This is a genomic window from Fictibacillus barbaricus, assembly GCF_031457135.1.
Lineage (GTDB): Bacteria > Bacillota > Bacilli > Bacillales > Fictibacillaceae > Fictibacillus > Fictibacillus barbaricus_A.
In genome coordinates, this window is sequence record NZ_JAVDWA010000007.1 from 114,856 (window position 1) to 172,526 (window position 57,671).

Here is a 57,671-nt window from a genome sequence, read left to right on the forward strand (position 1 = left end):
AGAATACACAATAAATAAAACAATGGAACTGGAAGGCCAGAAGATTTACGTAGAAAAAGCTGACATTTACCCATTAAGAGTAGCTATCCATTTAAAGATGAATCCGAATAATACAAAACAGATTCTTAATCTTGAGGACCTCCGACTTGTTGATGAGAACAATGAAGTATGGGGAAAAATTTCAAATGGTGCTACCGGATTAGGTGACAAAGATACAGAGCAAGAAATCTATTTGCAAAGTAACTATTTCACAGATCCAAAAGAGCTTTATTTAGTTCTAAACAGTGCACAGGCGGTTGATAAAAAAGATTTAATAGTTATAGTTGATACAGACAAGTTGGAAATCCAAAAACAGCCAAATGGAGAAATGCTGCAGAACATCCGGTTTGAGGAAGAAAGAGGGCTTGTATTTGAGCTTCATTCAAACAAAGCATTTAATTTTGAACTTTTCGGAGATATTACTGACGCAAACGGGAATAAAATAGAGGTACATGAACAGTCAATGAGTTCAAGTGATAGGAAGGGGCTTACTGAATTAGGTATTAAGCTCCCGCCAAAGAACACTTATAAAAATCCAATATCAATAGAATTAAACTATTATCCCTCTTGGATAAAAGGTCACGAAAAGATAAGAATTAAATAATATTAAATTTGAGGATGAAATATTTGTAGTTTCATCTTCTTTTTTTGTGTGCAGGAATGTAAAATATTACTAAAACTTGTTTTGTTCTGAGGTGGGTTATGGAGAATCGCGATATCTCTATTAAAAGGCATTATGATATGGATTGGATTCGTGTATTAGCTACGTTAGGAGTGTTTCTTTACCACTGTTCAATGTTTGTTAATCCATTTCCTTGGCATGTAAAAAATAATGAACTGGATTCTGGCGGTATTCTCGTGTTCTCGCTTTTTGTGGGGGCTTGGATGATGCCGATTTTCTTTGCAGTTTCTGGTGTAAGTGTTTCTTATGCTTTGGAAAAAAGGAGTGTGTCAGCGTATCTGAAAGAACGGCTCATAAGGTTAGGGGTACCGCTGGTGTTTGGCGTATTCGTATTGACTCCTCCACAGATTTATATGGAACGACTGGCTAACAACCAATTTAACGGTTCGTATTTTGATTTTTTTCCTCATTTTTTTGATGGGGTCTATTTAGACTTTGGAGGGACAGGGAATTTTGCTTTTTTTGGTTTACATCTATGGTATTTGCTCGTGCTGTTAGTCTTCTCTTTTGTTACTGTTCCATTGTTTAAATTTGTACCTAAAAGGAATAAATTTGGAGTTTTACATATTATTCTGCTGCCTTTCTTTCTTTTTGCAATGGGATTTATTAAGACACAAGGTTTAGGCGGCTGGGACTTATTGTTTTATTTGCTTATTTTTATTTTTGGCTATTACTTCATTTCAAGTGAAGCTTTTAAACAAACGTTTAAATCTACTTTTAGATTTAACTTTATTCTGGCTGCAGCTACATCTATTATTTATATCGTTTGGTTTATAAAGGCATACCCTCAGCCGGGGTCATCACAAGAGGTGATATTCTATGCTGTGCGCACTATAAATTGCTGGAGTTTGTTATTATGTATCTTCTATCTGGCGGATAAATATTTATCATTTAAAAACGGATTTCTTAATTACGCGAGTGAAGCTTCATTGCCGTTTTATATCCTTCATCAGCCGATTATTTTGAGCTTAGGGTTTATGATTCGTAATTTGGAATGGCCGATTTCATTAAAGCTGCTTTTTCTAATACCCGTTTCATTTTTAATCATCATGCTCTGCTATCATTTTGTGATTCGAAAGTTTAGTATATTAAGATTTTTATTTGGAATGAAAGTAAAAAAGATACACTTAGAAAAAGAAGTGGTACAGCCGGCTTTGTAACAAAGGTATTGAACAAAAATAATAACTCTCCAAAACAAGCTGAAGCTGATAAGTAGTTAAAGAATTTTGCGGATTGCCTTTTAACTCTTTATAATTCAAATCAACAGAAGGAAGAGGTGATCAGGATGAGACTGGATCATACAGGAATCGCTGTTCGACGGATAGATGAAGCGATTGAATTTTATACAAATGTATTAGGCGGGAAACTGACTGAACGATATACGAGTGAAAAGCCTGGTGTCGAGACGCACATTGCGGTAATTGAATTGGAGAACCAAGTAATTGAACTGCTTGAGCCAACAAGCAGAACATCACCAGTTGAGCGGTTCATTCGTCAAAAAGGGAAGGGCGTGCATCATCTGGCTTACGAAGTGGACGATCTTCTTGAAACGATTAAAGATTTCGAGAGCAAAGGTTTTACCTTTTTAAAAGATACGTATCGAACAAATCCGTATGGCAGAAGGTTAATATACATGAACCCGATTCACTCACAAGGGCAGATCATTGAACTATGTGATTATCCGGAAAAAAAAGAATAGGAAATATGAAAATCAGGAGGACACATAGTCTCTCCTGATTGTTTTTGTTTGGGAACTGTATGTAACCCTCCATACGTGAGATTATTTATTCCGCTTTTCCATTACCTTCCTGCTTTCATTACCTGCCTATTTTTTATACAATAAATTATAAGAATATTCTGTCAAAGGGTGAGGGCATGAAGTGGACGACTAATCTGAAACAGTTTCCGTATCCGTTCAAAGGTTCAACTTATCGTTATTCGAATAACTCTATACCGATGGAGAACCCTGTCAGTATTGAGATTACTCCAAATTACAAGGAAGAGATGCAGTTAAAAAGGGAGTTGTTACATCACCATTCTGAACGTTGTTATCAATCACTTCCACATACACTTACAGGGCAATGGGAGATCGTTGATTTGGTGATGAATCATCTTGTTACTGCTTATCCCCAATTTTTTTCTTTGCAAAAATCCGATAACGAGTGGACCTTCCATAATAAATTATTAGATGAAACGCAATCTTTTACCTTTGGTGACAGCACTACTTTACCAGTAGAACCGCTGCATTTTATTAGTCTCCATGTCCAAGAGGATTTGATTTACATGATGCAGCGTGATGGAGATCTTTATCTAGACGCGGGACAGCTTTGTTTTCCGGCAAACTGGTCGCTCACTTTTAATTTAGGTATGGCATTTAAAAGCATCCACCATCCGATTCCCGGTTTTAAGGAAGAAGGGTTGGATAAGAGAATTCTGCAGTTCCTCATGAGACTGGAAGCAGGTAACCCATGGGAAAGGAAAAATTGGTCGCTTATGGCTGGTGATCGCCTTGATACATCCATTGAAACGTTTGTCGAGTGGGGCAAGCTGAGGAAACAAGTAACAAAAGAGAATGTAGGAGAACTCGTCCACTTAAGAGTAGAAGTACAAAAATTGTTCCGTTTGCCCCGAACGAACAGCATACTATTTACGATCCATACTCATCTTTTATCCTTAGAAAAATTAACGTCGAATCCTGAGTGGCTGCAGCAGTTTTACAACATTTTATCTGAGCTTCCTCCTCAAATCTATGACTATAAAGGCATCTCTTTATACCGTGATGCTGTTTTGGCCTATCTAAGTGAGCGATTGGAAAGTGAGAAAGTTCGATGACACATGATGCTGTTTTTATAGAAAATAAAAGGAAGTATTTATTTTGTGCCGATCAGCATGGGATGAAGCTGCTAAGTGATGTAATGGAGCAGTCTAGTGAAAAAGAGTTCTTTCGATTTGAAGAAGAGCCGGACTGGACGTCGTTTACTAGCTTTTTAGAAAAGCAAAAAATAGGTTCGTATCTGTATGTATCTCTACCGAAAAGTGAAATTTATCAAGCAAGGGTGCTCGCTGAGAAGTTGGGTTTTTCAGAAGAAACTGCACAGTTTATTGGATATGGTGAAAACGTGGTTCGAGTTTTTTGCAGTCGTTGTCATAGTATAAACAAAACGGTAGAGGAGCAACGAGAAATCTTGTGCCAGCAGTGTGTTTTGGAGCTTTCGATTTCGGATCACTATTCAAAAAAGCACAATGCTTATTTGGGATATGCAGCCAAACTGTAGGGTGGGGTGCTAACTGTTGTATAAAGAAAAAACAATACCAGTCTATATAAAAAATATCGAAGAAGTAACAAAATATGTAAAAAGATTTACACTTGCTTCGATTGAGGGAAAACAACTTCCAAGGTTTAGCGGGGGTTCACACATCTCTACATATTTAGAAACGGCCAAAGGTTTGTTAGTAAGAACTTATTCTTTAACAAGCCATCCCGATGTAACAAGTCATTATCAAATCGCCGTTCGGCTAAATGATCAATCAAAGGGAGGGTCGTTGTACTGGCATAACAATATAAAGGCAGGAGATAAAATTCAGATCAGCTACCCCAAAAATCAATTTCCATTGAGTTTTAAAGCAAAGCATCATGTTTTTTACGCCGCCGGAATTGGAATCACACCTTTTTTATCCATGATGAAAGAACTGAAGGACAAAGGTTCTTCATTTGAACTTCATTATGCCTCTAAGAATTTGGAATTCTGTGCATTTTATGAGGATTTAAATAAGCACTACCCACATCAATGCCGCTGTTATTTTTCTAACCAAAACAAGAGAATACAAACTAGGTCATTAGAAAATCATCATGTTGGAACCCATGTTTATTTCTGTGGGCCGGAAGCTTTTATTAACGAGTTCACCAGTGCAGCCTATCGAGTGGGTTTTCACGAGTCAGCCGTTCACTTTGAGCGTTTTCATCCGCCACAGCCTAAGAATGCAGCTCCTTTCCAAGTACAATTGAAAGACGGGACTTTAATACAAGTAAAGAAGGACGAAACGCTCTTACAAGCATTGCAAAATCAAGGGATCGAAGCACCATATTCCTGTCAGGCAGGCAGATGCGGAACTTGTGAACTTTCTGTAAAAGAAGGTGAAATCGATCATTACGATTCTTTTTTAAGTGAAGAACAAAGAAACGCACAGGATCGTATCTTAACATGTGTTTCAAGGGGGAAATCAAGTAAACTAGTTATTGAGATTTAATGATTACGAAGACAGCCTTTTAGCTGGTGAAATCTTTTTCTTGTTGATAAATGTTAGCGTTTGAGCTAAACCTTTTTAGAAAAGATTAATCAGGTGTATAATTTACAATAGAAAATTAAAAGTTTAAGTCTGACTGAGACGTTCGTTTCAGCAGACTTTTCTTATTTCAGATGATAAGGAGTTTTCTTTTTGAAACACCGAATACTTATTGTGTATTTAGTTGCAATCGCAGCTTTTCTTGGACCATTTTCACAGACAATCTATGTTCCTATTATTCCAGAAGTAACAAAGGAACTTCATACGAGTCCATTCTTAGTCAATGTATCGATTTCGATCTATACGGTTTTCCTAGCTTTGATGCAGATGGTGTATGGACCGCTTACTGATTCAATAGGACGTAGAAAGGTGATGCTGACAGGACTGCTTATTTATTTAGCAGCAACGATTGGCTGTTACTTTTCAGAATCCATCGAATTTCTATTAATCTTCCGTTCCTTGCAAGCGGTTGGAATAGCAGCAGGATCTGTTGTAGCCGTAACCGTAATCGGTGATTTATTTGAAGGGAAGGATCGCATCCAGCCAATGGGGACTTTTCAGATGATGGTTTCACTCGGTCCAGTTGTGGGTCCAGTAGCTGGCGGTTTTTTGAGTGGTTCTTTTGATTTTCATATGGTTTTCGTTGCTTTATTGTGTGTTGGACTTATTGTACTGGCAGGGAATTACTTTTATTTAAAAGAAACGAAACCTGACTCGCAACAAAAGCAAAATTTTAGTTTCTCAGATTTTATTAAGATCTTGCAAAACCGAGTTGGGTTTTCGGTTATTGGTCTTGGGTTCATCCAATATTATGGCTTATATAACTTTTTAGTGTTTCTGCCGGGGATTATGAGCGATCGTTATCATTTATCTGTTGAGCAGAAGGGCCTTGTGTTCCTTCCATTATCGCTGGGTATTGTAGCAGGAAGCATAATAGGAGGAAGATTTCGGCGCTTTGACGAACGAAAAGTAGTTGTCTACACGACATTCTTAAATTCAGCAGCCTTATTATTCTTTAATTTGGTGTCGCATGTTTCACTTTCATGGCTTATCGTATCGATTAGTTTATTCGGTCTATTTTTAGGGACATCTCTTCCTGTACAAACCGCATTGCTTACTCAGCAGTTTCAAGCGAATCGCGCGACAGCAATCGGAGCTTACAATTTCTTTCGTTATATGGGGATGGCAGTCGGTCCGATGTTAGGCAGCATACTGTTTCATTTAGGAAGCTATAACCTTTTATACGGATTTATTGATGTGGCGTTTTTAATTTTCGGTATCGTTATGACTAGAACTTTATTAAACAAGAAAAGATCATTCCAAGGTTAATGGAATGATCTTTTTATTCAGGAAGTGCTGAACATTGAAGAGTTATCATTCTTCTTGTAAGCTTATGTTACTATGAGTTGGACAAGGTGGGATACGGGATGTACCTTACAGTAAAGGAAACGGCTGAATATTTATCGATGCCTGAAGAATTAATTGAACGCTTAATTTTGGAGAAAAAGATTCGTGCTCTCTATGATGGTACGCAGCATTTAATCAATAAAGACCAGTTCGATACACATCTGGAACAAATGGAAAAATACAAGGAACTAATCGAAGAATATTTAAGTGAACCGATTCCAGAAGATTGGGATGCAAAAGACGAAGATTAATCGTTTGTAAAAATTGTAAAACAACTTTGGTGGATATATGATAAAACATAATAGGTTCTAATTAGAATTGGCAAATTTAGGAGAGTGTAAAAATGCATAGAGACAAAGAACTGCACGCATTCTTAATAGATAAGACATGGCAAATGACGGAAGAGTGGTATGCTTCTATCGATAAAAGCAAAGCAACTGGGGTCTATGCTTCTACTGATCCTAAAACGATTGCCACTCTGAAAAAACAGAATCACGATTTTCATCTGCATTTTTGTGAGGTTTTCGTTACCGAGGAATCGAAGTTTTTAAAAGACTTTGAGAAGTGGGTTACCATGATCGCACAGGACGATGAACATTTAAATACGCCAGTGACCGTTATTATGGCTGAGTTTTTTAAGGTTCAAAGACAATATCTTGGTTTCGTAAGAGAGTTTGTTTATCTTCATGAAGGTGAATATTCACAAACAACAATTGATGCATGGAACGAAATCATTATCAATACATTCAATAAAATCGTTACGTGGTTTGTGGAGGAAAATCAAAAAGTAGCCACTCAAAGATTAGAAGCTCAACAAGAGATGATTAATGAATTAAGTATGCCTGTTATTGCACTGAATAAGCAGATGGGGCTTCTGCCTCTAATTGGAGAAATTGACACGACCCGGGCACGTTTTATCGTGGAGAATACGCTGCAGCATTGTATTGATAAGGATATCTCACATTTATTAATAGATTTATCAGGTGTTCTTATCATTGATACGATGGTCGCTCAGCAAATTTTTCAGTTAGTTGAAACATTGAGTTTGATCGGCGTAAAATCAACGCTTTCCGGTATCAGACCAGAGATCGCAATGACGGCAGTACAGCTAGGACTTTCATTTGAAAGTATCACGATAAAATCAAACTTAGCACAAGCCATTAGTGAAGGAAGTCAATAAAATCAATGATGTGGACCGACATCAAAAGGATGCTTGTAGAAGCTATTCTTTGATGCCGGTTTTTTTGTGGGATATTAATAATAATAAACGTACAGCTTTGTTTGTTGTGATTTAATCTGGCCATTTTAAAAGGAAAATCCATTCACATATCAAATAATCATATCATTATGAAATATATGGTAAATTTAGTGTATCAGTGTAGTGTGAGGGGGAGAAAGATGACCAGTAAGGAAAACTTGATTGCTGATGCATTAAAATGGATTGGCTGGGCATGGTTAGCAATAGGTCTTTTATTAGGAATGATTCATTTTACTGCTGAATTGCCAGGAGATCCTGCGAAAAATCATCAAGGTCTAATTGCTTTTGCTTACGCTGCTGGCGGGGTTATGTGGTGTGCCATCTTTTTAGGATTTTCTGAAGTGGTTGGCTTATTGCAAGGTATATATAATCAAGGGGAAAGAAAAAGAATGCCGTCTTCCGCTTTAAAGCAAAAAGTAAAAGAGAAAACTCCTTATGAAATAGTTAATGAACCTCCTTATGACTATGAAAAAGAGATTAAAAATTATTATTTTACACATAATAGATTTGTAGATTCCATTGAACGCACTGTAATTGAAGATATATTTAAAGTTAAGATTAAAGGAGAGGTCGAATATATTGAACTTGGCGGATTTAAGCCAGTAGTTTTATCAGAAGAAGCATATAACAAATTGCTAGAGTAACAGGAGGTCTTTGCCTCAGTGAAGTTTAAAACGTTTGTTTTTATGGCTATATTGTTTGTATTGTTATATTGGATCATTGATGAAATGCGGAGGAAGAATGTGCCGATGCCAACAGAGGTGAATCCGATTGTAGCAGAGAAACGGGATCAACTCATTCAAAGAGCTGCACAAAAAGGAATTAATATTGTGATTACGGATGACTTCCGGTCTGCAGAAGAGCAAGATAAACTGTATGCCAGGGGGCGGACTGATAAAGGTACGATTGTGACACATGTGGAAGGCGGGGAATCGTATCATAATTATGGGCTTGCGATTGACTTTGCGCTTCTTTTAAAAGATGGAACCGTTGTGTGGGATTTAAAGCGTGATGATAATAAAAACGGAAAATCTGATTGGATGGAAGTAGTAACAATCGGTAAGGAATTAGGATTTGAATGGGGTGGAGATTGGTATGGTTTTAAAGATTATCCCCACCTTGAGATGGATTTTGGTTTAAGTATACGTGAACTCCAATATGGAGAGCGGCCGCCTGTAAACGAATAGGAGAAAGATTATGAAACGGATAAAGGTTATCTTGTTAATTTGTATTGGTATTCTGTTAATTGTGACTGCCTATTTTCGTATGGATCAAAAATTTGCAGCACCTTCTCATGGTAAAATTCAAGTCGGATACAATGTTGATGATGAAAGTGCAAAGATAAATGATCAAAGAGACACTCTAACAAGAAAGAAACCTTTCCATGTCGGTGTTTATTATTCGAAAATGGCAAAAAAAGATACTTCTGCAAAAATTGAGATTATGGATATCAAGAATCAGAACGTGGTTTTTGAAAGACGGTGGCAAGACACATATGGCAATACCGGCAAGATAACGAAAGTCAATCCGAAAAACTGGAAAGCAGGCAATTATAGAATCCAGCTGTACCGAAAAGACAAGCTGGTTACATCAAGAGTCATAAAAATAAAGTGAAATCCATACAAACAAAAAAGAATCCCACGCCGGGATTCTTTTTTTGTTATTCTACAGTTTAAACGAACTCTTCAATGATACGATTTCGTTAAACACGATCTTGTCTTCTGTTGTATGCTTAGGGTCTACGTTGAAGTAGCCATGGCGGAAGAATTGGAACTTGTCTTGCGGTTTCGCATCCTTCATGTTGGCTTCAATAAATCCTTGTTTTACAACCAATGAATCTTTGTTCACATAATCCAAAAATGTTTTGCCTTCGCTGTCATCTTCGTTTTCCATATCCGCATCCATAATAAGCGGCTCATACATACGGAATTCAGCAGGGACTGCTTGAGTTGCTTCTACCCAATGAAGCGTTCCTTTTACTTTACGTCCCGTAAATCCAGTTCCTGATTTTGTTTCTACGTCATACGTACAATGTAGTTCAACGACATTGCCGTTTTCGTCTTTTATAAAATCTTCACACTTAATGAAGTACGCGTGTTTTAAGCGGACTTCGTTTCCAGGGAAGAGGCGGAAGTACTTTTTCGGAGGATCCTCCATAAAGTCTTCACGCTCGATATAAATTTCACGAGAGAACGGAATTTGACGTGAACCCATTTCTTCGTTTTCAGGATTGATTTCTGCATCCAGCATTTCAACCTGGCCTTCAGGATAGTTCGTGATCACAACTTTTAACGGATCAACAATTCCCATTGTACGAGGTGCTTTAACTTTTAAGTCTTCACGAATAAAATGCTCAAGCATGGCTGTGTCGGCATTACCAGAACCTTTAGAAACACCCACTGCTTTTACAAATTCTACGATCGATTCAGGTGTATAGCCTTTGCGGCGTAATCCTGAGATCGTCGGCATACGAGGATCGTCCCATCCGTCCACATATCCTTCTTCTACTAGCTGCCTTAACTTACGCTTACTCATAACCGTGTTGATCAGACCTAAACGGCCGAATTCGATTTGCTGCGGCTGGCTCTCCATCTCACATTCAGAAACAACCCAGTTATAAAGTGGGCGCTGGTCTTCAAACTCAGTGGTGCAAAGCGAGTGTGTTACACCTTCGATTGCGTCCTCTAGCGGGTGAGCGAACGCATACATCGGATAAATGCACCAAGTGTCGCCTGTGTTGTGGTGAGTCGCATGAGAGACACGGTAAATAACCGGATCACGCAAGTTAATGTTAGGTGAGCTCATATCGATTTTTGCACGAAGTACTTTTTGTCCGTTTTCGAATTCGCCTTTACGCATGCGGTCAAATAGATCTAAGTTTTCTTCAACAGAACGACTGCGGTATGGACTTTCTTTACCTGGTTCTGTTAACGTTCCGCGATATTCACGAATTTCGTCAGCGTTTAAGTCATCCACGTAGGCTTTTCCTTTTTTGATTAAAAGAACAGCGCGTGTGTACATTTCTTCAAAGTAATCAGAAGCAAAACGAAGGTTCTCCCACTCGTACCCGAGCCACTCAACATCTTGTTTAATAGAATCAACGTACTCTTGATCTTCTTTTAATGGGTTAGTATCATCAAAACGAAGGTTCGTTTCGCCGCCAAACTCATCTGCAAGTCCGAAGTTAATTACGATTGATTTTGCATGTCCAATATGAAGATATCCGTTTGGTTCTGGGGGGAAGCGCGTAACGATTTTCTTATGTTTTCCGGAATCCAGATCACCTTGGATGATTGTTTTAATAAAATTAGAATTACTATTCTCCATCCCGTATCAAGCCTTTCCTTATATGTAAACTAAAGTATACTTTACATTATAACAAAAATAATTTTCAACTAAACGTATATATTTAAATGCCCTCCCTTTTTTAAATACATTCGGGGTATTTTTTTACACCTCTTCATTGATAAATTGATTGGAGAGCAAGGTAGCGAGACTCCTGCGGGATCAGTGGGACAGGAGAGACCACTCAAGGCGCGTAGCGGCGAGGGGGCTCACCGCACACCCCGCGGAAAGCGAGCAACCTGGAGAGGAAATCAATCACGTACAAGAACAACAAAGATTACGAAAACAGTATTTTTTATGAAGTAAAATGAATATATTATTTAATTTAGAAACGGTGGGATCAGACATGAATGTTATTGACTTGCATTGTGATGCATTATTGAAGCTATGGGAAACAAAGGGAGACCTGCGTTATGCGGATGCGCCTGAGTTGGCTACAAATAAAGAACGGCTTCAAAAGGGGAAAGTGAAGGTACAATTTTTTGCTATTTTCATAGAGCCGTTTATTCCATATGATCAAAAGTTTCAGGCCGCACTGGAACAGGTGGACTATTTTTATCGTGAAGTTCTGGGGGAAAATCCAGAGATGAAACATTTAAAAGATTGGTCTGATTTTGACACGCTGAAAGATGGAGAAATTGGGGCAATGCTGACGTTAGAAGGTGTGGATGCGATTGGTGATGATGTTTCGAAGCTTAATATTCTTCATCACTTAGGTGTTCGATTGATCGGGCTCACTTGGAATCATGCGAATCTGGCTGCCGATGGAGCACAAGAACCGCGCGGAGCAGGACTGACTTTGTTCGGGAAAGAAGTTGTTCGATTTAATAACCAGCATAAAATTTTAACCGATGTCTCTCATTTGTGTGACAGAGCGTTTTGGGACGTAATGGACATAGCTAAATATCCTTTGGCAAGTCATTCTAATTCACGTGTTTTATGTGAGCATCCGAGAAACTTAACAGATGAGATGGCAAAAGAAATGTTCCAAAAAGGCGGAGTAGTCCACGTTGTTTATAATCCTCCTTTCACAACTGGTGGAGTTTCATCAACCATTTCAGACTTGATTAAACATATCGATCATTTTTGCGGCTTAGGCGGTGTGAAACAAATTGGTTTAGGGTCGGATTTTGACGGGATCTCTAATCTTATTGTTGATCTTGAGGATGCATCAAAAACTCAGAATTTAATTAATGAACTGTTAAAGCATTATTCAGAAGAAGAGGTTAAGGGGTTTGCTTCTCAAAACTTCTTAAACTATCTGCCTAGATAAGCCGTCTTCTTCGCATACTTTGTTGTTCTTGTAAGTGGATGATTTCCGCTACAGGATGCTCGCTTTCCGCGGGGCGTGCGGTGAGCCCGCCGTCGCAATGCGACAGTGAACGGTCTCACCTGTCACACTGATCCCGCAGGAGTCTCGCACCTTGCACTCCAATCAACTTTTCAATGATGAGAATGGACAATAAAAGCCAATAGGAACAAGTTTTAAGAAAAGAGCCAAAAAATTTTATAACGATTTAATAAGCATTTGCCCTATTGTGCAAATGCTTATTTTTAGTGAAGAGAGTTCTTCTTTTATTAAAGGCGTGCGCATAGCTTTTAGGGAGTATGAAGTGAAAGGGGTTTGGAAATGTATTACAATCAGCCTGGCTATCCATCTATGGGGAGCGGACAGCCGCAAGCTCCTTCAAAGCCAAATCGGTTAGCCGTTACAGGGGAAGGTTCGGTTTATGCGGCTCCAGATCGTGCGATGATTACGATTGGCGTAATCACGGAGAGCCCAAACTTAAGCACCGCACAAAAGGAAAATTCGGATAAGACAGCAGCAGTAATCAACTCACTGCTGGCACTTGGTATTCCGCAAAACGATATTCAAACCACGTCGTACCGTATTGAACCACAGTACGACTATGAAAACGGGAAGCAGATTTTCAGAGGATATAAGGTGGAGCACCAGCTTCAAGTTACGATAAAAGATTTGAGTAAAACAGGTCAGGTAATCGACAAAGCGGTTGCGAGCGGAGCTAACTTTATCTCATCAATTCAGTTCACCTTCTCAAACCCTGACGCTTTTTATAATCAGGCACTGACATTAGCGATTCAAAATGCTCAGCAAAAAGCCGTTGTGATGGCTAGAGCTCTGCAAGTTACGCTAAACCCTGTACCGATTGTCGTTCAAGAACTTTCTCAAAACTTGCCGCCAAGACCGGTTCCTTTTCAAGCGATGTCTCTTGCACAAGACTCAGGCGTTCCGATTCAGCCTGGTGAAAACAAGATCACAGCCACAGTGAAGATAGAGTATACGTATGGGTAGACAGGTATAAATTGACAAGTGTGAGCGGACACGATTATACTTAACCAAATGGTTAAATATAATAACGAGAATTTGAATGATGTATTTTCTGTTTTATCAGATCCGACGAGACGGAGCATTATCGAGCAGCTGTCAAAAGGAGAAAGGAGTGTCCAGGAACTAGCGGAGCCTTTTGATATGTCACTGCCTGCCATTTCGAAACATTTAAAAGTTTTGGAGAACGCGGGTCTTGTAACGCAGCGGAAGGAAGGCCGTTACCGATATTATTCCATGAAACCTGAGTCAATGGATTGTGCCTGCGAATGGATGACTGCATTAAAACAGATATGGACGAAATTTGAGGATATGTTTGGTAAGAAACAAAAATAAAAAGTAGTAAAGTTTACGTTTGGAGTGTGAAAAATGGATTCACAGCAAGTAATCATTGATGTACAAAGCATAGTGAAGCGATACGGGGATTTCACTGCTGTTGACGGCAGTGTCTTCCAAGTACATAAAGGAGAAGTTTTCGGTGTGCTCGGTCCGAACGGTGCAGGGAAAACGACAACACTTGAGATGCTGGTCGGTCTTCGGAAACCAGATGAGGGAACGGCGATCGTTGGCGGTTTCGATATTACAAAAGAGCTGGATAAAGTAAAAGAGGTCATTGGTGTACAGCTGCAATCGACGACTCTTTTTGAATTGCTGACGGTTGAGGAAATTCTGTATCTGTATGGAAGCTTTTACCGCAGTCATGTGGCAATCCCTGAGCTGATCGATGACATGCTGTTATCGGAAAAGAGAAACAGCCGTATTAAAGGGATGTCAGGTGGACAGAAGCAGCGTCTTGCAATAGCGCTCGCTCTAGTACATGACCCGCAGATTATCTTTTTGGATGAACCGACGACAGGACTCGATCCGCAAGCCCGCCGTACGCTGTGGGATATCATTCTTCGTTTAAAAGAGCGGGGGAAAACAGTGGTTCTGACGACTCATTACATGGATGAAGCACATGTTCTCTGCGACCGAATCGCGATTATGGATCAAGGGAAATTGATCGCGCTTGATACACCTGGCGAACTCGTAAAAAATCTGCAGTCGGACAGTGCAGTAGAATTTCGTTTTGCAGAAGAAAACGTTGACGTAGATTTAGCCGAAATCGAAGGTGTTAAACAAGTTGGAAGTCAAAAGGATGTTCACGTTCTTTACACAGATGATTTGCAGAAAACACTTACTAGTTTAATTGCTTTAGCTTCTGAAAAACAGCTGAAGCTAGTAGATTTACAGACACGTACCGCAACACTTGAGGACGTGTTTATTCACATGACAGGAAGAAGGTTGCGAGAAGGATGAGAGCATACTACCAATTAACTTTAGCACAGCTGCGAATCTTCCTTCGTAACCGTCAAGTTTTGTTCTGGACACTTGCTTTTCCGATCTTTCTAATGGTTATGCTCGGTTCCTTTTTAGGAAATGGAAACGGTCTGTCATTGACAGTAGCTGTAGTGGATCATGATGGAACGGAACAATCGAAGGACCTTGTAAGCGAGCTTAAGAAAAACAAAGCCATCTCAATCGAAAAAAATGCAGATGAGAAAAATGCGTTAAATACCCTGAAAAAAGGTGACACTCAATTAGTCGTGGTCATTCCTGATGGATACGATCAGAATGTGAATGCTGGGGCGAGTGCACAGCCGTTTAAACTGCCAGTCTATTACAACGAAACAAACCTAACGATGTCACAGGTCGGCCTGCAGCTCGTTAACAATGCGGTAGATACAATTAGTAAAAAACAAGTAGATTACAAGCCAGTTGTCGTAACAGATTCAAAAGGGGTCGAAACACTTAATTTAAGATACATTGACTTCTTAGTACCAGGAATCGTTGCGATGATGATCATGAGCAACAACATGAACGGTGTTGCCGGTCAGATTTCAGCATGGCGTGAACGCGGTATTTTACGAAGAATGCAAGGAACAACACTAAAAGCATCCACTTTTATCGCAGCACAGATTACAGCTCGATTCTTACTGAACGGGTTGCAGGCGATGATTGTTCTTGGTGTCGCTTGGCTTGTGTTTGGGGTAGAAGTTCGCGGGTCATGGCTTACGCTGATTACGTTCGTATCACTCGGAACACTTGCGTTTATGGCAATTGGTTTTATTATCGCGGGTATTGCGAAAACTCCTGAAAGTGCGTCTCCGATAGCTGGTTTCTTAAGCTTTCCGATGCTGTTTTTAGGCGGTGTGTTTTTCCCGATTAAGAACATGCCTGATTTTTTACAGCCGATTGTAAAGATTTTGCCGATCGCCCATTTGAGTCATGCGCTGCGTGAAACGATGAACGTCGGAGCTTCCTTTATGAGTCTCGGAACAGAAGCGCTGATTCTAGGCTGCTGGCTCGTCGGGGCATTTATTATTGCAAGCTTTGTATTTAAATGGGAGTAAGTTAAAGAGGAAAGAGGAGAAAAAATGAACGAACAAAATTTTAAGAATCATGCACGCATGCATCCGCTTTATCACTATGTATTGTCACTGTTAGTGGTTGGGGGATTGGTCGCAAGTATCGTATATCTGGTTAACACGGATGATAAGTTCTTAGGTGTTCTGCTAGTTGTGATTTCGCTTACTTTTGCGGTTATATTCGCTTTATTGCGTATGTATCCTTTAAAAGCGCAGGACCGCGCGATTCGTGCAGAAGAGAACCTCCGTTATTACGTCTTAACAGGAAAGCTGCTTAATGCGAAATTAACACCAAGCCAAATCGTAGCGTTGCGTTTTGCGCCAGACGAAGAGTTTGTAGCGCTTGCAGATCGAGCGGCATTAGAAAACATGGCGCCGAAAGAAATTAAACAAGCGATTAACAACTGGAAAGCAGATCATTTTAGGATCTAATGGCAGCAAATCTTCCCAAATGGTTAAATGAAGACCTGAATGGTGCATAATCGTGCACTTTTCAGGTCTTTTTAATGGAGTCATGGACTGAGCGTAGTAACGCCTTTAGTGAAATGACAATAATCCACCGAGTTTTGGCGTTAATCCACCGAGACTTGCCCATAATCCACCGAGTTTACTCTTTATACTCCCGAACCGACATAGAACGACAAATATTTCATGTTCTCACTTCAGCCTGCTTTTCCATAAATATAAAAATCGTTTCTTCTCTATCTAATTTTTTTTCTGAAAAACCCTTATAACCTAGTCTTTCATAAAAGGTGATATTTTTAATACTTTTGCTTCCGGTAAATAATTCATAGCGTACATGCTCATATTTTCTTTCGATCTCATTCATCAGTTTTTTTCCGATACCTTTATTCTGGTAATCTGGGTGTACCATCAATTTTCCTATGTAACATGTTCCGTCCTTTTCATATGCCTTTACTGAGCCAACAATCATTCCATTATCCACACATTTTAAGATAAAGTTGGTTTCAAAAGCTTTTTCTATATCTTGAACGGTTTGTTTTAAAGGCTCTATCTCATAATTACCATAAAGTTCAGCTTCAGATAAGTAAGCAAGCTTTTGCAGGGAAAGAATTTCTGAAGCATCTGACACTTCAGCTTTTAATATACGCTCCATATCGATTGCTCCTCTTTTTTTTAAGGCTCTTTTCTAAAAGATTGTTGCTTTTTAATTTATTGTCTTTTTGACAAAGCGGATGCGGTTTAATCTGCCCCACAGAAAGGGAGCTACCTGAAACGAAAATCAACTACTTTCAAAGCAACAATGAATACGAAAACAGCCTTTTTAAAATAAACTGCTGTAATTTATATTCTTCAAAAAAGAAAATGCACCTCCTATATGGAAATTGTACGTATTAAAACCGAATTAAATAATAAATTCTTTTTTTTGAAACTTATTCCATCGGCAGCTGCTCTAATGGTTGAAAGGGGGCAAGGCATTGATTGATATAAAACTAGTTAAACAAGCGATTAAAGGAAACGAAGAAGCATTTGAACAACTGATAAAATCAGAGAGCGATAAATTGTACAAGACGGCTTATTTATATGTTCGGAACAAGGAAGATGCACTAGATGTCCTTCAGGAAACAGTCTGTAAAGCTTTTGTCGGCATCCATAAATTAAGAGAACCACAATATTTTAGTACGTGGCTGATAAAGATATTAATCCGGTCGGCATTTCAGCTGCTTCACAAAAATAAAAAATTGGTGTTAACAGGTGATGCTTTCATTCAGCAGCTTACCGAAAGCACTCCGCAACATACAGGTGAAGATTTGGATCTTACAAATGCCATTTCAGATCTGAATGAAACCTATCAGACGGTTATTATCTTATTTTATTTTCATGATCTATCTATAAAAGCGATTGCTGAAAGCATGCAAGCCCCAGAAGGAACAATAAAAACAAACTTGCATAGAGCGAGACAAGAGCTTAAGAAGTTATTGGAAGGAGCGGGCACATATGGACAAAAAACAGTTTGATAATCATGATCTGCCAAGAACTGAAATAATGGAAGCAATATATAAAGGCATGAACGAAGGCAGAGAAATAAGACGTAAAAATAAACGAAAAACCAGAACGAAACTGTCTGCGTGGGTAACGGGAACAGCTGCATCTGTAGTGCTCGCTTCAGGGTTTGTTATTTCACCAGTAAATACAGTGTTAGCAGAAGTGCCTTTAATCGGAAAATTATATGAACAACTAAACTTTGAAATTGGAAAAGAGATTGCAGCAAGTAATCTCGTAACGGAGATTAATCAAAAAGCCACAAGTAATGGTGTAGATGTTACGGTAACGAGTGCTTTTTATGATGGCAATATTATCGGTGTAACAATAAAAGCAGTGGGTAAAGATCTTTCCTTAAAAGATATGGATAAGGAGCATAGTCCGGAATCGGGTTATGCAATTGGCGGAAGTGATAAGGAGCAGCTTGCAGGAAGTAGAGGGAAGCTCGAAAAGTTAAAGGACGGCAGTTATGCAGCGGGATTGGAATTTGAAATGCGTGATGGCAAACTGCCAAAAAATTATACTTTGCCTTTAACCTTTACTCAAATGGCAAACAAAGAGGGAACTTGGAAATTTGATATTCCCGTAACACAGCTTCCTGTGAGAACGGTGAAATTGGATGAAAGAGTTTCCACTGAAGATCTTGCCCATACGATTGAAATGAAATCCTTAACCATTGGAAAAGCTACCGCAACATTAGAATACACGTCAGTTCATCCTGTAGATGGCATTAACGAAGGCATTAACATGAAAGTGCTGGATGATCAAGGGAGAATCGTATCGGAAAGAAGTCACAGTTTCGCGAACGTTACTGAAAATCAAACTTCAATCATAAAACAGAACGTGTTGCAGCTAGGGAAAATAAACCAAGATACCAACTATTTAATGGTTTATCCTGAGGTTGACAGGAAAGCGATTGATATAACAGAGCCATTAAATCAAAAAGTCCCTTTTGAAGCAGCCAGTTTACATTCTGACTTTAAGATCATTGTAAAAAAGATAGTTAAGAAAGATAATCGTCTGATGATTGATTATGAAATTGTGAATGTAAAACGATCAAAAGTAAAAGAAGGTTGGTATAAGCAATTTGCTGAGGGTATTCACCTTATTAGAACTTCCAACATTATTAAAAGTGATGATGAACAGTCTCAATATAATGTTTTAATCAGTCCAGGATCTTTGATTACGACGAATACGAGCAAGAAGTTAGACCAAGAAAAAATCAGCTTTCAAACAACCTTTAATCTAGATTCAGTAGAAAATATGAATATCAATGATTATTCCTTAAAGCTCCCGTTCGGCGTTCTTAGCAAAGAGGAAAGAATTAAACTTTCACCAATCCAATTGACAATAAAATAATATTGGATGACACAAAAAAACGCATGGAAAAAGCCAATGCGTTTTTTCTTTTGGCTCTTTTATAAAAGATTGTTGCTACAAAGAGGTTTTGAAGTTCTTCATTGTAAATTTGATTGAAGAGGAAGGTGCGAGACTCCTGCGGGACAGGCTGGCAGGTGAGACACTTATACGTGAAACGTACGAATGTGGCTCATCGTCTGCCCCGCGGAAAGCGAGCAGCCTGGAACGGAAATCAACAACTTCCAAAAGCAACAATGAATACGAAAACAGCTTTTCTTTTTTATTTACTTTCTTTTTTAGGAAGACAGCTGAAAAAGGATAATAGCATAATCATCACTTCAGAAGCTAATACAAACAATAGCAAAGTTCCAGATCCATCTCCGACCCAAGAACCTTTATTAATAAGGAGGAAAATGGCCATAATCAGTAATACAACATTACTTCTCCAGAAGAAGGACACCCCTCTTTTAAACGAAAAAGGCTCTGGAGTATTCTTTTTCCGACTATTTGCTTTTGATGTCATTTTTTTCGGTTTAGAGGCTGGTTTAGAAACAGTGGTCACTTGACCAAAAAATTCATAGATGGTGTCTTCGATTTTTTGAAAGTAATCGGAAACTGGAACGGGAACGAAGTATACTTTGTCATCGTTCACTTCTTCATATTCCAAATGCCATACCATATCATCACCAGGTACGGAGAACGCTACATGATCTATTATATTTTTTCCGTCCATATGCTCTGTTTCAGCAAAAGTGATCGGATTAAATAATTTTCCGTTCTTGTTAAAAGCATCTATGAATGCTTTGAATGCAGGGTTTTCATTTTCGTTATTGAGCATAAGATCAATTTCCTCTTTTTCGAGCTCATGCAAGGAATTATAGACATCTTCTGAAACTTGAATAGGCTCTATTTCACTAAGATCTCTAGTAGAAGCAGGATTTAATTGATAAAATCGGGCTAGTTCTTCCTTATAGCCCTTTCGGTGGTCTCCATATGTGAAAGTATGTTCTTCACCATCAACAAACTGCCGAAGTGAGAAGCTTTGATCGATTTGATGAAAAAATAGTTCTTGTCCCGGTCGTATGCAGTGGATAACCTTCTTGGATTGTCCGACAGCATGCATCAAATTTTCTAGATCTTTTGAAAGATTGGTCTCTGTCCGAGCATGCCAAAAACCTTTTCCTCGTAAGGATTGTTCAGTTTCTTCGGCGAAGATAGTTATTTCTTTCTTCTTTTTAGAGACTAGTTTTTTTTCTGAGATTAATTGGTAGACAAAGCTGTTATATCCGCAAACTGACATAGCACAAGCCAGTTCTTTCGAAGTCAATGTAATGGTATCCGTATAGTTCATTGCAGTTCTCCTTATAATTAATTGATAACGTGGAGTTTATAGTTTGATTGCGGATGTCATCTTAAAATAAGAATCAAGAGTCTCTTGAAGCTTAGATACATATAGACTGTTAGGAACAGGGACTATAAAAATCTTATCTTGATTCACTTGTTCATAATCGAGATGCCATACGAAACCATCGGAAGGCAGTAAAAAAACAACTTGGTCAACTGTGGTTTCGTCTTTTACATAATTAGAGTTTAAAAAAGAAATGTTGTCTAATCTTAGTTCGTTTCGTTTAAAGTCTTTCAGGAATGTTCGTAATGAAAGGTTAAGTTTCTCATCACTGATCATTGAATGAAGCACAGCCTCATCCAGCGTATGGAACTCATTAAATACTTCTTCGGATATTTCTATCGTTTGCAGTTCATCAAGTAAGCTTGCATTTTCGTCTTTCAATCCAAGCTGATTCTTTATGATAGGTTGATAGCCTTCTGAATGGGGATAGAAGGTAAAAGAATGTGATTGGTCAGCACTCTGCTGTATGAGAGAATATTTGTTGTTTATCAGATGAATAATCAAAATGTGATTGTCGTTTACAAACCGAACCTTACTGCTGGAATGTACGAGAAGGTGCATCATGTTTTCTAATCCCGAAGCGATGTTTGTTTCTCTTTTATCATCCCAATACCCTCGCTGCTTAAGCATTTGTTCAGATTGCTGAACAAATCGTTCGAACTGTTCTTCATTTTCAATAAGATTATGGTCGTTCAGAATCTGACTTGCTGCCTGATCGAAGCCGCATAATGCAAGAACAGACACTAATTCGTTCGTAGTAAGAGAAATAGGCTGCGATTGATTCAATCTACTAACCTCCAATAAAAATAGATTAAGATCCATTATAAATTTGCATGATCAGTAGCCATAGTATGGTTAGAAAAGCAAAATAAATAAGTGAAAATAATTTGTTAATCAAAAAAGGCAATCTATTTAAGGCTAATTGGGCAAAATGATTTAAACCAAAGAAAGCTAGTGTCATGTATTTGTAGAATAAGGAGAATAGAGTTTCTTTCTCTGTATAGTAATTATAATTAAATACTCCAATTACTAAGCGTTGTAAAAAGATAGACACAAAAGCAGAGATAATATTGGTCAATACTAAAAGAAATAATATAGAAGAAGGAAATGGGATGTCTATTCCAACAAAAATTAATGAAAGCAGCGAACAAAATAGGATAGTTAATAAAATACTGGCAGGTTTTGAGTTCATAGCCATTCCTTTCATGATGAATTTCATTTTATTATTAGGTTTACAATAGCATATTAAAGGGAGGGCTGGTAACAGGATTATCTAAACCATCCCGAGACAAAATCTCCTGCATCTGATAAGGCATCTTTTACCGTATCAGCAGTGTCTGAAATGGCTTTTGAAACGTCTTCCTCAACCCATTTCCCAGCTTCCTCGCCCCAGCCTTTAACGGTATCTTCAACCGCCCATGAACCTGCAATACCGATTCCTGCACCAATCGCTCCACCAATAACAGTACCTACACCTGGACAAATCATCGTTCCAATCGCAGCTCCGCCAGCAGTTAAACCTGCAACTCCAACATCCATACCAATTCCTGCAGCAAATCTTCCTGTTTTCTCGTAATTGGATTTGTATTTGTTTTCATCACTGAAGAACTCTCCTGAGTTTGTTCCAACCGAAAAAGCAATACCAACAATAGGGATTCTTTTGCCTACGACAGCTAACCCTTTTACCGTTTTAAATTGATCGACAGTTTTAGTTATATCTACCGTCGCTTTATAAGCTTTTAGTTCATTTTTTGACAAAACAAATAAACCTTTGTGTTCACTTACAATCTTTCCAAAACTGATTCGAGTAGTTCCTTTTTCTAAGCCAATAAGCTCTCTAAGAACGCCACTGGGTTTGTTGTTATAAGTGCCAAGAAATTTTGAAATGGGATTACCTGAAGTTTTATCTCCTTTTTGAAGAAGTCTATAAATATTTTCAGCGACCTTGGATTCGTATTTTTTGTTGCTGCCTTTGATCCATTTCGGTGAAGCTTTCACAATGAAATTTCCATTGCCGTCTTTTGAAAGTTCAAGCATCTTAGTTGAAAGGATCGTAACCGCGAGGGCACCCTTCGTTACATCAAGCGCCCCAGTCCCTTTACCGAGAGTATCGAGCCATCCAGCAATATCACCCATAAAGGTAGAATCGCCTTGTTCTACAGATAGTGCTATCGCGTCATCAATCATGTTTTGTATCGTATCTGAAGACATGAAATATTCTTCTATTTCTGATACGGTTTGTTCTGATAAAAAGACTCCGCCGGTTGACCAGCCTTTTACTTTTCCAATAAATTGTTTAATGTTAGCTAAATCTGCTGCGTTTTCATTCAGTTGGGCTGTGCTGTTATCATCGATTTCGTTTAGCTTTTCAATCATTTTTTGATTATTGTTTTTCACTTCATTTATTTTGGAGATTAAGTGCACTGGACTGATGGATGTAGTACTGACCAGATGACTGACCTCTGAAAGAATAGAATTCATGGTTTCTACTGAATCTTCGGTGAATCGTCTTAGCTTTTCCAGTCCTTGATATACATCCTTCACGATAAATTCTACTGTTATCAGTCCATTTTCAGCCTCGAAGCCTGTGATCTTACTTTTAATATTTTTAAGTTCAGTTATATACTGATCCAAAAACTGATTGAGCAAAAGGGTAATTGGGATATGCAGTACTGTGAAATGTTCTTTGATTGCATTGCCGCCTTCTCCTTTAAGTCCATGGTCAAGTTCAATGATTCTATTCAAGCTGTTTCGAATCGCTAGGATCTGTTCTTTTTCTTTTTCTTTTTTATGAATGGATTGATTAATTTCTTGGAGTATTTCCGAAACCTTCAAAACCTTCATCTCTTAAATCTCCTTCATCATTTCATCATTTTCGAAACACGCTGATCGGTATGAAATATGGATTCAATGCTTTCCCAAGCATCTTGTTCGATATTAGTCAGAATTTCTTTGTATGTTTTTAATGTTTCATAGTAAGATTTTTCAATTTCCTCTATTTTATCGGTGAGGCTAAGCTTTGAAGAGGAGAAGTGACAATTCGGATTGTCTGTATTTAATGCTTGTATTTTATTTCGAAGATCGTTAAAAGCAGGCTCAACCTCACTTTTCATTACTTTAATTTCAGACACAAAGTTTCACCTCTTTTTTTAATTGGGCTCTTTTCTGAAAGATTAGGGCACTTTCGTAAAGAACCTTCATTGAAAAGTTGATTGTAGTGCAAGGTGCGAGACTCCTGGGGGATTAGTGGGACAGGTGAGACTCCTGAAAGTGCGAAGCGCTTAGGAGGCTCACCGCACACCCCTCGGAAAGCGAGCATCCTGAAACGGAAATTAACCACTTTCAAGAGCAGCAAAGTTTGCGCAAGAAGCCATTATTTTAGATTAGAAAGCTGAAATTTTTTTGATGATATTGTACTTGAAAGTGTTCCATTCGCACTTTCCAATGCATTTATTTTTGATGTAATATCGTGCAGCTGCTGATCTACTAAATCACTCATGTGTGACATTTCTTGTTCCATCTCATTTCGCTCCCGGTTGAAGCGCTCTGCATTCTTCCCGTTCCAGACGGAAGAGTCTAATTCAGGCTGATGAATCAATCTTTTGTTCGCTATAAAATCTTCTTGTTCATTTGAAAGCTGTGCGTGGCACTTTTGCAATAAGTGAATCTTCTCTTGATTTTCTCTTATTTGATAAGAAAGGTTAGAGATATCAGAATTGATGGACATGATCATATCCTGAGTAGCCTTCATAAAATCACCTCATGTGAAACTAAATAAAGTGGGTACTGAACCATTTTATACATAAACTTCCTCAATAAATAATTGCCCTATAGTCCCGAATTTACATTTATTGGTCAACGCAGCAGACTTAATGATTATTACCCTGACTTTATGGAAAAATAAACCTTAAATTGGCAATTAAATAACCTTTTTGTGATCTATCCCATAGTAAAAAAGAAGCGCAAGGAATGAAAAGGAAATGCTTAGGGAGGACTATATTCATAGTTAAATAGATTCAAAATAATGGATTTTCGTTTTTGATATTGAAACAACATGGTAAATTGTGTAACTATTGGTTGGAAAATGACGATTGTAAAAAAACTTATTTTTCCAAAATTTGTAGTTTAGTAATTTCCATTTTAGGGCAAATATAGGTGTGTTTATCCAAAAGGGTATTTTCCGGAGCAACCGATCATGTCAGGTCGTTGTTTATAAAATAAGAACGAAAAGGGAGAGAAGAAGATGTCAGGAATTATCCGCGTAACACCAGCAGAGCTCATCGATATGTCAGGCCGCTATTCAAATGAAAGCAGCCAGGTTGGAGAACAGATTTCAAGATTAAATACGATGATTAACCAATTAGAAGGCATGTGGGAAGGGGAAGCAAGCAGAGCTTTCAGTCAGCAATACGAATCATTAAAGCCCTCTTTTCTTCAAATGCAGCAGCTGCTTGAAGACATTTCCGTTCAATTAAACAATACATCTAAAGCACTTGAAGACGCTGACAATCAAATTGCAAGCCAAATCAGAGGCTGATTTTATTCGTATTTATGTCTGCAAAGGAGCGCCTTCATTGATAAGGGCGCTCCTCATTTTTGAGGTGATAGCGATATGTATATAGAAGTAACGGTAGATTTAAAGAACTATACGGGTGAAACGTTCGATCTTCGTCTATCTAACTTTCATTCCATAAAAAAAGTAGTAGATATCGTTTGGCGTACAAAAGAAATAAACTCTCCTCCAAGAGAGGGCTATTGGGTAAGAATTCAAAATAAAAACATTGTGCTTTCTGGTAATCAAAAGCTGCAGGAGAATGGAATCACTACGGGTGACCGGTTTGAAATTCTTTGATGGGAGTCTAACTGAATGACAGAAAAAAAACAAACCTATTTGGAACAAAGTATAGAATCCCAAATTCATAGAGATGAGGATTCTATTACTTTTGCGTTTCAAAAAGAAAAAATAAAACTGGATGATGTAATTGAAATAGATTTACTAAGAGAACTGGATAACGATATTCAACGAAATATTCTCCTGGAAGATGATGAGCTGAAAATTAAGATTACCCCTCATTCACGTTATCACTTTTATCCGGACCTGAAAGATAAAAATGAAAGAAGTAAATGGATGTTTGCCTACCAGCTCGTAAAAAAAGTAAAAAACCATGCGTTAACACGGTTGCATCTTGTCGTTTGCCCTGAGAATCTTGTATTTGATCAAAGCTTAACGCCTTCTTTTCTTCATTATGGAGTAAAAGAGAGTATACCGCCTTATGAATCGGATCATGAAAAAGTCTGGAAAGAACTTAAGGCAACAGTTGCTTATACTGTTGATGGAAAATACAGCTTTCAGGAATATCTGAAGCTTTATGAGACGATTGATCTTTCTCCATTGGCAAAAGAAATTTTAGAGATGGAAAATGAGGATGTACTGCTACAGTTCATTCATAAAAACCTAGATGGGTTAGATGAAAAGGATAAGTTGATTTTAACTATTCCCCAAAGAAAGTGGAAACTAACTCGTTATGCTGCATTTGGTTTATTAGTCTGTTTTATTCCTGCCATTATATACACTGTTTATTCCATATTCTTTCTGCAGCCGAGACAAGAAGCATTTGTAAACAGCAATGAGTATTTTCTTGGTAAAGATTATAGCGACGTAGTAGAGGCGATGTCTGATTATGAAGTAGAAGACATGCCGAATGTCGTGCAATATCAGCTTGCTTCCTCATACATAATTAATGAATCGCTTACGGAAGACCAAAAAGAAAACATCCAGAACACCATTTCTTTGCAATCCGATCCTCTCTATTTTCAGTACTGGATTTACATCGGCAGAGGCAATGCCAAGGAAGCGCTAGATATTGCTCGTTCATTAGAAGATAAAGATCTTATTATGTTCGCACTTATTAAATATCGTGAAGTTTTAAAATCGGATGATGAATTAAGCAGTGAAGAAAAACAACAAAAGATTAAAGAAGTTCAGGGAGAGCTTGATGAGTACCTTCAGGAACAGGAAGCAATAAAAGAAGAAGAGCGTAAGCAAGAGGAAGAAAAAAAAGCACAAGAACAAGCAGATCAAGAAGCAAAAGAGAAAGAAGCTAGTGAGCAGAAAGCTAAGGAAGAAGCAGCCGCTCAAAAAGCGCAAAATCCAGCAGGGACAACTGAAACAACTACTGCGAATTAGTAGGGGGTGAATGATGAACACATTATGGTGCTTTTACAATAAGACTTATCAACAAATCCATTTAAACAAAGATTCTTTTCGTGGAATCACTATTGGTCCCAAAATTCATGATACTGTTACTGTTTTGAATTTTCCTTTTAGCGGCGGTTCGTTAACGATAACAAAGAATGAAGATCAAGAGCTTGAAGTTATTCAAAATGGAATCACGATTGGTCAGCTTTCACTGAACAATTCTTTTCATTTCACAGACAAAGAGCAAACGTTGTCCCTTATCTTAACGCCGCAGCAAGAAAACGATAAAACGTATTACATCGGTTATGAAAAAGAATATACGTTTGCAGCAGCTGACAGACATGCTCAAGTCATTCATCATTCCACAAATGGATTCGTAGCTGAAACTGAATCGTTTGTATTAATTAAAGCGAGAGACCGGTGGATGATTTCACCAAAGAGTGATCACATTTATTTGAATGGACACAAGATAGATGGATTGACCCCATTTGAAGTAGGTGATCTTCTATTTTGGCCATTTATGTCGCTAAAATTAATAGAAAAAGATTTGCTTCAAATTTCAAGCCTGGAAAAATTCACTTCAGAACTGCCGCTTGCTGCAAGGCCAGTTTCTGAAATGAGCAAAAAATATCCAAACTACCGCAGGACGCCAAGAATGGTATTTGAACTGCCAACGGATAAAGTGACTTTGTCGTTCCCTTCCCAAGAAGGAGAAAATCCCAATAAAGGTTTGTGGCTGATCGTAATGCCCCCGCTCCTAATGATGATCGTGATGGGGATCGTATCCATCGTCCAGCCAAGAGGAATCTTTATTATCGTTTCTATGGTGATGTTTGCTACTACTCTCGTTACGTCTTCTGTTCAGTATTTTAAAGAACGAGGAAACTTCAAAAAAAGAAAAATAAAACGTCGGAAAGTTTATAACCAGTATTTGGATAACAAGCGAAAAGAGCTTCAAGAATTAGCCGAAACACAGAAAAATGTACTTCACTATCATTTCCCTTCCTTTGAACAAATGAAATATTATACAGAACAGCTTTCAGACCGGATATGGGAACGAACATTAGACAGTCATGACTTTCTTCAAATCAGGATCGGTACAGGTAAACGGCCGGCAAGCTATACATTGTCATTGAACAGCGGTGACATGGCAAATAGGGAAGTCGATGAACTTTTGGAGCAGTCTCAGCAAATGGAGAAGGTGTATAAAGAAGTAAGGGATGTACCAATCACGGTGGATTTATCAAATGGTGCTATGGGGCTTATCGGTAAAGAGTCTATCGTTAAAAATGAACTGCATCAGCTCATTGGACAGTTAGCCTTTTTCCATAGTTACCATGATGTGCGATTTATTTTTGTTTTTAACGAAAAAGATTACAGCAAATGGGAGTGGTTAAAGTGGCTTCCACATTTCCAGCTTCCGAATTCTCATGCGAAAGGACTTATATACAATGAGCAGACAAGAGATCAGCTGCTTTCATCTGTCTATGAGTTAATTCGAGAACGCGATTTAGAAACAGTGAGTGAAAAAGATAAGGTTCGTTTTTCGCCACATCTCATATTTATCATTTTAGATCAGCAGCTGCTTGCTGAACATGTATTGCTCGAGTATTTAGAAGGAGAATATTCACATCTCGGACTTTCCGTAATCTTTGCAGCAGAAACAAAAGAAAGTCTAACAGATAATATCCACACACTTATACGGTACATAAATGATTCAGAAGGCGATATTTTAATTGAGGAAAAAAAGGCTGTTCAAGTTCCTTTTAAACTGGATGTTCATAAGCAGGAAGGGAATGAAACGTATTCTCGTATGCTTAAAACCCTAAATCACCTAGTAGGAATGACGAATTCCATTCCAAATAGCGTTTCGTTACTTGAATTGTTTGGTGCACGTGAAGTGGAGGATCTCCCTATTGAGCATAATTGGGAAACACGTGAATCTTCCAAGTCACTCGCAGTTCCTATCGGCTTAAAAGGAAAAGAAGATATTGTGCAGTTGAATCTTCATGAAAAAGCCCATGGACCCCATGGCCTTTTAGCGGGTACAACTGGCTCCGGAAAAAGTGAGTTTTTGCAAACGTACATTTTGTCATTAGCAGTGAACTTCCATCCACACGAAGTGGCTTTTTTACTTATTGATTATAAAGGTGGAGGTATGGCTCAGCCTTTTAAAGACATGCCGCACCTGCTTGGAACCATTACGAATATTGAAGGCAGCCGAAACTTTACTGCAAGAGCACTGGCTTCCATAAAAAGTGAATTAAAAAGAAGACAGCGGCTTTTTGATCAATATCAAGTAAACCATATCAATGAATATACGAATTTGTACAAACGCGGGGAATCGAAAGAACCTTTGCCGCACTTGTTTTTAATTTCAGATGAATTTGCAGAACTGAAAAGTGAAGAACCTGAATTCATTAAAGAACTTGTGAGTGCTGCCCGTATCGGAAGAAGTTTAGGCGTTCACCTAATACTCGCCACACAAAAACCGGGTGGTGTAATCGATGATCAAATCTGGAGTAATGCTCGTTTTAAGATCGCTTTAAAAGTCCAGGATGCAGCAGACAGCCGGGAGATATTAAAAAATGCGGATGCGTCTTCCATCACAGTAACGGGCAGAGGATACCTTCAGGTTGGAAACAATGAGGTGTATGAACTTTTTCAATCCGCTTGGAGCGGTGCGCCATATTTGGAAGAAACGATAGAAGTGGAAGACGAAGTTGCGCTTGTAACTGATTTGGGGCTTGTCCCATTATCAGGTGTTTCAGCAAGTGACCAAAACAAAAAAGAAGCCGAGGCAGAAATCGATGTGATCGTGGACCGGATTGAAGAGCTGCAATTAAAGATGGGCATTAAGAAGTTAAACAGCCCGTGGCTGCCTCCATTAAACAACCGTTTAATTAATCAAAATAAAGATAATGAAGACGATTACGAAGTTTACTTAGGAATGGTAGACGAGCCCGAAAAGCAGTCGCAGACACCTTACATTTACCGTGTAATGGATGATGGAAACGTTGGGATCTTTGGTTCATCAGGGTACGGCAAGTCTCATTCTGTTATGACATTGCTGCTTTCAATGGCATCTAAGCTAAGTCCTGAGGAAATGCATTATTACTTATTTGATTTTGGGAACGGTGCATTGCTGCCGCTTCGCCAGCTTCCTCACACAGCTGATTATTTTTTGATGGATGAAGAGAGAAAAATTGAGAAATTCATGAGGTTCTTAAAAGATGAAATTGCTGATCGAAAGCAAAAGTTTCAAAAGAGCGAAGTAAGCAGCATTAAGATGTACAATGCCCTCAACCAGGAGAAGCTGCCTCTAATGTTTGTTACGATCGATAACTTTGATCTTGTAAAAGAAGAGATGCAAGACCTCGAGATGCAGATGACTCAATTTGCACGTGACGGACAATCCCTTGGCATTTATATGATTTTTACAGCAACTAGAATTAATGCGATTCGTCAGTCGCTTATGAATAACTTAAAAACTAAAATTGTTCACTATTTAATGGACCAATCAGAGTCATATATGGTTCTTGGAAAGGTTCCTTTCTCTCCTGAACCAATTCCAGGAAGAGCTATTATTAAGCGTGAAGAGGCTTATTTTTCACAAATTTATTTACCGGCGCAGGGTGAAGATGACTATGAACTTTTAGATCATATCAAAAAAGATATTCAACTGATCGGCGAAAAGTATGCATCGAGTATAAAGCCTCAGCCAGTTCCAATGCTTCCATCCGAACTGACTATGGTGAATTTCACTCAATATACAAAAGGTCAGCAAAGTGCAGGTATATTGCCAATTGGATTGGACGAAGAATTTGTAAAGCCTGTTCATATGAATTTCCTTAAAAATAAACACTGCATGATTGTTGGACAGACTCAAAAAGGTAAAACAAATGCATTAAGAGTGATGTTAAATACAATTCTTCTTCAAGAAACAGAAAAAATCGGCATGTTTGATTCAATTGATCGCGGGCTATCCAATTATGCAGCAGAAGAAAAGGTAGACTACCTTGAAACAAAAGAGCATTTAACAGCATGGCTTGATCAGGTTCAAGAAATAGTTACACAAAGAGAAAATGAATATTTGAACGCGATTACTCAAGGTACAATTCAGAATCAAACATTTACTCCTATTTATTTTGTAATCGACGGTTATTCCCGATTTATTCAAAATACAGACAGCATGCTTCAAGACCGTCTATCCAAATTTATGAAAAACTATAGTCATATCGGGTTCAATGTTATTGTCTCTGGCAATAACAACGAGATTACAAAAGGATTCGACATGTTTACGACAGAGGTAAAACAAATCCGCCAAGCGCTCGTATTGATGAAGAAGTCAGAACAAAGTATATATACACTGCCTTATAACCGAAAAGAGGAAGACATACATGCAGGATATGGTTACTACGTTGAAAATGGCAAAGAAACAAAAATACAAATTCCTCTTAGTGTCATTGAAAGGAAGATATACACATGACAAACTCTTGGAAATATAGGATAAAGATGTTTCTTGCAGTGGCTATTATACTAGTGTTTCCCCAGCTCTTTATGCATTTTATCGGGGATAACCCCATGCAGGCAAAAGTGAACGGTACACGCTCCATAGCCATCGTTAACGAAGATCTAGGCTCTGATGAAGAAAATAATCTTCAATTAGGGAGAGAAGTACCTGCCATCCTGGAAGACGGTTCAAAGTATAAATGGACAGTAGTCAGCCGAAGTGCTGCAGAGAACGGCATGAAAGATAATAAGTACGATGCTGTTGTTTATATCCCTTCAAACTTTACCTCAAATGTCTTAACGTATGAAGAAGCTCAGCCGACAAAGGCGGACTTTCAATATAATGTCCAAACTCAGCTTAATGCTGTGAATAAAGAAAAAGTATTACGAGAACTGGATTATGCGGGGAACCGTATTAATAAACAGATGAGCTCATTGTATTGGAACTATGTTTCACAGGATATGAAGAAAGTTCGTACAGAGTTTGACCGTATTCTTGAAAAGGAAATTGAATTTCAGACCACTATGGTAAGTTTTTATAGCCCTAGTTCTAAAGCACTTGCTGATGAACTTCAGAGACAGAAAGATATGCTGGTTCAGCTTCAATCCACGATGAAGCAAGCGGATGAAACATCACCGCAGCGTGCTAATAACCTGGAACAGTTTGAACAAAATCTTTCTTCGTTTGTGCAGTATGTTGAAAAATATAAAGAGTATCAGGGAAATCAGCAAAAACTATTGAACGAAGCACAGCAGAAAAGCCTACTAGCCATCAATACAGGAGGAGAGAGTTTTGCTGCCAAACAAAGTGAATCAAAAAGAGTTTTCAGTGAACAAGGTGACAAGTTTATAACGAGTATGGCAGGCATCAACGATTTGCTAAAAGGAACCAATGAATCGATTACAAATTTGAATAATGAGAGACTAAAGCAAGTAGACAGACAAATAGCTGATATGAGCGAGATTAACAATGACATTATTGATGCTTACATTCAGCAGCAGAGACAAACTGAGCTTGTTCAATTAGAAGAAAAAATAAGAGCTGCACGCGGCCAGCTCGGTAAAGGAGAAGAAGGTGGTACAGGACAAGTTGAAAATCCTGCAGATCCTGGAGATCCAAGCAAGGCAAAATTTGATGAAGAATTAAATGAATTAACAGCGATAGGTCAGCAATCTTCACAAATTAAAGATATGCTTTTGCTGATTCCTGATCCAAAACCCGAAAATGTAAATAAAGCTATAGAAGACTTAACAGCTTTAGCAACAAGGGTTACGGATGTAAGAACGAAAATCGAAACAAAAGCGAATGAAGATGGATGGAAAATAGAATATGCAAATTTAAAGAAACTCTATGATTCTCTTCTTGTAAACAACCAACAGCTTATTAATGCTAATCAAAAATTAAAAGAGGGCAATTCTAAACTATTTGGACAGATCCGTGAGAAAGAACAAGACATATCAAAAAGAAACAGTAATTTATCTGGTCTTTTCAGTACTCCTTTCTTAGAAGGCAGTTTAGAAGGAACCCTTGCTTATTATGGTCTTCTGTCTCAGTATGAGTCAGTTTTAATTGGCACTGATAATGGGAGTAAAAATATTGTGCTTTCTAATGAAGAATTGAAAAACCGTGTTCATGACACGTTAAGTGTAAATGAAGAAGAACAAGGGAAATGGGATGATCTTCAAACAAAATTTCCAACTACCCAACAGGAAATGAAAGGCTTGGGGGATTCTTTTTCCACTTTTAAAAAGGATTATCAATTAAGCCTTGAGGATCAGCAGAAAGAAATGATGAATAATATCGGTTCAATCGAAGAAAGTGCAAATACTGTTTTAACAAAGCTGCAAGAAATACAAACGAATGAACCAGCACAGACTGGTGAAGGATCGGTATTGGTTACAAACCAACAGAACATTAATCACGAAGTCATCATGATTAATGAACTGATGGACTCTCTCGGTGAAAGACAAGCAAATGTTGTAAATTACACAGGAGAGCTTCAGGGCAGGGTAAACAGTGTTCAAAATGATGCGAACGTATTGAACGAAAAATGGGTAACAAACGTCAAGTCAACAAAACTCGTCAGAGATGATGTGTTTAATGTACTTGGAAACACGTATGTCGATGGCCAAAATAACGGTTATGTTTATGATTTCCTTGCAAATCCATTAAAAATTGATGCAGGGGATAACCCGCAAGTAGAATCAGAATCTGTGAAAGCCATTCCGCCTGTTGTTATACTGATCGTGATTCTAATCAGCAGTTTGCTTATTGGCTATTTTAGTCATTATTTTAGCCAGATGCCGTTTTTGGTTAAACTCTCAATCTTTGGTCTGCTAAACTTAATTGTTGGACTAGTCATCAGTTTGTTTGGCTTAGAGATCTATTCGTTGTCTAACAATATCTCAATCCAATTCTCTATATTCACCATCCTGTTATTAACGGCTGCTTCAACTTTTGTACGTACAGCTTTTAATTTGGGGAATTTTATCGGATGGATTGGTAGTGTGGCATTGGTCTTATTCTTTGTAAGTCCATTGTTAGCACTAGCAGCACCTAACTTTTTATACGAAGACCCGATGTCAGCCGTTTATATGTCCATTCAATATGGAGAGGGCAGCGATTTCATGATGAGCTGTTTCTTCTTAATCGGTGTGATTGCAATCCTGTCTATCCTTCCATATACGGTTAGGCTTTGGAAAAAACCGCCGAAGAAGATGAATACGGATAAAGCAAATGAAGCATATTAGATTATTCATAGTACTGGTATTCTTGGCATTGTTTTTTCTGGATTCTCGGGAAGTTTTTGCTGATAAAAGTATTCAAGAACTTACACCAAATCAATATGAAGATAAAGAGTTAAAAGGAAATACAGAATATCTTTTAAAGGAATCACTTTCAGGAAAAAAAACAAGGATACCCGAGGAGCAGCAAGGATTAACATTTAGCCACTCAACTATGAATCAATTAGAAGCTGTTCAGAATCAATTATTTGAACAAGCAAGTAACAGGATAAACAATAATGTATCCTCTCTAACGAAGAGGATGAATCTCTTTTCCTCAGATCGACAGGATGCGTTATCTGAACGTCAGATAGAGGATGCTGAAAATGATTCCTTTCGTTCAATCTCAGTCATTTATTTCGTGTTAATCGGTGTTGGTATTTTATTGATTGTGATTCTTCTCCTGCCAGGATTGAGTAACAAGGCTAAGAAGGAGAATGAATCATAAGGGAAGGCTGTTTTCGCAAACTTTGTTGTTCTGGATGAGGTTAATTTCCGCTGCAGCGGCTTGCTTTCCTCAGGGTGTGCGGTGAGCCCATTCGTCGCCTTGCCACATTGAATGGTCTCACCTGTCTCACTCATCCTGTAGGAGTCTCGCCCTTCCGCTCCAATTAACTTTCAAAGAAGAATTGCTTGAAAGCCTCTTACTTAAAAGCAACAATCTTTCAAGAATGAGCGTTTAGAAAAGATGCTAAAGAAAAAACATGCGAGCTGGTTAACAGGGTTTAATGATCCTGATTAGCCAGCTTTTTTTGTTGAGTACTTTTAACTTCATTGCTCTACTTGCTGCAATCAGTTAAACTGTAAAAATGTTAAGTTGGTGTTTTTGGGTAAAATGAATGTAAGAATGGTATTGGAGCGTATGCAGATGGAAACTGAGATTGAATTACAAGAAACCTATGACATAATGGCTGTCTGTTTACTTGCAGGTAAAATCATGCTGCAAAGCGGAGCGGAGACTTACAGGGTCGAGGATACGATGATGCGGATCGCGGCTTCTTTTGGTGCCTATCAATCTCATCCGTATGTGACGCCTACAGGTATTCTTTTTTCTGTAGAAGGTGCAGAACCTACGAAAACGAAACTCATTCGTATTGTAGAGCGCACGACGGATCTTGAAAAAGTAGCAAGTGTGAACGGAATATCCCGCAAAATTAGTGCGGGTGAATATACAATTGAACAAGCGTACAAGCTGTTAAAAAAAATCGATCAATCAGGATCTCCCTATTCGTTATGGGTTCATGTATTAGCTGCGGCGATTTCTTCAGGCTGTTTTTTAATCATGTTTCAAGGAAGCTGGGGAGACTTTTTTCCAGCGTTCATTACTGGTGGTGTAGGATTTCTTTCCCTTCTTTATTTCCACAAGTTAGTGCAGATTAAGTTTTTCTCTGAATTTTCCGCTTCGTTATTAATTGGGCTACAAGCATTCTTTTTTGTTCATATAGGAATCGGTGGAGAACTGGATAAAATAATAATTGGATCTGTCATGCCGCTCGTCCCTGGATTGCTCATTACAAACGCGGTTCGTGATTTAATGGCAGGGCATCTGATATCCGGACTTGCGAAAGGTGCAGATGCTTTTCTAACTGCCTTTGCGATTGGAGCGGGAATTGCAGTTACGTTTTCATTTTTGTAGAAAGGGGCGTTTATGATGCCGATTATTGAACAGCTTGTTACGAGTTTTATTGCGTCAGCGGCATTTGTAATCATTTTTAACGGTCCAAAACGCTCGCTGTTTCACTGCGGACTTGTGGGTATGATTGGATGGATGCTTTATTTCCTTTTAGAAAGCAATGGACTGGATATGGTGCTCGCGACGGTTATCGCAGCATTTGCAATTGCAATTGCTGCTCAATATTTTGCGAAAAAATATAAAACGCCCGTCATCATCTACAGTGTTGCCGGTATCATACCGCTTGTACCTGGAGGGATTGCGTATAATGCGATGCGTAATTTCGTTCAAAATGACTACAATTTAGCGATCAATCTTGCGGCTAAAGCATTTATGATATCGGGTTCGATCGCCATTGGCCTCGTCTTTTCAGAAGTCATTAACCAGGTGATCCGCCGATCGAAATTAAAATCCATCGTGAATAAATCTCAATAAAAAAGAGGGGGACAGACCCCTGGTCTGTCCCCCTCTTATCTAAAATACTGAAACCCCTCTCCTAAGATGGAGCGGGGTTTTTCTGCGTTTAGCGAGTGATTAGCAAGAGGGTAATGGCTGTGATTAAGTTTGGGAAACCGATTATAAAAAGCCGGCTGGAGATTTGCCATTTCTTTTTTGGGTCTTCAGGCTGTTCAATTAAAAAGTTTGTACGGGCTTGATTTCCGCTAACAAATACATTCTCTAATAAACCGTATATGATTAAAGTTCCGATTCCAATAATACCACAGCTTAAAATAGTGATTTGCCATCCTGCAAAATAACCAATGCCGATCCCTAAACAAGATATCAATAATCCTATAATGAATGAATTTTTAATTGAAAAAACCTCCCTCTTTAAAAAAATCCGTTCTTTTTTATCTATTCTAATTTTACCATATTAATGTAATTTTCTGTATATTAAGTTGCTGGTTGTATGTTACTAAAGATACAAATGTCCATACCGAGAAGATTTTTCTGTTGTTTTATGACCAGTTTCCATTAATACTAGAAGAAACCAATTGAAAAATTTGTCGCAATTTTCAAGTTTAAGAGGATTGTATAAGTGCGATAAAGCTGATGAATATTTCAACAAATCAGCTAAGTTTTCTTTATCATTTATCAAATACAAGGGGGAAAAGATGGGGTCATTTCAGAACAGCTTTGAAGCTTTTGTAGGAGACACAGTAGCAATTCTTTGGAGTCAGCCGATGATTTACTTATGTATTGGTGTTGGGCTATTATTCTCTTTTTTAACAAGGTTTTTACAGGTGCGCCACTTTAAAGAAATGATTAAGCTTATGCTTGAAGGAAAGAGTTCTGACGCTGGAGTTTCTTCTTTCCAGGCCTTGGCGATTGCGCTGTCTGGGCGTGTTGGAACAGGTAATATTGCTGGTACTGCAACAGCAATCGGTTTTGGCGGTCCAGGAGCTGTATTTTGGATGTGGATGATTGCATTCATCGGATCGGCCACCGCCTTTATTGAATCGACTCTTGCACAAATTTACAAAGTGAAACAGGAGGGCGAGTATAGAGGGGGTCCCGCTTACTACATTGAAAAAGGGATTGGGTGGAAGTGGTATGGCATTATTTTTGCAGTGTCAGCATTAATAGCTATGAGCTTGCTGATGCCTGGAATTCAGTCCAATTCCATAGCGCTTGGTATTGATAATGCGTTTAATGTTGATCCAAAAATAACAGGAGTTTTTCTCGTTTTAATTCTTGGAGCAATCATCTTTGGCGGTGTTAAACGAATTGCCAATGTCGCGCAATATGTCGTGCCTTTTATGGCGATTGGATATGTACTCGTATCACTCATTATTGTGGCCTTTCATATTCCGCAGATTCCTGAAGTGTTCGGACTGATTTTCAAAAGCGCATTTGCGATAGATTCAGCTTTTGGAGGAATTATCGGGTCGGCGATTATGTGGGGCGTGAAGCGAGGAATTTATTCAAATGAAGCTGGTCAAGGAACTGGAGCACATCCAGCAGCAGCGGCTGAAGTTTCACATCCCGCCAAACAAGGGCTAGTACAAGCTTTCTCTGTTTACATTGATACTTGGCTCGTTTGTACGGCTACAGCGTTTATGATTTTGTTTACAGGCATGTACAACGTTCAAAACGAAGCAGACAAATCATTTATTGTTGAAAATATACCTGGGGTGGAAGCAGGTGCAACGTTTACGCAAAAGGCAATCGAGTCAGTTATTCCTGGCTTTGGTTCCGGTTTTGTAGCGGTATCGCTATTCTTCTTCGCCTTTACAACGATCATGGCCTACTACTATATAGCAGAAACCAATATTGCTTATCTTGTGCGTGGGCGTAATAATAAAATTCCGATGCTGCTTCTTAAAATTGTTCTGCTAGGTTCTACTTATTATGGAGCGGTTAAAACTGCCGATTTAGCGTGGGCACTCGGAGATCTCGGTCTTGGGATCATGGTATGGCTAAACTTGATTGCAATCTTAATTTTGGCCAAACCAGCACTGAAGGTTTTAAAAGATTACGAGGAACAGAAAAAAGCCGGTCTCGACCCAGTCTTCAATTCTACAAAACTAGGAATCAAAAACGCTGATTATTGGGAAGACGGGTACGATGCAAGCGATGGAGAAAATGAAGAAAGAGTTTCATAAGTAGTATGATTGAAGCCAGCTCAAAGTGTGGTGACGCACTGAATGAGTTGGTTTTTTTATTTTGCTGTTTTCTTTTCTAAAAGATTGTTGCTATTAAGTAAGAGGCTTTAAAGCAATTCTTCTTTGAAAGTTAATTGGAGCGGAAGGGCGAGACTCCTACAGGATGAGTGGGACAGGTGAGACCCTTCAATGTCGCAAGCGACGAATGGGCTCACCGCACACCCTGAGGAAAGCGAGCCACTGCAGAGCAAATTAACATCCTTCAAAAGCAACAATGATAAGAAAACAGCCTATACAGAGATTAAATCAAAATTAAGAAGTCGAAATAGTTAAATATTTTCCTCAAAAAGGATAAACTAATAGTAGATTGTTAAGTTTGTTAAACATCTTGGGAGTTCGGGGGAAGTCTCTATGTGGAAAGTATTTTCTTATTTAAAAGCATATCGGTTGGCGATAGCAGCAGCCCTTTTTTTAACGCTGCTTGAATTAGGGGTAGAGCTGCTGCAGCCATTAATTATGGCAAAGATCATTGATCAAGGAATTTTGAAAAGTGATTTAGGAGTTGTGAAGCTTTGGGGCGGGGTGATGTTTGGCCTTGCGATTATCGCCTTTATAGCTGGGGTTGCCAATTCATTTTTCTCGGCGCATGTAAGTCAAAACTATGGGTTTGATATACGGCGGAGGGTTTTCGAAAAAGTGCAGTCTTTCTCCTTTGTTAATTTTAATAAATTTCCTGCCTCTTCATTGATTACAAGGATGACAAACGATGTTACCCAGCTTCAAAATACTGTGTTCATGAGTTTGCGGATTATGCTTAGGGCACCGCTTTTACTAGCCGGTGGCGTCATTATGTCTCTTATAGTGAACTGGAAACTCGCGATGGTACTTGTTGTTGCACTTCCGATTCTCTTGTTCTTTTTGAGCTGGGTGCTAAAAAAGGCAGGGACGATGTTTCGAGATGTACAAGATAAGCTTGATGGTGTGAATAGGGTTATGCGTGAAAATTTGATGGGGATGCGCTTGATTAAAGCATTTTTAAGAAGAGATCATGAGTCTGATCGGTTCGAGCAAGCGAGTGATGAGCTGAAAACAAAGACGGTTTCCTCGCTGCGTTTGATTGAAGTCTCGATTCCTGCCTTGCTTTTTGTGATGAATGTCGCGATTCTTCTGATTTTGTGGATCGGAACAAAGCAGGTCAGCCTCGGTTCGATTGCGGTAGGTGAAGTGGTTGCAATCGTCAATTACTCGTTTCGTATTTCATCCGTTTTAACGATTATTTCATTTATCATCATGGCTTTTTCACGGGCGAAAGCATCAGCACACCGTATTGGAGAAGTTCTGGATACAGAGGTGGATTTGTCCGAATCAGCTGATACGGATCAATCGTTAGCGATAAAAAAGGGTGTTGTGGAATTCAAGCATGTTACATTTCAATATCCGGAAAGCGAAGTGGCTGTATTGCAGGATGTTTCTTTTTCGGTAAAAGAAGGGGAAACTCTGGCGATCATGGGTTCGACAGGCTCTGGGAAAACGTCACTTGTACAGCTTATTCCCCGATTGTATGAAGTAAATGACGGCCAAGTGCTTGTCGATGGGCAGGATGTGAAGCTCTATCCGATTGAATCACTTCGAAATGGAATCGGAGTTGTTCCGCAGGAGGCAGTTCTATTTACAGGCTCAGTCACTGAAAACATCGGATGGGGAAAAGAACATGCGACAGAAGAAGAAGTGGTTGCCGCTGCAAAAGATGCACAAATTCATGAGACCATTGAAAAATTGCCAAATAAGTATGAAACGAGAGTCGGCCAGCGCGGAGTGAACCTGTCAGGCGGGCAGAAACAGCGCCTGTCTATTGCTCGTGCATTGGTTCGTCAGCCAAAAATATTAATGCTTGATGACAGTACAAGTGCTCTTGATTTGAAGACTGAAGGCAAGCTTTTGACAGCCTTAAGGAAATATTCATGTACAACTTTTATTATTACGCAAAAAATCAGTACAGCGATGGAAGCAAATCGGATTTTGATTTTAGATGATGGCCGTGTGGAAGCATGGGGGACACACGAAGAGCTTCTGAAGACGTCGCCGCTGTACGTGAAAATGGTGCAGTCACAGTTTGGGGAGGAGGAATTTCAGCATGTCACAGGGTTCAAACAGACCTCATCCACATAATCATTTGTTCGGTAAGAAGGTAAAGCCGAAAAATTGGACAGATACGGTCAAACGCATAGGGCGTTATTTTTCGAATCAAAAGATGCTTCTCAGTTTAGTGCTGTTAATGGTAATTGTCAGTTCGGCATTAAGCTTGCTCGGACCATTTTTGATCGGAAAAGCAATCGATCACTATGTTGTAAAAGGCAATGTGGATGGTTTAACGAAAATGCTGATCGGACTTATTTTTGTCTTTATTGGCCAATCTCTTTCAACGTTTCTGCAAAACTACTGGATGATTGGGATTGCTCAGCAAACGGTTTTTAGAATGAGGAAGGATTTGTTCACGCAGTTTCACCGTCTGCCGATCAGTTTTTTTGATAAAAGACAGCATGGTGAGCTGATGAGCCGTGTGACGAATGACATTGAGAATGTCAGTTCCACATTGAACAGTTCGTTCATTCAAGTGTTCTCCAGTGTTTTGACGCTTCTTGGTACGATAGGGGTGATGCTCTATTTAAGTCCAATTTTGACACTTATCTCTCTATCAATCGTTCCGCTCATGTTTTTCGGGCTCAAGTGGATCACGAAAAGGACAGGGGTGCGATTTAAGGAGCAGCAGCGCAACCTCGGTGATATTAACGGATATGTTGAAGAAATCACATCAGGTCAGCGTATCGTAAAATCATTTTCACAGGAAAAGAGAGTCATAGAAGAGTTTCTTGTGAAAAATAAACGCTTGCGGGAGTCTGGATACTGGGCACAGACATTTTCTGGTTTTATTCCTAAACTCATGAACGTTTTGAATAATGGAAGCTTCGCACTGATTGCGGGAATTGGCGGTGTGCTTGCGCTAAACGGGAAAATTTCGATAGGGGTTATCGTTATTTTTGTTGAGTATTCAAGACAGTTTACGAGACCTTTAAATGATCTGGCAAACCAGTTCAATACTCTTTTATCAGCTGTTGCGGGAGCTGAAAGGGTTTTTGAAATTTTAGATGAACAACAGGAAGAAAACGATGAAACGGATGCGATTGAGTTACCATCTGTTAAAGGCAAAGTAGAATTTCAGGAAGTTTCTTTTTCCTATGAAAAAGAGGGTACTACGGTTGCTGGATTGAACTTCTCCGTTAAAGAAGGAGAAACAGTGGCGCTGGTCGGACCAACGGGTGCCGGCAAGACCACTGTTGTGAATTTGCTGTCGCGCTTTTACGATGCAGACAAGGGTCAGATCTTAATCGATGGACACGATATCCAAAAAGTAAAAAGAAGCAGCCTTCGAAGTCACATGGCTTTTGTCCTGCAGGATTCGTTTCTTTTTGAAGGTACAATTTTTGAAAATATCAGATATGGCAGACTGGATGCCACGGATGAAGAAGTCATTAAAGCGGCTAAGCTTGCGAATGCAGACTCGTTTATTAAAAAGCTGTCAAAAGGATACAGCACGGTGCTGAGTCAGGAAGGAAGGGGAATAAGCCAGGGACAAAAGCAGCTGTTATCAATTGCGAGGGCTATTTTAGCTGATCCATCATTATTGATTCTGGACGAGGCAACGAGCAGCATCGATACCATTACAGAAATGAAAATTCAAGAGGCACTCCAGAGGTTAATGAAAGGACGCACGAGTTTTGTGATTGCACACCGATTAAATACGATACAAAAAGCAGATCAAATTTTGGTCCTTCATGATGGCGGGATTTTAGAAAAAGGAACACATGAGGAGCTTTTAGTGAACAAAGGATTTTACCATTCTCTTTATCATAGTCAGTTAAAAAAAGAGGCATAATTGAAAAAAATACTACATTTGTAGTAATAAAAACGTTTCTTTAGTCGTATGGAAGGGCGGTTCTTGAAGGAATTTCCCTTTTTTTGTCGTATTCTTAGTTCACAAGCCACTTTTGAACTGGAGATTTGAGATGATCGTAGAGAAGCTGCTTTTACATGTTTTAATCGTGCTAGCTCCTGTATTACTCTATAGCTTTTTTTTCGAAAGCCGAAAAATCGGAAAATCTCCTTATTTTTTAGGGATATTATACGGTATTTCAGCATCTCTTTGTATGTACTTTGCTTATTATGATATTGGGCTGTACTGGGATTTGAGATATGTACCATTAGTGCTTGCTATTTTTTATGGAGGGCCGGTATCCGGAATCATCACACTTGTTTTATTGCTGATAACAAGGACATTAATGGATACAAATACGCTCGTGTTTGCTTACATAAGTGCCGCGGCAGCCTGTTCTGTGCCTTTTTTAATGAGAAATTATTTCCTTAATGCTAATCCTAGGAAGAGAATTTATATTTCCATCATTGCAGGATTTTGGCCGGCTTTCGTTCAGTTATTAATCCTTTTAGCTTATATGTATGTTCGAGGGTCGGAAACTGCTGATCATTTAGACCATAGTTTATTAGTTTACATATCGATTTTTGGCTGTATGCAAATCGGCGGCGTTGTTTTAGCTGCAATACTGAATGAAGCAATCATAGAACGGAACTTAATGAAGGATGAGATTCGGCGCTCGGAAAAACAGCACACTCTTGGTGAACTGGCCGCATCTATAGCTCATGAGGTTCGAAATCCTTTAACGGTAGTAAAAGGCTTTTTGCAGTTGATGGAAGGCGAGGATGAGCGTCATAAAAATTATTATCCGCTCATTTTAAGTGAACTTGCCCGTGCAGAGCACATTATTAGTGATTATTTGAATTTTGCAAAGCCTGAGTTTAAGAAACTGGAAACATTCTCAATTGCTGAACTAGTAGTTGATTTGAGTTTATTGCTCAATCCTTATGCATTAAAGGAGGGTATCACTCTTTTTCATTCCATCGATTCCGATGCTGAAATGACGACTGACCGCAACCAATTAAAACAGGCTTTGATCAATATTATGAAAAATGCCATTGAGGCTACTCCTAAAGGCGGACGAGTCTCTATAAAACTATTTCCGGAAGAAGACCAGGCAAAGATTATTGTGAGGGATACGGGTCTAGGGATGTCAAAAGAGCAGCTCTCCAATATTGGATCCTTGTTTTTCTCCACAAAGGAACAAGGTACAGGACTTGGAACGATGGTTTCAATACGGATCATTGAATCTATGGGTGGAAAAGTTGAATACGCGAGCAAGCTGAATAAAGGTACAAAAGTAAGTGTAACACTCCCTTTAAATAAATTGGCAGATGAAGAAAAAGTTTAATATCTCTTCGATATGGGAATACCGTCTGAAGAGGTGATTAATCAGCATGGACAACTTCTTTTCAGATATTTTTAAGTTTTTAGGCGGGTTTTTCAGCGTTAGTTTACTACTGCTCGTGATCATTATCTTTTTTATTGTTCGCGCAGCTAAAAAGAAGAAACTCACCAATGAAGAAGACAGCTATTTAGAAAAGGATGACAGATAAATGGGAGCCAGCAATTCGCTGGCTCTTTTTATTTGGGCTTTTTAAGAAACTTCATATTTAATGAAGTCTCCTAATTACTAAACTATCTGCATTCTTTTAAGAACAAAACCATATGTTCTTCATCATAATAGTTATCGTTTACTTTGAGTGCTGCTTCCTCGTTACCATAGGTTTTAAACCCAAGGGAAGTGTACAATTTTTTCGCCTTTTCATTGCTTGAAACTACCGTTAAGTTTAGTTTCATGATCTCAGGTATTTGTTTTGCATGATTAATGGCTTCTGTTAAAACAGCTTTTCCTGCGCCTGTTCCACGGCTGTTCGGAGTGACATACATTGCTAATATATAGGCTTTATGTGCCATTTTCATGATTTTTTCCTGAAGCAATGTCACAGTGCCGACCAACTTGCCATTTTGGAAAGCGCCAAATGTGAAGTCGCCGTTGCCTTGGAGTCTGCTTGCCACTTGTTCAATCGGGTTTTCGCGCTTCAGTGCTTCTTCATAGCTTGTTGCAAAAGCTTCAGGGTTTTGTTGCAGAGCTTCTAAGCGGAGCTCCCAATAGCTTTCCGCATCTGAAGGATTGAGCAGTCTTACTTCCATACATAAACCCCCACTAATTGTTTTATTTGACAGTTTATCATAGAACGAAGATGTGAATCTATCAGTAATTTTTGAAGGATTAGAAATACTATAAGGAAACGAGTTAATTTAAGTGCGTTAAATCGAGAAAACACTAAGGGTGTTTTCTCGATTTGACGAAGGGAAATAAATTGTAAGGGGACAGTCCCGGGTCTGTCCCATCATTGGAGGTGATGAGTTGGGCGATAAGCGAGATCAAACAGAAAAGCGGAAGACGGAACATATTGAGATCAGTCTGAATGAAGATGTCGAGGGACAGGGCATCACAACCGGGCTTAATCAATATCGGTTCATACCTAACCCACTGCCTGAAATTTCTTTTAGCAACGTATCTACTTCTACAACATTTTTTAATAAAAAGGTGAGAACGCCTTTCTTGATCAGTTCTATGACTGGCGGTACAAAGCTGGCACACCAGATTAATCAGAATTTGGCTGAAGCAGCTCAAGAAAGAGGATGGACAATCGCTCTTGGCTCCATGAGAGCTGCAGTTGAAAAAGAAGAGCTGGCATATACGTTTCAAATCAGACAACTCGCACCCGACGTTCCGGTGATTGCGAATGTCGGTGCTGTGCAGCTAAACTATGGATTTGGTGCAGAAGAATGTAAAAGAGCATTGGAGATCGCTGAGGCGGATGCTCTCGTTCTTCATTTGAACACACTACAAGAAGTTTTTCAGCCTGAAGGCAATACGAATTTTTCAAATCTGCTTTCGAAGATTGAAAAACTCACAAAAGACATCCCATATGTTCCAATCGGAGTGAAAGAAGTGGGTATGGGTATAGACAAAGATTCAGCCAATAAATTAATTGAAGCTGGTGTTCATTTTATTGATGTTGCAGGAGCTGGCGGAACGTCTTGGATACAGGTTGAAAGTCATCGAGCTACGTCTCGGATCAAAAAGCAGGCGTCAGAAGCTTTCTTGGACTGGGGGCTGCCAACTGCTGACTGTATCACAGGGATTCGTGAAATAAGCAGTGATGTTCCTCTCATCGCGAGCGGTGGATTGAAAAACGGTGCAGATGCAGCAAAGTCGATTGCTTTAGGCGCAAATCTTGCAGGCTTTGGCCGTTCACTTTTACAATCCGCAATCGAGGAAGGAACAGAAGCATTACTTTTACAAATGGAACGGATTGAGTTTGAACTTAAAGCAACGATGTTTGGTATTGGTGCTGCAACGATTCAGGATCTTACGTTCAATAACCGGATTGAAAAAAAGCAGAAATAAAAAGCGCTCCTGAAATCAGGAACGCTTTTTTCTGTAGGCTCTTATCTAAAAGATTGCTGCTAGTGGCTCGTATTGGGAGCAGCGTGACAGGTGAGACTCTACTGGTGCATCAGCTAGCTCACCTTACCCCTCGCGGAAAGGGAGCATCCTGTAGTGGAAATCAACTACATCCAAAAGCCAACAACGCATGCGAAAACAGCCTATTTATATCATGAATGTTCTTTTAATGTGTCTTCCATATCTTCAAATTGATCTTGTACTTTTGTTGAAGGATCTTTAGTTAAGAAACTAACAATAAGGATCGCAATTAAGCTAAAGAAGAAACCTGGAATCATTTCATATACTTGTGCTTTTAAGTCTGGGAACTGAACCCATGTTAGAACTGTAACAGCTCCGACGATGATACCAGCTAGCGCACCCCATTTTGTCATGCGTTTCCAGAATAGACTCAGCAAGATAAGAGGTCCGAATGCTGAACCGAATCCTGCCCAAGCATAACCTACGAGACTAAGGATCGTATCATTTGGGTGAAGTGACAGCAATGTTGCGATAACGGCAACTGTCAGTACAGCTATTCTACCGATTAGCACTAGCTGTTTTTGTGAAGCCTTCTTATTTAAAAATTGCTTATAAAAGTCTTCCGTTACAGATGAAGACGTTACGAGCAGCTGTGAAGAAATCGTACTCATAATCGCAGCTAAGATCGCTGCAAGCAAGAATCCTGTGATCAGCGGATGGAACAGCAAGTTGGCAAACTCGATAAAAACAGTTTCAGGATCTGCTAGTTTTTTACCTGCTTTCGCAAACCATGCTACACCTATTAAACCTGTTAATGATGCACCAATAAGCGAAATAATCATCCAGCTCATACCGATTCTTCTAGCTGTTTTGATTTCTTTTACAGATGTGATGGCCATAAAACGAACAATAATGTGCGGCTGGCCAAAGTAACCTAATCCCCATGCTAATAAAGATAAAAGTCCGAGTGCTGTTAACCCTTTTGTAGGATCGAGTAGTGTTGGATCTACACCTCGCACGGTATCTAATACAGTTTGAGTGTCTCCAACATCTGTGAATGCCACGATAGGTACTAGAACTAGAGCAATAAACATAATACAGCCCTGCACAAAGTCCGTCCAGCTTACGGCAAGGAATCCCCCAAATAGCGTGTAGGCAACAACTACGGCCCCAGTTAAAATCATACCTGTCATGTAGTTCAAGCCGAACGCACTTTCAAAAAGTTTTCCTCCAGATACGAGACCTGCAGAAGCATAAAGCGTGAAGAAAATAATAATGACAAGTCCAGATACGATACGCAAAATTTTCTTCGTATCGTTAAAACGATTCTCCAGGTAATCCGGGATCGTAATAGAATCATCAGCAACTTCTGTATACGTACGAAGACGAGGTGCGACAAGAATGTAATTTAGAAATGCACCAATCGTGAGACCGACAGAAATCCAAATACTGCTCAGTCCATCTGTAAACATCGCACCAGGTATCCCCATCATCATCCATCCGCTCATATCGGACGCACCGGCAGATAATGCTGTAACAGCGGGACCTAGTCCTCTTCCTCCGAGCATATAATCGGATAAATCCGAAGTTTTCTTATAAGCCCAGTAACCGATATAAAGCATACCGGCCATATAAATAACTAAAGAAATAATTACTCCTATTTGCATGTAAAAAAATCTCTCCTTTTCTAATTTCATGAAGTGACTCATGTTAGTTTGCTCAACAACTAAACACATTATAAGACGTGATGCAGGTTGTTCCAGCTAGATTGGAGTTTTTAAAAGACTTGCGAGGAGTGAAAAAACTTGAAGTTATTGCGCAGAACAAAATGCGCTTGAATTAGTTCCGGATGGGGCGTCCGGTTAACTACAAGATACAAGCCAAAACCGACAAATATAACGAAAATAGTGGCATTCGTTTAGACTCCAAACAATTGCCCACTCCTTTTCGGACATGTTTTACACTATAACAAAGATAGACTAAAAACCCAAATCATATGGTAAAGATGCTATTCTGGCGGGCTTGAGCTACAATAGGAATATGACTTTTAAAACGGTAAGGAATGATTGAACTTGAGTATTTTACAAGCAGAATTTTTATATAAAACATATGGTGAGAAAACACTTTTTGATGAGATTTCATTTACGATAGGAGAAAAACAAAGAATCGGGTTGATTGGCCCGAATGGAACAGGAAAGTCCTCTCTTTTAAAAGCGATAGCAGGAATCGAACCGGCCGAAAAAGGTACGATCTCACACGCGAACCAGTTTCATATTGAGTATGTGGCGCAAGAGCCTGTGCTGGATGAAGAGCTGACAATCCTTGAACAGATTTATTTCGGTGATTCACTAATCATGCGAACGATGAGAGATTACGAACAAGCACTGCTTGATTTAGAAGGAGATCCTGCAAACGAGAAAAAACTGCAGCGTCTTATGGATCGTCAGCAAAAAATGGATGAAACAGAAGCATGGGAAGCAAACACTGTTGCGAAAACCGTTTTGACGAAGCTTGGCCTGCGCGATTTTTCCCGTCAAGTGAAGCATCTAAGCGGTGGCCAGAAAAAGCGTGTTGCGATTGCAAAAGCTCTTATCCAACCGGCAGATCTGCTTATTTTGGACGAGCCTACTAACCATTTGGACAATCAGACTGTTGAATGGCTGGAAACATTTTTAGGTAGTTATAAAGGTTCACTTTTAATGGTTACCCATGACCGATACTTCCTGAACCGTGTAACCAATCATATATTTGAGATGGATGCTGGAAAACTATATGTTTATGAAGGAAACTATGAAACATATTTAGAAAAAAAGGCCGAACGGGAAGAACTCGCCCTGCAAACGGAAGACAAGCGCCAAAACACGCTCCGCCGGGAACTTGCCTGGCTGCGCCGCGGTGCAAAAGCAAGAACGACCAAACAAAAAGCGCGTATTCAGCGTGTTGAAAAATTGCAGGATGAAACAGGACCAGCTGCAAAAGGAAATGTCGAATTCGCGATCGGTTCACAGCGTCTTGGAAAAAGAGTAATCGAGGTAGAAGGACTTGCTAAAAGCCTTGATGGCAAGCGATTGGTTGGAGAACTGGATTATTTAATCGTGCCTGGTGAAAGGCTCGGAATTATCGGACCGAACGGCAGCGGGAAAACGACACTTTTAAATATGCTGGCAGGCAGAATGAAGCCTGATGCCGGTTCGATTGAAATTGGTGAAACGGTCAAGGTCGGATATTACACACAAGATCATGAGGAACTGGACGGCAATCTACGTATGATCGATTATGTAAAAGAAACGGCTCAAGTGATCAGCACGGTTGATGGGCAAAGCATTACTGCTGAACAGATGCTGGAACGGTTCCTGTTCCCGCGTTATATGCAATATACGTACATCCGAAAGCTGTCTGGCGGAGAGAAGCGGCGTTTATACTTGCTGAAGGTTCTGATGGAAGAGCCAAACGTGCTGTTTTTGGATGAGCCGACGAATGATTTGGATATTCAGACACTCGGGATTTTGGAAGAATATCTGGAAAACTTCCCTGGCGTTGTTTTGACAGTATCGCATGACCGCTACTTTTTGGACCGCCTCGTCGATCATCTGCTTGCTTTTGAGGGCGAAGGGAAGGTCGTTCGCTTTCAAGGAAGTTACTCCGAGTACATGGAGGAGAAAAAAGAGCGGGATGAGAGGGCTGGGGCAGCTGCGAAAAAAGAAGAGCAGAATGCCGCAGATTCTTCTGAGACTCATCCGCGTAAAGAAAAGCGGAAAAAGCTATCTTATAAAGAGCAGCAGGAATGGGACACGATTGAAGACCGCATCATGAAGCTGGAAGAAAAGAAGGAGCAGCTTGAAGCAGAAATCGCTGCTGCTGGCAGTGACTTTGGGCGGATCAGCGAACTTTTCGCTGAACAAAAGAAGGTTGAGGGAGAGCTCGAATCAGCGATGGAACGCTGGGAAGAGCTGTCATTGCTTGTAGAAGAACTAAATAACTAGATTTGAAAGGCGCCCCCTGCTAAAACAGGGGGTGTTTTGTTTTAGCAGAGGGGGACAGACCCCAGACAAATACAAAACGGGTTTTTTGTATTTGTGGAGAGGACACCTTCCTTTTAGGAGGTGTCGATTTGATAATAAACTTAATCTTAATTTCTCCCTGGTCAGACTTTATTCGAAAATTCCACCAAAATTTTCACACCGATTCAAAGGAAATTCTTTTGTTTTCTAGAATTGTGTAGTAGCTATATAGAAAGAGGTGGTTATTTTATAAAAACAAGAAACTAAGTCTAAAGATAAAAGGGTTCCTCACATAACATCCAGTACGAGTATGAAAAAACTTCTCTTTTCAATGAATCTTCTTCCTAATGACACACCACCAACTCCACTACCTGAAAAATTCCGTTTTCACAATAAAAAACCCCCACTTTTTAAAAGTGGAAGCTGATCGGTTATTAAAATACTTTTGTCGTCCATTTTTCGCAATTCCAAACTTCATTTGCGACTTCTTGATAGAATTCCGGTTCGTGGGAAATCAATAGAACACTGCCTTTGAAAGCTCGCAATGCGCGTTTCAATTCTTCTTTTGCTTCTACGTCTAAATGGTTTGTCGGCTCATCGAGTACGAGAACGTTATTTTCGTGGTTGATCAGTTTACATAAACGAACCTTCGCTTTTTCGCCACCGCTTAATACTTCGACTTTGCTTTCGATATGCTTTGTCGTCAATCCGCATTTCGCAAGGGCTGCACGAACTTCATGGTGAGAGAAGCCAGGAAACTCACTCCAGATCTCTTCGATACACGTGTTGTAGTTCGCCTTTTTAATTTCTTGCTCAAAGTAACCAATCTCCAGGTTTTCACCGCGGTCAACTGTTCCAGATACGGGATTGATCTCCCCTAGAAGACTGCGCAGCAATGTCGTTTTACCGATACCGTTCGCACCGACTAAAGCGATTTTTTGTCCGCGCTCCATACGCAAGTTCAGTGGACGGGATAGCGGCTCATCATACCCGATGACAAGATCTTTTGTTTCAAAGATCAGCTTGCTTGGTGTGCGTGCTTCTTTGAAATTGAATTCCGGCTTCGGCTTTTCACGAGCCAGTTCAATAACGTCCATTTTATCGAGTTTTTTCTGACGGGACATCGCCATGTTTCTTGTGGAAACACGTGCTTTGTTACGCGCAACGAAATCCTTTAGCCCTGCAATTTCCTGCTGCTGGCGTTTAAACGCAGCCTCAAGCTGAGATTTTTTCATCTCATGAACCGATTTGAAGTGATCGTAGTCACCAACATAACGATTCAATTCCTGATTTTCCATATGATAAATCAAGTTAATCACACTGTTTAAGAAAGGAATGTCATGAGAAATCAAAATGAAGGCATTTTCGTACTCTTGCAAGTAGCGCTTCAGCCATTCAATATGCTGTTCGTCCAAGTAGTTTGTTGGCTCATCCAGCAAAAGAATCTCAGGTTTTTCTAATAAGAGCTTTCCTAAAAGTACTTTAGTACGCTGACCGCCGCTCAAATCATGAACGTCACGGTCTAACCCGATGTCTTCAAGCCCTAGACCTCGCGCAATTTCTTCAACCTTAGCATCAATTACGTAAAAATCGTTATTCGTTAACGTATCTTGAAGTACCCCAACATCTTCAAGCAGCTTTTCTAATTCTTCAGGAGTGGCTTCACCCATTTTTTCGTACATGCTGTTCATTTCATTTTCCATGTCGAGCAAATATTGAAAAGCGCTTTTTAGCACATCGCGGATCGTCATGCCTTTTTCTAACACAGTGTGCTGATCGAGGTAGCCGACACGTACTTTCTTCGCCCATTCCACTTTTCCTTCATCAGGCTTGAGCTTGCCAGTGATAATGTTCATGAAGGTTGATTTTCCTTCACCGTTCGCTCCGATTAATCCGATGTGCTCACCTTTTAAAAGACGGAACGAAACACCGTTAAAAATTGCCCGGTCGCCAAAACCGTGGCTTAAATCTTTTACCGTTAAAATACTCATCTATATAACACCTTTTCTGTCAGTAAATTGTGTTCCCTATACGATTATAGTATTGAATGGGGAAGGAACTCAATAGGTGGATGCGTAATTCGTATCAATGAAAAAGCACCCATGGCTGAATTTACCAGGAGTGCTCTATGAATTATTCCGTTTCTTCTGTACGATTCTTAAATGCTTCCTTCTTTTCTAATGAAGTGGAGTCCGTTTCATCGCTTGCTTGCACGAGTCTGTTTTGCAGCGTGTTATCTGGAAATCTGCCCGGATGGCCTTTTTTCTTATGTTCAAAATCTTTACCACGTGACATGTTTGTTCACTCCTATTTCTTGATACATCGTATTGTGTCCAAGTGAGGAGGCAATTATGAGAGCTTAAAACGGTTTTACAACCATTAAAATAATTAGTATGACGGCCAAACTATGTAAAAGATACATGTAAGGATCCGTTTGCTTATCTACTGCCCGGTAATCATCCGGCAGGTCATCACCTTCATACGCGGCGAGGATCTCACTCATCTGTTTTTGCTTTTTAGGGATGATTCCAATAACGAGAACCTGCGCTAAAACATATATCACAAGTGAAGAAATATACCATGTTTCATGAAAAAGACCGGTATTGAGGAATCCTAAAATAAGTCCTGTAAGAAGTAAGGATATGCTTCCGATTTTCGGAAGGGTTTCGATTTTGGCGTTAAGATCAAGTGCAAATCGGGCTTGGTTTTTTGTTTTAGCAAACTTCGTCACAACGGGCATTGCAAAGCTTGCACCAAGGCCGATAATTGCAGCAATCACATGAATTAAAACAAGAATACCGTAAAGTGTCATTCTATTTCCCCCTTTAAAAAGATTGATTTCATATCCCACTCTCAATTTATTTCACGAATCAGGATAATAGTCCTTCTTTTCGATGGGGTCTTTTATCCTAAAAAAGGAGCAGCTCAATGAACAAAAAAGATGAAATCCGAAATCAAGTTTGGACTAAACTTACTGAAGAAAAGTTAGGCAGATTTCCGTTTCCACTCGAAAATCGAATTCCAAATTTTAAGGGAGCAGAGGCGGCAGCAAGATACATAACAGAAATGGACCTATACAAAAGTGCGAAGGTAATCAAAGTAAATCCGGATTCTCCACAGCTGCCGCTCCGAACACAAATTTTAAAAGATGGAAAAATGCTGCTTGTGCCAACGCCAAGATTAAAAAAAGGTTTCATTCAAGTGAAGCCGGAGTGGGTACCAAAAGGAGAAGAAAGAAAAGCGGCGAGTCTTACAAGCATTATGAAATATGGAAGGGTTCTTTCTTTGGCGCAAATGCCGGAAATCGATCTGATTGTGGTGGGGTCAGTTGCGATTCATCGTGACGGCAGACGGTTAGGAAAAGGGGAAGGGTATGCTGATCGGGAGTATGCGATTATCCGGGAGCTTGGCAATAAAGAAGCTCCGGTTATCACATCGATACAAAGTGCGCAGTTAGTCGATGATGAAATCCCTGTTGATGTGTATGATTTGACGGTCGATTGGATCGCAACGGAAAAAGGATTGATCCGAACCAATTCTCCGTTTCCGAAACCAACAGGGATTGTGTGGAGTGAAGTGAGTGAAGAGGAAATGGAAGCTATGCCGGTTTTAAAAGAAATCAAAGAATGGATCTCACAGCGTGCTTAATCTTAAAAAAGCGAAGGTTCTTTAAAATACTGCAGCGGATTTTCTTCCGTTTCAGGAACGATGTTCAGCTGTCGTAAAACCTCTTCAGCAAATTGGATATAGTTCGATCCTGTTGCCGTTACAACGTTTTGATCCACAACTAAAATTTCCTTTCGCTTGTTTTCCCAATTCATAACGTTTACATATTCTTTGTCATTTCGTGTGAGAGATGCAGTGTATTGAATGTGCTCCGAAATGCCTGCTGCTCCAAGTAAACCTGGACCGCCGCAAATAGCACAAATTAGAATGTTTTGATCAAAAAAAGAACGGACCATGGAGATCGCTTTTTGATTATTAAAAAGTGTGAAAGGTCTGCCGCCTGGAATGATAAGTGCACAATAATCATCTGGATTTACCTCATCTAGTGTCAGATCGGCCATGACATTCATTCTGCCAGCTGAGCTCACTGTGTACCCGGCTGGTTTATCAGAGCATGTTACAAGTTGATAATCAGATCCATTTAAACAAGTGATTAAAATAGAAATTTCAAATTCTGCAAAAGAATCATAAACAAACATGAGTACTTTTTTCATAAGAACCCCCTTTTATATCCAAATTTTAACACCTACTCTTATCACTTAGCTACAAAATTTAAAGGACAACATGAATATTTTTATAGACAAAGGAATATACCTGTAACACAAGTAAATAAGCTCACAAAATTCACAGCACATACACAATAAAGGCATGTTCTTTCATTTCGGAAGGCGTGCCTTTTATTGTGCAAAAGGAGGTGACTGAAAAAATAAAAAGAAAATCGTATTCACCAGATCTATCCTTTTGGCAATTGGCATTTGGAGAACGCAGCGCGAAATAAGGGAGGGACTTGTAAGTGGATACTACTTTGATTTTGTTGAATATTGCTATTATGCTTATCCTTTTAGGTGTATTGTATTACATGCAAAAAAAGCATGTTTCTTTTTCAAAACGCGTGTTCACAGGTCTAGGATTAGGGATCGTGTTCGGTCTGGTGCTTCAATACGGATATGGGGCAGATTCTGAAGTCACATCAACATCGACAGATTGGTTCAATCTCGTAGGGGCAGGTTATGTGACGTTCTTAAAAATGATCGTCATGCCGCTCGTCTTTATCTCGATTCTATCAGCGTTCACTCGTTTAAATATGAAAGGGAACGTTGGGAAGTTAAGTGTACTGATTATCGCTTTACTAGTTGGAACAACAGCTGTAGCTGCTATTGTTGGTATTGCAACTGCTTCTGGATTCGGACTGGAAGCAGTTCAGATCGACCAAGGGTCTGCTGAAACCACACGGGGTGAGCAATTAGAAGGGACGTTTACTCAAGTAAAGGACGTTACATTGCCTCAGCAAGTACTATCGCTGCTGCCCGCAAACCCATTTTTAGATTTCACGGGTGCAAGAGCTACTTCTACGATTGCAGTCGTCATTTTCGCAGCCTTTATCGGTGTTGCTTATCTTGGCGTGAAAAGCAAACAGGAGGAGCATGCTGAGACTTTTTCGAAAATTGTAGATGCGTTCTATTCGGTCATTATGCGAGTCGTGACATTAGTACTTCGCTTAACGCCATACGGCATACTTGCTTTAATGACAAAAACTGTCGCATTGAGTGATATGGATGCGATTGCAAAGCTTGGCAAATTCGTTGCCGCTTCGTATGTTGCGTTGCTGATTATGTTTGGAATTCACTTGCTCATGCTGATGTTTGCTGGATTGAGCCCAGTCACATATATGAAAAAAGCATTCCCGGTCCTTTCATTTGCATTCATTTCACGAACGAGTGCAGGAGCGCTTCCATTAAATATTCGCACGCAAAAAAGCATGGGAGTGCCTGATGGAATAGCGAACTTCGCTGGATCGTTCGGGCTTTCCATCGGCCAAAACGGATGTGCAGGTATATATCCAGCCATGCTAGCGGTTATGATCGCTCCGACGGTTGGAGTGGATCCTTTAACACCATCCTTTTTATTAACTCTCGTGCTGATTGTTGCACTTAGCTCGTTCGGTGTAGCTGGAGTAGGAGGAGGGGCAACCTTTGCCGCAATACTCGTATTGTCAGCCATGGATCTTCCTATAGCATTAGCGGGCTTGTTGATTTCTGTTGAACCACTGATCGATATGGGACGTACCGCGCTGAATGTCAGCGGAGCGATGACTACCGGTTTATTGACGAGTAAAATCAATAATCAGCTGGATACAGATGCTTATAATGATAGTGAGAACCAAGTTGAAGTGAGTGCATAATTAACCTGTATATAATAGATAAAAGCGGTCTCGCCATTATTGGTGAGGCCGTTTTTTTGTGAGTTATAAAGTATCTTAGATTAGATTTAATTCTCGGCAAAAATTAGACTTAATTGGTTAATAAAGCATTAATGCCTTTACCCGGCTTGATATACGTACATAAAAAAAGCTCTCCTGTTCTGATGAGTTATCTTTTTACTATTTTTATTACCATTAAGTCGTGTTTCAGGTGTGAAGCAATAATATTTAGGGTAAAAATGAATAAAATGAGTCATCCTAAAGAAGAGTTCGTTACCAAGAGATGAAGGGATTTCCAAATTCGTGAACATTGTTTGACGAAAGTGTGATAAAGTTGTGAGCTTTATTTGAAATACTTGTGACAACTCCGTTTTGAGGAGTATCTTTTTAGAGCGATTTGGTACTATAGTGGCATAGGTTATTAGTTTTTGTTTGGTCTGCGAAAGACATTGTGATATACTTCACAATGTTAGAAGTGTTGTTCCAGTATAAAAGCTAGATCATTTTATTTAGAAAATGTTTTAAATAGAGAAAGGAAGGTGGACCTGGTGATGCGACGGTTAAAGCCGTTTTTAACATTCGGGTTGATGCTTGCTGTAGTAATGCTTAGCGGCTGCAGTGATATGGTAGTTCTAGATCCTAAGGGACCAGTCGGTCAGCAGCAGAAAGACCTGATTATGTACTCGATTGGATTTATGGCATTTATTCTAGTAGTCGTATATGCATTGTTTACTTTTATTGTTTATAAATACCGCGACCACAAAAATCATAAAGGATATGATCCTGACAATGAAGGCAGTCACTTGCTTGAAACGATCTGGTGGATCATTCCGATTATTATTGTAATTGCACTCGCAATTCCGACGATAAAGCTGAATTATTCTTTAGAAAAGGCTCCGATCGCTGCTAAAGAGAAGGCTGACGCGAAAAAAGATCCTCTAGTCATCAATGCTACTGCAGTTGATTGGAAATGGATTTTCACGTATCCGGAACAAGGAATTGAAACGGTAAACTACGTTAATATCCCTGAAGATCGTCCTGTTTTGTTCAAATTAACATCAGCTGAAGCAATGGCATCTTTCTGGGTACCTCAATTAGGCGGCCAAAAGTATGCAATGGCAGGTATGGAGACGAAGTTATATCTCCAAGCGGACGAACAAGGAACATATGAAGGCCGAAATTCCAACTTTACTGGAGAAGGTTTTACGAACCAGACGTTCGATGTTAAATCAGTATCTGAGAGCGCATTTGATAAATGGGCTGCCAATACGAAGAGTAAGGCTCCAAAATTAACGAAAGATCAGTACGACAAGTTAATGCTTCCTGGCTATACAAAAGAGATGACATTCTCTTCCACTCATTTAGGATGGGTTAACCACGCCAAAGAAGCTGATTATGCATTAAACGTACGTGAAAAATTAGGATATAAACAAGAAGTTCCTCATTCTAAAAAAGGTAAGGAACAAAGAGAAGAGTTAGAAAAATCTCATGAAGAATCTCATGCCCAGTAACAGAGGAGGCAATAAATAATGAAATGGGATGAATTTTTTGTAACAGGTGATCCGCTGATTTACGGTGCCGACGTTTCAATCGCATTAACAGCAGCGGGAATCTTGTTCTACTTAACATACTTTAAAAAATGGGGTTGGCTTTGGAAAGACTGGCTAACTACTGTTGACCATAAAAAACTGGGAATCATGTACATCGTTTCAGCTGTCCTCATGCTTTTCCGCGGTGGTGTCGATGCACTATTGATGCGTACCCAGCTGGCAGTCCCTGATTCGAAATTCCTTGATTCACAGCATTACAATGAAATTTTCACAACACACGGAACGATCATGATTCTTTTCATGGCTATGCCGTTCGTAATAGGTTTGATCAACGTGGTTGTACCGTTGCAGATTGGTGCTCGAGACGTTGCCTTTCCTTATTTAAACGCCGTAAGTTTTTGGACATTCTTTATCGGTGCGATGCTGTTTAACATCTCGTTTGTTATCGGTGGA

Annotated in this window: 53 protein-coding genes (2 of these 53 only partly in view); 39 read left to right on the forward strand and 14 right to left on the reverse strand. The window is 39.4% G+C overall.

Features of this window, described 5'->3' with window-relative positions; all coding sequences use genetic code 11:
• The 12 genes from J2X07_RS16665 to J2X07_RS16720 all read left to right on the forward strand — a co-directional run.
• Positions 1 to 643 carry the 3' portion of a DUF4179 domain-containing protein gene (locus J2X07_RS16665; RefSeq protein WP_310261277.1) on the forward strand. The gene continues 668 nt to the left of window position 1, outside the view, so the window shows 643 of its 1,311 coding nt (coding positions 669–1,311); its start codon lies beyond the left edge, outside the window; it ends in the stop codon at positions 641 to 643.
• Positions 644 to 741: 98 nt separating this feature from the next.
• On the forward strand, positions 742 to 1,881 hold the full coding sequence (locus tag J2X07_RS16670) for an acyltransferase family protein (RefSeq protein WP_310261279.1): 1,140 nt from the start codon (positions 742 to 744) through the stop codon (positions 1,879 to 1,881).
• A 125-nt stretch (positions 1,882 to 2,006) separates the two neighbouring features.
• Positions 2,007 to 2,420: a VOC family protein gene (locus tag J2X07_RS16675; RefSeq protein WP_310261282.1), complete on the forward strand. Its 414-nt coding sequence runs from the start codon at positions 2,007 to 2,009 to the stop codon at positions 2,418 to 2,420.
• 176 nt (positions 2,421 to 2,596) lie between these two features.
• Entirely contained in the window at positions 2,597 to 3,553 is a 957-nt protein-coding gene (locus J2X07_RS16680) for a heme-dependent oxidative N-demethylase family protein (RefSeq protein ID WP_310261286.1), read from the forward strand.
• On the forward strand, positions 3,550 to 3,996 hold the full coding sequence (locus J2X07_RS16685; protein ID WP_310261290.1) for a dimethylamine monooxygenase subunit DmmA family protein: 447 nt from the start codon (positions 3,550 to 3,552) through the stop codon (positions 3,994 to 3,996). Before J2X07_RS16680 ends, J2X07_RS16685 begins: the two co-directional genes overlap by 4 nt.
• Before the next feature lie 16 nt (positions 3,997 to 4,012).
• Positions 4,013 to 4,969 carry a PDR/VanB family oxidoreductase gene (locus tag J2X07_RS16690; RefSeq protein ID WP_310261292.1) on the forward strand — a complete coding sequence of 319 codons (957 nt, stop codon included), beginning with the start codon at positions 4,013 to 4,015 and terminating at the stop codon, positions 4,967 to 4,969.
• Between the two features lie 189 nt (positions 4,970 to 5,158).
• A complete protein-coding gene (locus J2X07_RS16695) occupies positions 5,159 to 6,334 on the forward strand; it encodes an MFS transporter (RefSeq protein ID WP_310261293.1) in 1,176 nt (391 codons plus the stop codon).
• Positions 6,335 to 6,432: 98 nt separating this feature from the next.
• Complete coding sequence (locus tag J2X07_RS16700; RefSeq protein WP_310261295.1) at positions 6,433 to 6,663, forward strand: excisionase family DNA-binding protein; 231 nt, start codon at positions 6,433 to 6,435, stop codon at positions 6,661 to 6,663.
• A 92-nt stretch (positions 6,664 to 6,755) separates the two neighbouring features.
• Positions 6,756 to 7,592 carry an STAS domain-containing protein gene (locus tag J2X07_RS16705; protein WP_310261298.1) on the forward strand — a complete coding sequence of 279 codons (837 nt, stop codon included), beginning with the start codon at positions 6,756 to 6,758 and terminating at the stop codon, positions 7,590 to 7,592.
• A 218-nt stretch (positions 7,593 to 7,810) separates the two neighbouring features.
• Positions 7,811 to 8,314, forward strand: a complete 504-nt coding sequence (locus J2X07_RS16710) for a hypothetical protein (RefSeq protein ID WP_310261300.1) — start codon at positions 7,811 to 7,813, stop codon at positions 8,312 to 8,314.
• A gap of 18 nt (positions 8,315 to 8,332) precedes the next feature.
• Entirely contained in the window at positions 8,333 to 8,857 is a 525-nt protein-coding gene (locus tag J2X07_RS16715) for a M15 family metallopeptidase (protein ID WP_396194487.1), read from the forward strand.
• A gap of 10 nt (positions 8,858 to 8,867) precedes the next feature.
• Positions 8,868 to 9,284: a hypothetical protein gene (locus J2X07_RS16720; protein ID WP_310261302.1), complete on the forward strand. Its 417-nt coding sequence runs from the start codon at positions 8,868 to 8,870 to the stop codon at positions 9,282 to 9,284.
• Between the two features lie 51 nt (positions 9,285 to 9,335).
• Here J2X07_RS16720 and J2X07_RS16725 read toward each other — a convergent pair whose 3' ends face one another.
• Positions 9,336 to 10,997 (reverse strand): glutamine--tRNA ligase/YqeY domain fusion protein, encoded by a 1,662-nt coding sequence (locus tag J2X07_RS16725; protein ID WP_310261304.1) that lies wholly within the window; start codon positions 10,995 to 10,997, stop codon positions 9,336 to 9,338.
• 364 nt (positions 10,998 to 11,361) lie between these two features.
• Here J2X07_RS16725 and J2X07_RS16730 point away from each other — a divergent pair, with 364 nt between their 5' ends.
• From J2X07_RS16730 to J2X07_RS16755, 6 genes are all read left to right on the forward strand, one after another.
• Positions 11,362 to 12,288: a dipeptidase gene (locus tag J2X07_RS16730; protein WP_310261306.1), complete on the forward strand. Its 927-nt coding sequence runs from the start codon at positions 11,362 to 11,364 to the stop codon at positions 12,286 to 12,288.
• A gap of 357 nt (positions 12,289 to 12,645) precedes the next feature.
• Positions 12,646 to 13,329, forward strand: coding sequence for an SIMPL domain-containing protein (locus tag J2X07_RS16735; protein WP_310261308.1), 684 nt, complete (start codon positions 12,646 to 12,648; stop codon positions 13,327 to 13,329).
• Between the two features lie 48 nt (positions 13,330 to 13,377).
• Entirely contained in the window at positions 13,378 to 13,698 is a 321-nt protein-coding gene (locus J2X07_RS16740; RefSeq protein ID WP_310261310.1) for an ArsR/SmtB family transcription factor, read from the forward strand.
• A 33-nt stretch (positions 13,699 to 13,731) separates the two neighbouring features.
• Positions 13,732 to 14,661 (forward strand): ABC transporter ATP-binding protein, encoded by a 930-nt coding sequence (locus J2X07_RS16745; protein ID WP_310261312.1) that lies wholly within the window; start codon positions 13,732 to 13,734, stop codon positions 14,659 to 14,661.
• Positions 14,658 to 15,755 (forward strand): ABC transporter permease, encoded by a 1,098-nt coding sequence (locus tag J2X07_RS16750; protein ID WP_310261314.1) that lies wholly within the window; start codon positions 14,658 to 14,660, stop codon positions 15,753 to 15,755. The genes J2X07_RS16745 and J2X07_RS16750 overlap by 4 nt, the downstream gene beginning before the upstream one ends.
• Before the next feature lie 24 nt (positions 15,756 to 15,779).
• Positions 15,780 to 16,202: a DUF6526 family protein gene (locus tag J2X07_RS16755; RefSeq protein ID WP_310261316.1), complete on the forward strand. Its 423-nt coding sequence runs from the start codon at positions 15,780 to 15,782 to the stop codon at positions 16,200 to 16,202.
• Between the two features lie 217 nt (positions 16,203 to 16,419).
• Here the strand turns inward: J2X07_RS16755 and J2X07_RS16760 are convergent, their stop codons facing one another.
• A complete protein-coding gene (locus tag J2X07_RS16760) occupies positions 16,420 to 16,887 on the reverse strand; it encodes a GNAT family N-acetyltransferase (RefSeq protein ID WP_310261318.1) in 468 nt (155 codons plus the stop codon).
• 322 nt (positions 16,888 to 17,209) lie between these two features.
• Here J2X07_RS16760 and J2X07_RS16765 point away from each other — a divergent pair, with 322 nt between their 5' ends.
• Together J2X07_RS16765 and J2X07_RS16770 are read left to right on the forward strand one after the other, a co-directional pair.
• On the forward strand, positions 17,210 to 17,749 hold the full coding sequence (locus J2X07_RS16765) for a sigma-70 family RNA polymerase sigma factor (RefSeq protein WP_310261320.1): 540 nt from the start codon (positions 17,210 to 17,212) through the stop codon (positions 17,747 to 17,749).
• A complete protein-coding gene (locus J2X07_RS16770) occupies positions 17,730 to 19,133 on the forward strand; it encodes a DUF4179 domain-containing protein (protein ID WP_310261322.1) in 1,404 nt (467 codons plus the stop codon). Before J2X07_RS16765 ends, J2X07_RS16770 begins: the two co-directional genes overlap by 20 nt.
• Positions 19,134 to 19,413: 280 nt before the next feature.
• Here the strand turns inward: J2X07_RS16770 and J2X07_RS16775 are convergent, their stop codons facing one another.
• The 5 genes from J2X07_RS16775 to J2X07_RS16795 all read right to left on the reverse strand — a co-directional run bounded on the left by J2X07_RS16775 (position 19,414) and on the right by J2X07_RS16795 (position 24,292).
• Positions 19,414 to 20,484 carry a hypothetical protein gene (locus J2X07_RS16775; RefSeq protein ID WP_310261324.1) on the reverse strand — a complete coding sequence of 357 codons (1,071 nt, stop codon included), beginning with the start codon at positions 20,482 to 20,484 and terminating at the stop codon, positions 19,414 to 19,416.
• 36 nt (positions 20,485 to 20,520) lie between these two features.
• A complete protein-coding gene (locus J2X07_RS16780) occupies positions 20,521 to 21,327 on the reverse strand; it encodes a hypothetical protein (protein ID WP_310261326.1) in 807 nt (268 codons plus the stop codon).
• A gap of 483 nt (positions 21,328 to 21,810) precedes the next feature.
• Entirely contained in the window at positions 21,811 to 23,385 is a 1,575-nt protein-coding gene (locus J2X07_RS16785) for an LXG domain-containing protein (protein ID WP_310261328.1), read from the reverse strand.
• 17 nt (positions 23,386 to 23,402) lie between these two features.
• Complete coding sequence (locus J2X07_RS16790) at positions 23,403 to 23,672, reverse strand: YwqI/YxiC family protein (protein WP_310261331.1); 270 nt, start codon at positions 23,670 to 23,672, stop codon at positions 23,403 to 23,405.
• 242 nt (positions 23,673 to 23,914) lie between these two features.
• Positions 23,915 to 24,292 (reverse strand): YwqH-like family protein, encoded by a 378-nt coding sequence (locus J2X07_RS16795; protein WP_310261333.1) that lies wholly within the window; start codon positions 24,290 to 24,292, stop codon positions 23,915 to 23,917.
• A gap of 492 nt (positions 24,293 to 24,784) precedes the next feature.
• On the opposite strand from J2X07_RS16795, the gene J2X07_RS16800 reads away from it, so the two are divergent.
• The 8 genes from J2X07_RS16800 (at position 24,785) to J2X07_RS16835 (ending at position 36,143) form a co-directional block, all read left to right on the forward strand.
• Positions 24,785 to 25,078, forward strand: coding sequence for a WXG100 family type VII secretion target (locus tag J2X07_RS16800; protein ID WP_310261336.1), 294 nt, complete (start codon positions 24,785 to 24,787; stop codon positions 25,076 to 25,078).
• Between the two features lie 75 nt (positions 25,079 to 25,153).
• The gene (locus tag J2X07_RS16805; protein ID WP_310261338.1) at positions 25,154 to 25,393 is read left to right on the forward strand and encodes an EsaB/YukD family protein; all 240 of its coding nucleotides are present in this window, start codon (positions 25,154 to 25,156) and stop codon (positions 25,391 to 25,393) included.
• Positions 25,394 to 25,408: 15 nt separating this feature from the next.
• The gene (gene essB / locus J2X07_RS16810; RefSeq protein ID WP_310261341.1) at positions 25,409 to 26,728 is read left to right on the forward strand and encodes a type VII secretion protein EssB; all 1,320 of its coding nucleotides are present in this window, start codon (positions 25,409 to 25,411) and stop codon (positions 26,726 to 26,728) included.
• A gap of 13 nt (positions 26,729 to 26,741) precedes the next feature.
• Positions 26,742 to 31,229: a type VII secretion protein EssC gene (gene essC, locus J2X07_RS16815; protein ID WP_310261343.1), complete on the forward strand. Its 4,488-nt coding sequence runs from the start codon at positions 26,742 to 26,744 to the stop codon at positions 31,227 to 31,229.
• A 26-nt stretch (positions 31,230 to 31,255) separates the two neighbouring features.
• Positions 31,256 to 34,003 carry a type VII secretion protein EsaA gene (gene esaA, locus J2X07_RS16820; RefSeq protein ID WP_310261416.1) on the forward strand — a complete coding sequence of 916 codons (2,748 nt, stop codon included), beginning with the start codon at positions 31,256 to 31,258 and terminating at the stop codon, positions 34,001 to 34,003.
• Entirely contained in the window at positions 33,990 to 34,484 is a 495-nt protein-coding gene (gene essA / locus J2X07_RS16825; protein ID WP_310261346.1) for a type VII secretion protein EssA, read from the forward strand. Before esaA ends, essA begins: the two co-directional genes overlap by 14 nt.
• A 420-nt stretch (positions 34,485 to 34,904) precedes the next feature.
• Positions 34,905 to 35,672, forward strand: a complete 768-nt coding sequence (locus J2X07_RS16830) for a threonine/serine exporter family protein (protein WP_310261419.1) — start codon at positions 34,905 to 34,907, stop codon at positions 35,670 to 35,672.
• Between the two features lie 15 nt (positions 35,673 to 35,687).
• Entirely contained in the window at positions 35,688 to 36,143 is a 456-nt protein-coding gene (locus J2X07_RS16835) for a threonine/serine exporter family protein (RefSeq protein ID WP_310261422.1), read from the forward strand.
• Between the two features lie 88 nt (positions 36,144 to 36,231).
• Here J2X07_RS16835 and J2X07_RS16840 read toward each other — a convergent pair whose 3' ends face one another.
• Positions 36,232 to 36,495, reverse strand: coding sequence for a DUF5316 family protein (locus J2X07_RS16840; RefSeq protein WP_310261349.1), 264 nt, complete (start codon positions 36,493 to 36,495; stop codon positions 36,232 to 36,234).
• Positions 36,496 to 36,823: 328 nt separating this feature from the next.
• On the opposite strand from J2X07_RS16840, the gene J2X07_RS16845 reads away from it, so the two are divergent.
• The 5 genes from J2X07_RS16845 to J2X07_RS16865 all read left to right on the forward strand — a co-directional run bounded on the left by J2X07_RS16845 (position 36,824) and on the right by J2X07_RS16865 (position 43,858).
• Positions 36,824 to 38,314 carry an alanine/glycine:cation symporter family protein gene (locus J2X07_RS16845; RefSeq protein ID WP_310261352.1) on the forward strand — a complete coding sequence of 497 codons (1,491 nt, stop codon included), beginning with the start codon at positions 36,824 to 36,826 and terminating at the stop codon, positions 38,312 to 38,314.
• A gap of 411 nt (positions 38,315 to 38,725) precedes the next feature.
• Positions 38,726 to 40,483, forward strand: coding sequence for an ABC transporter ATP-binding protein (locus J2X07_RS16850; RefSeq protein ID WP_310261355.1), 1,758 nt, complete (start codon positions 38,726 to 38,728; stop codon positions 40,481 to 40,483).
• Entirely contained in the window at positions 40,449 to 42,248 is a 1,800-nt protein-coding gene (locus J2X07_RS16855; RefSeq protein WP_310261359.1) for an ABC transporter ATP-binding protein, read from the forward strand. The genes J2X07_RS16850 and J2X07_RS16855 overlap by 35 nt, the downstream gene beginning before the upstream one ends.
• 130 nt (positions 42,249 to 42,378) lie before the next feature.
• Entirely contained in the window at positions 42,379 to 43,653 is a 1,275-nt protein-coding gene (locus J2X07_RS16860) for an ATP-binding protein (protein WP_310261362.1), read from the forward strand.
• Between the two features lie 46 nt (positions 43,654 to 43,699).
• Positions 43,700 to 43,858 carry a hypothetical protein gene (locus tag J2X07_RS16865; protein WP_310261365.1) on the forward strand — a complete coding sequence of 53 codons (159 nt, stop codon included), beginning with the start codon at positions 43,700 to 43,702 and terminating at the stop codon, positions 43,856 to 43,858.
• An 82-nt stretch (positions 43,859 to 43,940) separates the two neighbouring features.
• Here J2X07_RS16865 and J2X07_RS16870 read toward each other — a convergent pair whose 3' ends face one another.
• Positions 43,941 to 44,456, reverse strand: a complete 516-nt coding sequence (locus tag J2X07_RS16870) for a GNAT family N-acetyltransferase (RefSeq protein WP_310261368.1) — start codon at positions 44,454 to 44,456, stop codon at positions 43,941 to 43,943.
• Between the two features lie 217 nt (positions 44,457 to 44,673).
• Between J2X07_RS16870 and fni the strand changes: the two genes are divergently transcribed.
• Entirely contained in the window at positions 44,674 to 45,723 is a 1,050-nt protein-coding gene (gene fni / locus J2X07_RS16875) for a type 2 isopentenyl-diphosphate Delta-isomerase (RefSeq protein WP_310261371.1), read from the forward strand.
• A 209-nt stretch (positions 45,724 to 45,932) separates the two neighbouring features.
• Here the strand turns inward: fni and putP are convergent, their stop codons facing one another.
• A complete protein-coding gene (gene putP / locus J2X07_RS16880; protein WP_310261374.1) occupies positions 45,933 to 47,408 on the reverse strand; it encodes a sodium/proline symporter PutP in 1,476 nt (491 codons plus the stop codon).
• Positions 47,409 to 47,813: 405 nt separating this feature from the next.
• On the opposite strand from putP, the gene J2X07_RS16885 reads away from it, so the two are divergent.
• Positions 47,814 to 49,724, forward strand: coding sequence for an ABC-F family ATP-binding cassette domain-containing protein (locus tag J2X07_RS16885; protein WP_310261377.1), 1,911 nt, complete (start codon positions 47,814 to 47,816; stop codon positions 49,722 to 49,724).
• 452 nt (positions 49,725 to 50,176) lie between these two features.
• On the opposite strand, the gene J2X07_RS16890 is transcribed toward J2X07_RS16885, so the two are convergent.
• The 3 genes from J2X07_RS16890 to J2X07_RS16900 all read right to left on the reverse strand — a co-directional run bounded on the left by J2X07_RS16890 (position 50,177) and on the right by J2X07_RS16900 (position 52,554).
• Positions 50,177 to 51,733 (reverse strand): ABC-F family ATP-binding cassette domain-containing protein, encoded by a 1,557-nt coding sequence (locus tag J2X07_RS16890; protein WP_310261379.1) that lies wholly within the window; start codon positions 51,731 to 51,733, stop codon positions 50,177 to 50,179.
• A 142-nt stretch (positions 51,734 to 51,875) separates the two neighbouring features.
• On the reverse strand, positions 51,876 to 52,037 hold the full coding sequence (locus J2X07_RS16895; protein WP_310261381.1) for a hypothetical protein: 162 nt from the start codon (positions 52,035 to 52,037) through the stop codon (positions 51,876 to 51,878).
• Between the two features lie 64 nt (positions 52,038 to 52,101).
• Positions 52,102 to 52,554: a DUF2269 family protein gene (locus J2X07_RS16900; protein WP_310261384.1), complete on the reverse strand. Its 453-nt coding sequence runs from the start codon at positions 52,552 to 52,554 to the stop codon at positions 52,102 to 52,104.
• A 116-nt stretch (positions 52,555 to 52,670) separates the two neighbouring features.
• On the opposite strand from J2X07_RS16900, the gene J2X07_RS16905 reads away from it, so the two are divergent.
• A complete protein-coding gene (locus J2X07_RS16905) occupies positions 52,671 to 53,390 on the forward strand; it encodes a 5-formyltetrahydrofolate cyclo-ligase (RefSeq protein WP_310261387.1) in 720 nt (239 codons plus the stop codon).
• Between the two features lie 2 nt (positions 53,391 to 53,392).
• Here J2X07_RS16905 and J2X07_RS16910 read toward each other — a convergent pair whose 3' ends face one another.
• Complete coding sequence (locus J2X07_RS16910) at positions 53,393 to 53,962, reverse strand: DJ-1/PfpI family protein (RefSeq protein WP_310261389.1); 570 nt, start codon at positions 53,960 to 53,962, stop codon at positions 53,393 to 53,395.
• A gap of 335 nt (positions 53,963 to 54,297) precedes the next feature.
• Here J2X07_RS16910 and J2X07_RS16915 point away from each other — a divergent pair, with 335 nt between their 5' ends.
• The 3 genes from J2X07_RS16915 to qoxB form a co-directional block, all read left to right on the forward strand.
• Positions 54,298 to 55,650 (forward strand): L-cystine transporter, encoded by a 1,353-nt coding sequence (locus J2X07_RS16915; RefSeq protein ID WP_310261425.1) that lies wholly within the window; start codon positions 54,298 to 54,300, stop codon positions 55,648 to 55,650.
• A gap of 569 nt (positions 55,651 to 56,219) precedes the next feature.
• A complete protein-coding gene (gene qoxA / locus J2X07_RS16920) occupies positions 56,220 to 57,179 on the forward strand; it encodes a cytochrome aa3 quinol oxidase subunit II (RefSeq protein WP_310261392.1) in 960 nt (319 codons plus the stop codon).
• 18 nt (positions 57,180 to 57,197) lie between these two features.
• Positions 57,198 to 57,671, forward strand: partial view of a cytochrome aa3 quinol oxidase subunit I gene (qoxB, locus tag J2X07_RS16925; RefSeq protein ID WP_310261397.1) — the 5' end (the start) only. Its footprint extends 1,467 nt past the window's final position; only the first 474 of its 1,941 coding nucleotides appear in the window; its start codon is at positions 57,198 to 57,200; its stop codon lies off the right edge, out of view.

Bases quoted from the DNA above. Each gene is read 5' to 3' on its own strand.
- J2X07_RS16805 (WP_310261338.1), top strand. From the start codon at position 25,154: ATGTATATAGAAGTAACGGTAGATTTAAAGAACTATACGGGTGAAACG.
- J2X07_RS16675 (WP_310261282.1), top strand. From the start codon at position 2,007: ATGAGACTGGATCATACAGGAATCGCTGTTCGACGGATAGATGAAGCG.
- J2X07_RS16750 (WP_310261314.1), top strand. From the start codon at position 14,658: ATGAGAGCATACTACCAATTAACTTTAGCACAGCTGCGAATCTTCCTT.
- J2X07_RS16900 (WP_310261384.1), bottom strand. From the start codon at position 52,554: ATGACACTTTACGGTATTCTTGTTTTAATTCATGTGATTGCTGCAATT.
- J2X07_RS16755 (WP_310261316.1), top strand. From the start codon at position 15,780: ATGAACGAACAAAATTTTAAGAATCATGCACGCATGCATCCGCTTTAT.
- J2X07_RS16705 (WP_310261298.1), top strand. From the start codon at position 6,756: ATGCATAGAGACAAAGAACTGCACGCATTCTTAATAGATAAGACATGG.
- J2X07_RS16905 (WP_310261387.1), top strand. From the start codon at position 52,671: ATGAACAAAAAAGATGAAATCCGAAATCAAGTTTGGACTAAACTTACT.
- J2X07_RS16730 (WP_310261306.1), top strand. From the start codon at position 11,362: ATGAATGTTATTGACTTGCATTGTGATGCATTATTGAAGCTATGGGAA.
- J2X07_RS16850 (WP_310261355.1), top strand. From the start codon at position 38,726: ATGTGGAAAGTATTTTCTTATTTAAAAGCATATCGGTTGGCGATAGCA.
- J2X07_RS16785 (WP_310261328.1), bottom strand. From the start codon at position 23,385: ATGAAGGTTTTGAAGGTTTCGGAAATACTCCAAGAAATTAATCAATCC.
- J2X07_RS16795 (WP_310261333.1), bottom strand. From the start codon at position 24,292: ATGAAGGCTACTCAGGATATGATCATGTCCATCAATTCTGATATCTCT.
- J2X07_RS16915 (WP_310261425.1), top strand. From the start codon at position 54,298: ATGCTTATCCTTTTAGGTGTATTGTATTACATGCAAAAAAAGCATGTT.
- essC (WP_310261343.1), top strand. From the start codon at position 26,742: ATGAACACATTATGGTGCTTTTACAATAAGACTTATCAACAAATCCAT.
- J2X07_RS16680 (WP_310261286.1), top strand. From the start codon at position 2,597: ATGAAGTGGACGACTAATCTGAAACAGTTTCCGTATCCGTTCAAAGGT.
- J2X07_RS16800 (WP_310261336.1), top strand. From the start codon at position 24,785: ATGTCAGGAATTATCCGCGTAACACCAGCAGAGCTCATCGATATGTCA.
- J2X07_RS16910 (WP_310261389.1), bottom strand. From the start codon at position 53,962: ATGAAAAAAGTACTCATGTTTGTTTATGATTCTTTTGCAGAATTTGAA.
- J2X07_RS16775 (WP_310261324.1), bottom strand. From the start codon at position 20,484: ATGAACTATACGGATACCATTACATTGACTTCGAAAGAACTGGCTTGT.
- J2X07_RS16865 (WP_310261365.1), top strand. From the start codon at position 43,700: ATGGACAACTTCTTTTCAGATATTTTTAAGTTTTTAGGCGGGTTTTTC.
- J2X07_RS16845 (WP_310261352.1), top strand. From the start codon at position 36,824: ATGGGGTCATTTCAGAACAGCTTTGAAGCTTTTGTAGGAGACACAGTA.
- essB (WP_310261341.1), top strand. From the start codon at position 25,409: ATGACAGAAAAAAAACAAACCTATTTGGAACAAAGTATAGAATCCCAA.
- qoxA (WP_310261392.1), top strand. From the start codon at position 56,220: ATGCGACGGTTAAAGCCGTTTTTAACATTCGGGTTGATGCTTGCTGTA.
- essA (WP_310261346.1), top strand. From the start codon at position 33,990: ATGAAGCATATTAGATTATTCATAGTACTGGTATTCTTGGCATTGTTT.
- J2X07_RS16830 (WP_310261419.1), top strand. From the start codon at position 34,905: ATGGAAACTGAGATTGAATTACAAGAAACCTATGACATAATGGCTGTC.
- J2X07_RS16890 (WP_310261379.1), bottom strand. From the start codon at position 51,733: ATGAGTATTTTAACGGTAAAAGATTTAAGCCACGGTTTTGGCGACCGG.
- putP (WP_310261374.1), bottom strand. From the start codon at position 47,408: ATGCAAATAGGAGTAATTATTTCTTTAGTTATTTATATGGCCGGTATG.
- J2X07_RS16725 (WP_310261304.1), bottom strand. From the start codon at position 10,997: ATGGAGAATAGTAATTCTAATTTTATTAAAACAATCATCCAAGGTGAT.
- J2X07_RS16870 (WP_310261368.1), bottom strand. From the start codon at position 44,456: ATGGAAGTAAGACTGCTCAATCCTTCAGATGCGGAAAGCTATTGGGAG.
- esaA (WP_310261416.1), top strand. From the start codon at position 31,256: ATGTTTCTTGCAGTGGCTATTATACTAGTGTTTCCCCAGCTCTTTATG.
- J2X07_RS16700 (WP_310261295.1), top strand. From the start codon at position 6,433: ATGTACCTTACAGTAAAGGAAACGGCTGAATATTTATCGATGCCTGAA.
- J2X07_RS16740 (WP_310261310.1), top strand. From the start codon at position 13,378: ATGGTTAAATATAATAACGAGAATTTGAATGATGTATTTTCTGTTTTA.
- J2X07_RS16895 (WP_310261381.1), bottom strand. From the start codon at position 52,037: ATGTCACGTGGTAAAGATTTTGAACATAAGAAAAAAGGCCATCCGGGC.
- J2X07_RS16710 (WP_310261300.1), top strand. From the start codon at position 7,811: ATGACCAGTAAGGAAAACTTGATTGCTGATGCATTAAAATGGATTGGC.
- J2X07_RS16760 (WP_310261318.1), bottom strand. From the start codon at position 16,887: ATGGAGCGTATATTAAAAGCTGAAGTGTCAGATGCTTCAGAAATTCTT.
- J2X07_RS16735 (WP_310261308.1), top strand. From the start codon at position 12,646: ATGTATTACAATCAGCCTGGCTATCCATCTATGGGGAGCGGACAGCCG.
- J2X07_RS16770 (WP_310261322.1), top strand. From the start codon at position 17,730: ATGGACAAAAAACAGTTTGATAATCATGATCTGCCAAGAACTGAAATA.
- J2X07_RS16685 (WP_310261290.1), top strand. From the start codon at position 3,550: ATGACACATGATGCTGTTTTTATAGAAAATAAAAGGAAGTATTTATTT.
- J2X07_RS16720 (WP_310261302.1), top strand. From the start codon at position 8,868: ATGAAACGGATAAAGGTTATCTTGTTAATTTGTATTGGTATTCTGTTA.
- J2X07_RS16855 (WP_310261359.1), top strand. From the start codon at position 40,449: ATGTCACAGGGTTCAAACAGACCTCATCCACATAATCATTTGTTCGGT.
- J2X07_RS16745 (WP_310261312.1), top strand. From the start codon at position 13,732: ATGGATTCACAGCAAGTAATCATTGATGTACAAAGCATAGTGAAGCGA.
- J2X07_RS16835 (WP_310261422.1), top strand. From the start codon at position 35,688: ATGCCGATTATTGAACAGCTTGTTACGAGTTTTATTGCGTCAGCGGCA.
- J2X07_RS16860 (WP_310261362.1), top strand. From the start codon at position 42,379: ATGATCGTAGAGAAGCTGCTTTTACATGTTTTAATCGTGCTAGCTCCT.
- J2X07_RS16670 (WP_310261279.1), top strand. From the start codon at position 742: ATGGAGAATCGCGATATCTCTATTAAAAGGCATTATGATATGGATTGG.